The sequence below is a fragment of the Bordetella sp. 15P40C-2 genome (assembly GCF_009763235.1).
Lineage (GTDB): Bacteria > Pseudomonadota > Gammaproteobacteria > Burkholderiales > Burkholderiaceae_B > Bordetella_A.
This window is the reverse complement of sequence record NZ_WSJA01000021.1, coordinates 57,672-115,342: the sequence shown is the minus strand read 5'-3', so window position 1 is coordinate 115,342 and position 57,671 is coordinate 57,672. Positions and strand designations below refer to the sequence as shown.

Sequence of the window (57,671 nt, the reverse complement as noted above, 5' to 3'; positions counted from 1 at the left end):
ATTTCCAGAACAATATCGATGTCGGGCAGGTGGGCATCAATATTCCCATTCCGGTGCCGGTCGCTTGGTTCAGCTTCACGGGTTCGCGAGGATCCAAACTGGGTGACCTGGGGCCCAATGGCAAACAGGCCGTGCAGTTCTGGACGCAAACCAAGACGGTTACGGCGCGCTGGTCCGCGCATGGCCGGACGGTGAATACGACCATTTCTATGCGTTGAACGAAGAGGGTGCCCACGCAGCGCAGGCCGCAAGAAGCCATGCGCTTGCCTGCGCGGGCGCGTGGCGTCTACCCTATTCGGCAGGGCGCGCTTGCCCTAAATTTACAAATGCCAATAAGTAATATAAATCGCCTTCTATATTACCTATAATGGTTCCGACATATACGGGGCCATCATGAATCTTCAGCAGTTTCGCTTTGTGCGAGAAACGATACGCCGCGACTTCAATCTGACGGAAGCCGCGCGTATGTTGTACACCTCTCAACCCGGGGTGTCTAAAGCGATCATTGAGTTTGAGGACGAGCTCGGTATCAAGATCTTCGAGCGTCATGGCAAGCGCATCAAGGGCCTGACCAAGCCCGGTTTAGCCGTGTCGCAGGTGATCGACCGCATCATGCGCGAAGTCGATAACCTGAAAAAAGTCAGCGACGAATTCGCGCGCCGGGATGAAGGCGGGCTGGTGATTGCCTGCACCCACACTCAGGCCCGGTATCTATTGCCGCGTGTCATCCCCGCGTTTCGACAGCAGTTTCCGAAAGTCCACCTGTCGTTGGCCGAGGGTAGCCCCGCTCAATTGGCCGAGATGGTGCTGCATGAACAGGCGGATCTGGCATTGGCGACCGAGTCGCTCGCGCTCACGCCTGGGCTGGCTACCTTGCCGGTCTACACCTGGGAGCATACGGTGGTGGTGCGGCCGGACCATCCCTTGGCGGATCTGACCTCCAGCGAGGCGCGCAACATCACGCTGACGCAACTGGCCGAATATCCCATCGTCACGTACGATCGCGCATTTACCGGCCGCAGCACCATCGACGAGGTTTTTGCGAGCCAGAGCGTACATCCCGATATCGTGCTGGAGGCCATTGACGCCGACGTGATCAAAACTTATGTGGATGTGGGCTTGGGCATCGGCATTATCGCGGGCGTGGCCTATGATCCGCGCCGCGATGGCAACCTGGTTGGACTGCCGGTGGGACACCTCTTTGGCACGCATACCACCCGCGTGGGCGTGAAGGCGGGGGTTTTTCTGCGCGATTATGTCTACACGTTCCTGGAAATGATGGCCCCGGCGTTGACGCGCGAGGTGGTGACGGAGGCCGTGCAGAGTCGACGCCCTTAGTGCAGGCGTGGCGGATAGCGAATGGCGATTTCTTGACCCGGCGCAAAGCCGGGTTTTTTCATGTCCTTCAATATACGGCAGACGGCATGGTGTGGGCTTCGGCCGGCAAGTCGGTCCGGAACTCCCGCATGCCGCTATCCCAATGGCAGACCTGATTGAATAATTAAATAAGAACCGATCTCATTTAAGTTGCCCAAAATAATGGGAATCATTATCATTAACACCAATCGTTTAAACCTCTGGAGTGATGATCATGACAGCAGCGCTAAGTGCGGTGGTGGTAGGCGCGGACCGGCTGGGAAATATTCCGGATCTGCTTAAAGGCCACAATATTTCAATCACGCATCACATCAGTGGGCGCGACCCGTCGCATCAGAAGAAAACCTTGCAATTACCCTCGGGGACGCAACTGGTTATTTTGCTGACGGATTTTCTGGGCCATAACGTCATGAAGACGTTTCGCAATGCGGCGCAGCGTGGGGGAATCCGAGTCGTGGCGTGCCGGCGCTCGGTATGTAGCATGCAACAGGCGCTGCAGCAGTGCGGCCTTTGCGGCAGGCACTGCGGGACCGCGGGTTAACGTCTGGCGGAACCGGCCGCAGCGACGTAGTTACCGTCCAAGCGGCGCGCGCCGTTATAGCGTTTGGACCAATAGGCCATGGTCATGCTTTCAATACGCACCGCGCCGCCGGCGCTGGGCGAATGCACGAAACGGTTTTCGCCTAAATAGATGCCGACGTGGGAATAGCGGCGGCCCAGCGTGTTGAAAAACACCAGATCCCCAGGCTGCAGCTGCTTTTTGTCGACGTTCGCGCCAATCGAGGCAATGGCGGCCGCGTTACGCGGTAATTTCAAGCCGAGCGCGCGCTGGGCGGTGTAGGCCACGAAGCCACTGCAGTCAAACCCCGTCTCGGGCGATGAGCCGCCATATCGATAGCGAATGCCGATGAGCTCCAGCGCCTCGTCGATCAGTGCGTTGCTTGCCCCTGCCATTGCCACTGGCTGACGCGAGATACCGTGCTTGCCAGCGCTCTTGGTCAGTGCGCCTATTGGATCGTTTGATAACGAGGCGAGCGCGATATCTTGGTCATCGATGATGAACACATCAGCGCTCTGGCGCGGCGCCGCGCAACCTGCCAACACCAGGCAGCAAGCGGCAATCATCAGACCCGGGATACGGAAACTAAAGACTTCGCAAGGCGTGGGGTTCGCGCGCGTCATAGATACGTTATGAGCTGGAAGACCGCCGGTTGGCGATAGAGGGTTGGCATTGAAGTGCAGCGATTCTATCAAACACTCACACCTCGTCATCCCTGTTACAGCGCCTTAGGGCCGCATTTCAGACGGATTCGCAGGCCAAATGGGTTGGAGAGGCCCGGTATTGCTGGCTTTGCGGGAAATTCATCTTTTTTCTAGGGGATTTCCCGAGGGGGGCCGCGAAAGACTGATGCAAGCTTCGCTCGCGACAATAAGATCTGGAAAAAATAAGTCGCATCGTCGCTGACGACCGCACATACCGGAGACAAACCATGCAACAGACCCGCGAGTTTCACCGCCGCTCGATCACGGACCGCGATGCCTTCTGGCGTGAGCAAGCGGAGCGTGTACATTGGGAAACGCCATTTGCCGAGGTGCTGGATTTTTCTCGGCCGCCTTTCGCTCGCTGGTTTGTCGGGGGGCAGACGAATCTGTGTTTCAACGCGGTCGACCGGTGGGTCGAGTCGCAAGGCGAGCAGCCCGCGCTGATCTGGGTGTCCACCGAGGTCGATCAGGAAATCACCTACACGCGCCGACAACTGTTCGACGAGGTCAACGCGGTGGCCGCGATGCTGCGCGAGCAGGGCGTGGGCCGGGGCGATCGTGTGCTGCTTTATATGCCGATGGTGCCGCAGGCGGTGTTCACGATGTTGGCGTGCGCGCGTTTGGGCGCGGTGCATTCCGTGGTGTTCGGCGGGTTTGCGTCGGTGAATCTGGCGCAGCGCATCGATGACGCCACACCCAAGGTGATTGTGTCGGCCGACGCGGGCTCGCGCGCCGGCAAGGTGGTGCCGTATAAGCCACTGCTCGACAAGGCCTTGAGCCTGTGCGCCCATCCTCCCAAGTCGGTGATCGTATTGAACCGGGGCCTCGCGCCTTGCGGTCTGGAGCCGCGGCGTGATCTCGATTACCAGGCGCTGCGCGAACGTCACGAAGGCGCACGGGTGCCAGTGCAATGGCTGGAGTCGGCGGAACCCAGCTACATCCTTTATACGTCGGGCACTACGGGCAAGCCCAAAGGCGTGCAACGCGATGTTGGCGGCTACGCCGTGGCGCTGGCCGCATCGATGGAGTATTTGTTCGACGGCAAGCCGGGCGATACCTTTTTCTGTACCAGCGATATTGGCTGGGTCGTGGGGCACTCCTATATCGTGTATGGGCCCTTGATTGGCGGGCAGGCGACGATTTTGTACGAGGGCACACCGGTGCGGCCCGATGGCGCGATCCTGTGGAAATTGGTCGAGCAGCATCGTGTCAACACCTTGTTTTCGGCGCCGACGGCAGTTCGCGTGCTCAAGCGGCAAGCGCCGGAATTGCTATCCCGACATGATCTTTCAACGCTGCGCGCCGTCTATCTGGCGGGAGAGCCGCTGGACGAGCCTACCGCGCAATGGATTTCGGAAGGACTGGGCAAGCCCATCATCGACAACTACTGGCAGACAGAATCAGGCTGGCCGATTCTGTCCGCGCAACCAGGGGTCGAACGCGTAGCGACACGATTGGGCAGCCCGTCGTTTCCCGTCTATGGCTTCGATGCGCGCATTGTCAGCGAGCAGACGGGCGAGGACCTCCCCGCCGGCGAGAAAGGCGTGGTGGCCATCGTGCCGCCACTGCCGCCGGGCGCCATGTCGACGATCTGGGGCGATGACCATCGTTTTGTGCAGACCTACTTTACGTCGATTCCTGGGCGGCAGCTGTATTCGACTTTCGATTGGGGGCGCGTGGACGAAGATGGCTATTGGTTCATCCTCGGGCGGACCGATGATGTGATCAACGTGGCTGGCCACCGACTGGGCACGCGCGAGATCGAGGAGTCCATCAACAGTCATAGTGGCATCGCGGAATGCGCGGTGGTGGGGGTGGCCGACAGCTTGAAGGGACAGGTCGCCATGGCGTTTGCTGTGTTGAAAAATCCCGCGCTCGCCGAGCGTCCCGAGGACGCGCGCGCGGTGGAAGGCGATATCATGCGCGTAGTCGAGGATCAGCTGGGCGCGGTAGCGCGTCCGGCCCGTATCCGGTTCGTGGCGGCTTTGCCCAAGACGCGTTCGGGCAAGGTGCTGCGGCGTGCGATTGTCGCGATCTGCGAAGGTCGCGACCCCGGTGATCTCACCACCATCGAAGACCCTTCGTCCCTTGAACAAATAAAGGATGCATTGCAATGAAAAGCAAACCCGTGTTGACCGCCGAAGACGTGAAGAAAATACTGGCCGCTGCTGAGGCGCATGCAGTAAAGAACAGCTGGGCAGTGACCATTGCGGTGGTCGACGATGGGGGGCATGCATTAGGCATGTTGCGCCTGGATGGCGCGCCGCCGGTGTCCAGCCATATCGCACCCGCCAAAGCCAAGACAGCGGCGTTGGGCCGTCGCGAGTCGAGCACGTACGAGGAGCTCATCAACAAGGGGCGTGTGGCATTTCTGTCGGCGCCCTTGCTGGAAGGCATGCTCGAAGGCGGTGTGCCCGTCGTGGCCGAAGGCGAGGTGGTCGGCGCGGTGGGCGTCTCGGGCGTGAAGTCGAACGAGGATGTGGAAATCGCCCGCGCCGGGATCGCGGCCCTGGGTCTGTAATGTCTGGCGGCGCGGGAGGTGTGTTTTGACGACCGCAAATCGTGACGCACCGGCGGCGCCGCCCTCGAGTGCACTGGAGAGGCCCGGGCTCGCACCGGGCGCGTTGAATCCCGGCGTACAACGCCGGGAGGTCTGGGCTTGGGCGATGTATGACTTCGCCAACTCGGGCTATACCACCGTGATTCTCACGACGGTATTCAGTACTTACTTCGTGAGCGTGGTGGGGCAGCGTGCGCCTTGGGCGACATTGGCCTGGACGGCGGCGCTGTCATTGTCTTATCTGCTTATCATGCTGACCATGCCCGGACTCGGGGCGCGGGCAGATGCGCGCGCGGCCAAGCGCCGTCTGCTCTACACCAGCACACTGGGCTGTGTGGCCGCCACGCTGGTGTTAACACAGGCCGGGCCCGGCGATGTGTGGCTGGCGCTCGCCGCTTTGGCGATCTCGAATTATTGCTACTGCATAGGCGAATCGGTTGTGGCGGCGTTTCTGCCCGAACTCGCGCGGCCCGATGCGTTGGGCCGTGTCTCCGGATGGGGATGGAGCTTTGGATATTGCGGCGGCATGCTGACGTTGGGCTTATCCCTGGCGGCCGTGACGGTTGGGGAATCACGTGGACTGGCGGCCACTGAATATGTGCCCTGGGTGATCGTCATCACCAGCACGGTGTTTGCGCTGGCCGCCTTGCCGTCGTTTTTTATGTTGCGCGAACGCGCGGTGCCGCATACGGAAAGCTTGAAAAGCCCCGGCATGCTTAGCCGCCTGGCAGCCGAATGGCGTGACACGGGGGTGCATTATCCCGAGTTTCGCCGGCTATTGATGTGTGGGGCCTGTTATCAGGCGGGTATCGCGGTGGTCGTGACCTTGGCCGCAGTGTATGCGGATCAGGTGATGGGGTTCACCATGTCGCAGATCATGCTGCTGGTGTTTACCGTCAATATCGGCGCGGCTATAGGCGCGTTCAGCTTTGGCTATGTCCAGGATCGTATTGGACATAAGCGCGCGCTGGCGCTGACTTTGGTTGGCTGGATCGTGATGGTCCTGGTCGCCTATTCGGCGGTGACCGTGCCGGTGTTCTGGGTGGCGGCCACGCTGGCGGGGTTGTGTATGGGCACCAGCCAGAGCGCGGGGCGCGCCATGGTGGGGGCATTTGCGCCCGCGAAGCGCCTGGCCGAGTTCTTCGCGTTATGGACTTTTGCGGTGCAACTGGCGGCCGTGGTGGGCCCATTGACCTATGGGTTGGTCACTTGGTTGACGATGGGCAACCACCGCTTGGCCATCCTGGTGACGGGGGTGTTCTTTGTGTTGGGGTTGCTGCTATTGGCGCGCGTCGATATGCAGCGTGGCATCGCGAGACGGTTGACCTAGCAACCATGCTGCGCTGCGAAAAAAGGCGGCGTTTCCGGCTGGTATCCTAACGCTATACAGCCTTGGCAATGCGGTGACGTCGCGGCCGGCCGATAACTGGCCGCCGCGTAAGGTGCCCGTAAGAGCACGGCGATACGGTTCCGTATCGATGACGCTCTTCCATTCGAATTATTAGCAATCCGGAGACTTTCATGTCCAACAATATCGAGTCCGTCCTGGTCGAAACGCGCGTATTCCCGCCGCCGGAGCCGGCGAAAAAGGGCGCGCGGGTCGATAGCATGGAAGCTTATCGCGCCCTTTGCCAGGAGGTCGAGCAAGACCATGACGGCTTCTGGACGCGCCATGCCAACGAGAATCTGCAATGGACCAAGCCTTTTACGCAGGTGCTAGACGAATCGAATGCACCGTTTTATCGCTGGTTCGGTGATGGCGAACTGAATGTCTCGGCCAATTGCCTGGATGTGCATTTGACCAATGGCAATGCCGACAAGACGGCGATTATTTTCGAGGCCGATGACGGCACGGTCACCAAGGTGACCTATCGCGAACTGCTGGCTCGCGTTTGCCGCTTTGCCAACGGGCTGAAGTCGCTGGGCTACAAGAAAGGCGACCGCGCCATTATCTATCTGCCCATGTCGATTGAGGCAGTCGTGGCGATGCAGGCTTGCGCGCGCCTGGGGGTGACGCATTCCGTGGTGTTTGGCGGCTTTTCCTCCAAGAGCTTGCAGGAACGCATTTGTGATGTTGGCGCTTCGTTGGTGATCACGGCGGATGCGCAGATCCGTGGCGGCAAAACGATACCGCTGAAGCCCGCGGTCGATGATGCGATCGCGATGGGCGGATGCGAGGCGGTGAACAAGGTCATCGTGTATCGCCGCACGGGTGGCGATGTGGCGTGGACCGAGGGTCGCGATGTCTGGCTGCACGATGTCGTGAGCGAACAGGCCGACACATGCGAGCCTGTGCCGGTCAATGCCGAGCACCCGCTCTTTATCCTCTACACCTCGGGTTCGACTGGCAAACCCAAGGGCGTGCAGCATTCGTCCGCGGGCTATCTGCTGTGGGCGAAGATGACGGTGAAGTGGACCTTCGACGCGCGCGAGAATGATGTCTATTGGTGCACCGCGGACGTGGGCTGGATCACGGGTCACAGCTACATCACGTATGGACCCCTGGCCGCGGGCTTGACGCAGGTGGTCTTCGAAGGCGTGCCCACGTATCCCGATGCGGGCCGTTTCTGGGACATGATCGCGCGTCACAAGGTGACGACTTTCTATACCGCGCCTACCGCGATCCGTTCGCTGATCAAGGCTTCGGAGGCTACGCCGTCCACGCATCCGCGTAACTATGATTTGTCCAGCCTGCGCTTGATCGGCACGGTGGGCGAGCCTATTAATCCCGAAGCCTGGATGTGGTATCACAAGAACGTCGGGCAGGAGCGTTGCCCGATTGTAGATACGTGGTGGCAAACCGAGACGGGCGGGCACATGATCAATCCCTTGCCCGGCGCGACACCGACTAAGCCGGGGTCATGCACTTTGCCACTGCCGGGTATTGCCGCTGCCATCGTGGACGAAACGGGTAACGAAGTGGAGCCGGGCAATGGTGGATTCCTCGCGATCAAGCGTCCGTGGCCATCCATGATCCGTACGATCTGGGGCGATCCGGAGCGCTTCAAGAAGAGCTATTTCCCGCCCGAGCTCAATGGCTGCTATCTGGCCGGAGACGGCGCGCAGCGCGATGCCGATGGCTATTTCTGGATCATGGGTCGTATCGATGACGTGCTGAACGTGTCCGGTCACCGCTTGGGTACGATGGAAGTCGAATCGGCGCTGGTCGCGCATGAATTGGTGGCCGAGGCCGCGGTCGTCGGCCGACCAGACGATACGACGGGCGAGGCCGTGGTCGCGTTCGTGGTGCTAAAGGGCGCGCGCCCGGAAGGCGAACAGGCGCAAGCCATCGCGAAGCAATTGCGCGACTGGGTGGGCAAGGAGATCGGCCCGATCGCCAAGCCCAAGGACATTCGTTTCGGTGACAACCTGCCTAAGACGCGTTCGGGCAAGATCATGCGCCGATTGCTGCGCGTGGTAGCCAAGGGCGAGGAAGTTACTCAGGACGTGTCCACGCTGGAAAACCCGGCGATTCTCGAGCAGCTCGCCAAACCGGTGTGACCAGTGACCCGTGCGCGCCTATGCCATCCCTAGCACGGCATACGCGCGCGGCTCGGTGTGATTGGGCCCTCTATGGTGATCGCCCAGGCTAGGTGGATGAATGCCCGTTTCCATCAAGGAACGGGCATTTTTATTTTAGGGATAGATAGTCGTGGGTAGCAGCTTCGATCGAAAAGGCTTGGTGTTGTTGGTCGCCACGATCGTCGCGTGGGCGGGTAGTTGGATCGCGATGAAGGTGATGGTGCCGTATATGGGGGCGTTTCAGATCACCGCCTCGCGATTTTTATTAGGGGCGGCCTCGCTGTTTGCCGTGCTGCTCGTCACGGGCCGTCCGCTGGGCATACCGCCATGGAAGATGACCCTATCGATTGGCGTCACGCAGACGGCGGGTTTCCAGGTGCTGGTCCAGCTGGCGTTAACGCAGGGTGGCGTGGGAAAGGTCGCCGGCCTGGCCTACACGATGCCGTTCTGGGTCATTATTTTTGCGTGGATGATACTGGGGGAGCGGCCGGGGGCGCGTCAAGGCGTCGCGTTCGGGTTCGCCGCCGCTGGCCTGATTTGCTTTTTGGAGCCGTGGCATGGCCTGGGCAACTGGTTGTCGGCGACCTTGGCGGTCGGGGCCGGATTGAGCTGGGGGCTGGGCACCGTGCTGTCCAAACGGATGTTTGATCGGTATGCGCCCGACGTCATGACGTTCACGGCCTGGCAATTGTTGTTGGGCGGCCTGGCCGCGATGCCCGCCGCGATCTGGGTGCCGCAGCCGCCGGTCCTGTGGGGATGGCCGCTGACCTTGGCCTTGCTCTATTCGGCGTTGATCGCCACGGCGGCAGCCTGGTTGTTGTGGTTGTTGGTATTACAGCGACTGCCGGCCTCGATTGCCGGGCTTTCCAGTCTGGGGGTTCCGCTGGTTGCGACTTTCCTGGCGTGGCTATTGTTAAACGAGTATCCCACGTGGTCCGAGATTTCTGGCCTTGCCTTGATTATGATTGGCTTGGTCGTGGTCAGCCGTAAAGGTCGCGCTGACGGCCGATAATATTGGCCCGAGCAATAACGCACGTGGCTGGTTCCTTCTGGAGCAACTGATGATCGATTTGCGCAGTGATACCGTCACGCGCCCGACGCCGGCGATGATGCAGGCGATGGCGAACGCCGCTGTCGGCGATGATGTGATGGGCGATGATCCCACCGTGCAACGCTTGCAGCAGACATTGGCCGAGCGCGTGGGCAAGGAAGCAGGCCTGTTTTTCCCCTCGGGGACGCAGAGTAATCTGGCAGCGCTGATGGCGCATTGCGGGCGCGGCGATGAATACCTGGTTGGCCAACTCGCACATACCTATAAGTACGAGGGCGGCGGCGCCGCGGTGTTGGGCAGTATTCAACCGCAGCCAATCGAGCACGCCTTGGATGGGACGCTACCTCTGGAAAAGTTACGCGCGGCCGTCAAGCCTAGAGGCGATCCGCACTTCGCGCGCACGCGATTGCTGGCGCTGGAGAACACGTTTCAAGGCAAAGTGATTCCTGCCGACTATATCGAGGACGCTGCGGCTTTCGCGCGTGAGCATGGATTAGGTTTGCATCTGGATGGTGCGCGCGTATTCAACGCATCGGTCGCCTCGGGCCGGGCAGTGCATGAAGTGTGTGAGCCATTCGACAGCGTGTCGGTGTGTTTCTCCAAAGGCCTGGGCGCGCCAGTCGGATCGGTGCTCGTGGGCTCCAAGGCAATCATTGACGAAGCGCGCCGTTGGCGGAAGGTGCTGGGCGGCGGCATGCGCCAGTCTGGGGTGCTCGCGGCGGCGTGTCTGTATGCGCTGGAGCATCATGTGGACCGTCTGGCGCAGGATCATGAGAGCGCGGCCATGTTGGCGGAGGGCTTGCGCGAAATCGATGCGGTCAACGTGCTGGCGCAGGATACGAATATGGTGTTTGCCGAGTTTCCGGCGGCGCATAGCGACAAGCTCTCTGCCGATCTGCGCAAGCAGGGCATCATGATCCGCGCGGTTTATGGCGGTGCGACGCGGATGGTCACGCATCTGGATGTCACGCCTGACGATATCCGCCGCGTGGTGGCGGCCGTCAAAGGCTATTTCGCCAGCTGCTGAATGTGCCTAGCGCAGTAGCGCGGCGTAACCTTCGCGAGCATCGGGCCAGCGCGGTGTCCAGCCGCTTGCGCGCAGGCGGGCATTGCTTAGCCGTTTGCTGCCGATGTTCGCGGGTGCCGGCCCATCGGCGGGCTCTGGCGCGGCAATTAGCCGCGCCAGATGCGTATAGAGCGTATGTAAGGGCAGGGGGGTATTGTCGCAACCCAGATAAATAGGATCTGGGTCAGGCAATGTCAGCAGATGATCCACGGCGGCGGCCGCATCATCGATGTGAATCCGGTTTGCCCAGTGCGCCGGATGGCGGGGCGCTCGCGCGGTACCGGCGCGTAAACGTTCGATCAGTTGTAGACGGCCTGGTCCGTATAAGCCGGATAAGCGAAGGCTGATCGTCGTGCAGGGCAGATCAAACAGCGCTTGTTCGGCTTGCAGCAATATGCGGCCGTTAAAACCCATGGGAGCGGGCGGCGTCGATTCGTCGATCCATTCACCATGATGATCGCCATATACCGCACTGGATGAGACGAACAGTACGCGAGTCAGTGACGTCGTGTCTAAAGCTGCCGTCAGCCCGCGCAAGCCTTCCTCGAACACGGCGCGATAAACGTCAGGCTGACGCGAATCGGGTGCGGGAAGGTAGACAACGTGGGTGATGTTTTGAGGCAGCGCGTCGTCCAGCGTATGGGGCCGCGTCAAATCGCCTTGAATCCACTGTATACCCAGTGAATCCTCGGAGGCCAGCGGCGGATGGCGGCGCAGCGCCCAGACTTCGGCGCCGCGCGCCAGCAAGCGATGCGCCACTCGCAGGCCGAGATCTCCACAACCTGCCAGCAGCACGCGCTCGCCCATCGCTTACATCCCGCTGTAGACGGGGCCTTCGCCACCTTGCGGCGCCACCCAGACGATGTTTTGCGTCGGGTCCTTGATGTCGCAGGTTTTGCAATGCACGCAGTTTTGCGCATTGATCTGCAGACGGTCCTCGCCGTGATCGTCCTTGATGAACTCGTAAACGCCGGCCGGGCAGTAACGGGCTTCCGGGCCACCGTATTTGGCCAGGTTGACCGCGACGGGCACCGTCGGATCCTTGAGCGTCAAGTGGATAGGCTCGTTCTCATCGTGGTTGGTGTTCGAGATGAACACCGAGCTCAGCTTGTCGAACGTCAGTTTGCCGTCGGGCTTCGGATAATCGATGCGCGCGCACTGCGAGGCGGGCTGCAGGCAGGCATGGTCCGGCTTGGTGCGATGGATCGTCCAGGGAATGTTGCCCTTGAGCACCAACTGCTCGATCCCCGTCATGATGGTGGCGACGGTGCGGCCCTTCTTGAACCATTGCTTGAAGTTGCGCGCTTTGTTGAGCTCGGTATGCAGCCAAGACGATTCGAACGCGGCCGGGTAGGCGGTAAGCTCGTCCTGTTTGCGATCGGCCACCACTGCGTCGAACGTGGCTTCGGCGGCGAGCATGCCGGTCTTGATGGCGGCATGGCTGCCCTTGATGCGCGAGGCGTTCAGGAAGCCGGCTTCACAACCCACCAATGCGCCACCTGGGAAGGTGAGCTTGGGCAGCGACAGCAGGCCGCCAGCGGTGATCGCGCGCGCGCCGTAAGCGATACGCTTGCCGCCTTCGAAGGTGCCGCGAATCGAGGGGTGCGTCTTATAGCGTTGGAATTCGTCAAACGGTGACAGCCAGGGATTGGCATAATCCAGGCCCACCACCATGCCAACCGCCACCAGGTTGTTGTCCAGGTGATAGAGGAACGAGCCGCCATAGGTATCGGCATCCAGCGGCCAGCCAGCCGTGTGCACGACCAGGCCAGGACGCGACTGGGAAGGATCGACTTCCCACATTTCCTTCAGGCCAATACCGTAGGACTGCGGATCGCGGCCTTGGTCGAGCTTGAATCGCTCGATCAACTGACGGCCCAATTGCCCGCGCGCGCCTTCGGCGAAGATGGTGTAGCGCGCCAGCAATTCCATACCGGGCTGATAATGCGCGGTGTGCGAGCCGTCGCGGGCAACGCCCATGTCACCGGTGGCCACGCCACGGACAGCGCCATTTTCGTCGTAGAGAATTTCGGCTGCCGCAAAACCGGGGAAGATATCCACGCCGGCCGCTTCGGCCTGCTCGCCCATCCATTTCACGACATCGCCCAGGCGGACGATGTAGTTGCCATGGTTTTGGAAACAGGCCGGCAGCAGCCAGTTCGGCGTGCTGCGCGCGCCCGTCTGGGTCAGAAACAGAAACCGGTCTTCGGTGACGGCCACGTTCAACGGCGCGCCTTTTTCCTTCCAGTCCGGAATCAGCTCGGTGAGCGCCTGAGGGTCCATGACCGCGCCCGACAGGATGTGTGCGCCGATCTCGGCGCCTTTCTCCAGCACACAGACGCTCAGGTCGTGATTTTTCTCCGTGGCCAGTTGCTTCAGACGCAGCGCGGCGGCCAGGCCGGCAGGCCCTCCGCCCACCACGACCACGTCATATTCCATTGACTCGCGTTCAGACATTAATCCAGTCCCCTAAGGTGCTTTCTGATGTTGCAAGGAAGTATCATCAGCGATTGTATTGCAATGCAGCGGGGAGCGATTTGGGGCGGAATACGCCTGGGGGCGGCCGGGCGCCGGGAGGGCTTTGGGTGATGCGTCGTCCCCCGGTGAGGCTCGGGCAGGCGGGGTCGGCCAGCCGAGGCAGGAGGCGCGCGGACGGGGATAGCCGGCCGTGGTCGGGGTGAGGCCAAACTTTAATGGAGTTGGGTATCGTGGATTCAGAAAAACAGGCGGGCCGAACGTTGCAGACCGGTGATTGCCATCAAGTGGTGTTGCCGATGCGCTGGGGCGATGCAGATGCGTTGAACCACATGAACAATACTGTGTACTTCCGCTTGTTTGAGGAGGCGCGCATGCGCTTTCTGCAGGGCAGCGGCCTGCAAGTGCCGGCGGAGCAAGGGTTTGTGCTGGCGCATGCGTCATGTGACTTTTTGCGCTCTTTCACCTATCCCTGCGAGGTCGTGGTCACGCATAAAATCACTCGTGTTGGCCGCTCGAGCCTGGACACGGAACTCCTTTTGGAAAAGGCGGGCGATGCGTCGGGTCTGTATGCGAAAGGGCGTACCGTAATGGTGTGGATCGATTACCCCTCCAATGCTTCAATGCCTATACCGGATGGCGCTCTCGCCGCGCTTGCCTCGCAGTTCGCACCACCGAGGGCGGTGTAAGTACGGGTCGAGATTGACGAGCCGCTACAATTCGCCAGGATTACAGAGCAATCACCAAATGCCGGGGGCCACGCTGAATTTGCCGCACCCTCATGTTCTCAGTGTCTGTTAGGAGTCGGAGAGATGGACAAAGTGTATGCAAGCGCCGCCGAAGCGCTCGCGGGAGTCGTCAAAGACGATCAGATGATTGCCGTAGGGGGCTTTGGTTTATGTGGCATTCCGGAAGCCTTGATCGCTGCGTTGCGCGATTCCGGGGTGAAGAATCTGACCTGCGTGAGCAATAACGCGGGTGTTGACGGATTCGGTTTGGGTCAGTTGCTCAACACGCGCCAGGTGCGCAAGATGATCGCGTCTTACGTAGGCGAAAACAAAGAATTCGAACGTCAATATCTGGCTGGCGAACTGGAGCTTGAATTCACGCCGCAAGGCACGCTGGCGGAAAAACTGCGCGCGGGTGGCGCGGGTATTCCAGCGTTTTTCACGCGCACGGGTGTGGGCACCATCGTGGCCGAAGGCAAAGAGATCCGCGAATTCGACGGCCAGCAATATGTGATGGAACGCTCGCTGGTGCCGGATGTCTCGCTGGTTAAAGCCCATATCGCCGATCGCAGCGGCAATCTGGTATTCCGCAAGACCGCGCGCAACTTCAATCCGAACGTCGCGATGGCGGGCAAGATCACGATCGTGGAAGTCGAGCAGATCGTTGAGACGGGCGCGCTGGATCCCGATCAGATTCATTTGCCGGGCATCTATGTGCATCGCATCGTGTTGAATGCGAGCCCGGAAAAACGTATCGAACAACGCACCACTCGCCCGGCCTAAGGAGGACATGACATGGCATGGTCACGCGATGAAATGGCGGCACGCGCCGCGCGCGAGCTGCAAGACGGCTTTTATGTGAACCTCGGGATTGGTCTGCCTACGCTGGTGGCCAATCATGTGCCAGTCGGCATCGAGGTTTGGCTGCAATCGGAAAACGGTTTGCTTGGCATCGGTCCGTTCCCGACCGAGGATCAGGTCGATGCCGATATGATTAACGCGGGCAAGCAGACGGTCACCACGTTGCCGGGTTCGTCGATTTTCTCGTCGGCGGACTCGTTCGCGATGATCCGCGCGGGCAAGATCAATCTGGCGATCCTGGGCGCCATGCAGGTGTCGGAAAAAGGCGATCTGGCGAACTGGATGATCCCGGGCAAGATGGTCAAGGGCATGGGCGGCGCGATGGACCTGGTCGCGGGCGTGGGCCGGGTGATCGTCTTGATGGAACATGTCGCCAAAAAGAAAGACGGCACGACCGATATCAAGCTGCTGCCTGAATGCACGCTGCCGCTGACCGGCAAGGGTGTGGTCAACACCATCATCACGGATCTGGGCGTGATGGAAGTCACTGACAATGGCTTGAAGCTCATCGAGCTGGCACCCGGCGTGACGGTTCAGGAAATCCAGGAAAAGACGCTGGCTAAACTGGATGTTTCCGGCGTGAATTGAGCGCGACAGGGCGCGTTTCGTAGCGGGCTTGCCGTTGCGCGAGGCCGTGATGTTGTATCAATGGCGAGTAGTAAGGGCTGGGTTCCGGTTTGCGCGGAAGTCAGCCCTTTTCGTTTCATCTCACGCGTACGCGGATGTGATGTTCGCTCGTGTCCAGACGCTGTGTACCGCGACGAAAGTCGAGGGCAAGCTCGCAGAGAACGAAAGCAAACGCACGGGGCAGTGATTCGCTCGTCTGGATGGTTTACGCCGCGGCTTGCGTCGCGAAATGTTCCTCGGCCCGCTGCGCAATGCGGGCGTGGATCGGCGCGATGTCCGCGGGCTTTCTCAATACCTTGAAACCCGGGCGATCCGCGCGCCGACGCACTTTGTCTTCGGGGCGCAGTGAGGTGACATCGACGTTCTGGAAGAAATCGCGGTTGCCCCCATCGGCCCAGGATTCCGAGAACACGCCGTGGGCCTGGATAACGTCGAACGTATCAAGTTCGACGTGGTAGTAGCTGAACTTACTGGCGCTGGATTCCTGAAAGATGGATCGTTCATTGACCAAATCTTTCGCTCTGACCAAAACGCCATTGACAAAAATATGATGCCATGGCGAAACCCGTAGATCGCTGCTGGGCAGGTCTGGGGCGAGCGCGCCGGCGAGTATGCGTATTGGCTGACACGCGCGGCGCTCTTCACGCGGGCGCAAAGCGACGGCATCGTAGTGGCGCCACCCTATCCATTTGACCGTGCGTAGACCGGTGGACCCGAGGACTGTGTCGCCCACCGTTAGCGATTCAACTGGGACGGCGCCGCGGGCGGTTTCGATCAGGGTGCCTTTGACGAAACAGACGGGGTAGGGGGCGACAGTGTAGGAGATCACCTTCCCCGCATAATCGGCGTTATCGGTGGTGAGATACAGCGTATTGTTATTCTGCGACAGGGTCACAATGCCGTCATCGGTGAAGCCAGCGAAAATCTCGTCTATGGGCCAGCCGTCAGAGACAAATGTCACGACGGTGGACCCCGGCTCCCACTCACCATCAGGACCTGTGAACGTGGTGGGCGTTCCCTGACGCGCTCCTACTAAGTACTGGCCGCCTTGCGGTGTCAGCCTATATGCGAAATTCCCTGTGTACTGCGCCATGATCTGTCCCTTTCGTTGTTAACTATTTTGTGGGTCACTTTACTTGGCGCGGGCGCGTGGGTAGTCAGGCTGTGCGAAAACACAACGTTGCAGATTTAAAAAGAATGTCAACATTTTCCGGCCCTGTGACTCATCACAGGGTAAACCCGGTCTGAAAATTAATTTTCGTGCCCGTCGTGACGATGTAAACTTATTTACATTGCCTATCACTCATTCGTCGTCCACGCCACTCAAATCCCCTCATGTCGCAGGCTCGTTCCCATGTCGCCGCCCGTATCGCGCAGGCTCAACCCACATTCAGTCGCATGCAGCACCGCATGGCCGAGTACGTGCTCGCCCATCAGTTTCGCGTCGCGACGATGACGATCGATGAGTTCGCCGCCGCAGCGGGGGTCTCGGTTGCCTCGGCGAATCGCTTCGCACGCGCACTGGGTCTGCCGGGATATCCGCAATTTCGGGCGGAGCTGGCGCGGGGCTTTGAGGCCGCGCTCGAGCCTGTCGAAAAGCTGCGTATAGAACTGGCCCATTCGGCCACGGCCGCGCAGGTCATGGCCGCTGCACTGGAAGAAGACATTCGCAATGCACAGCGTACGTTGCAAGAACTGGACGCCCAAGCCTGCGAACGTGCGGTCGACAGCATCCTGGGCGCCGAGCGTGTGTTCATCATCGGCTTTGGCGCGAGCGGTTTTCTTGCCGGCCTGCTGCAGCGCAGCCTGTGCATGCACCTTCAAGCTTGCGAATCGCTCGCGGGCCCCGGCGGGGTATCGCACGCGGCGCGGCAGATGGCACGCATGACGCCGCGCGATCTGGTGATCGCGATCGGCTTTCCGCGCTATTTGGCCGATACGGTGACGCTGAGCCAGGCGGCGAACCAGGCCGGTGTGCCGGTGTTGGTGCTGACGGATAAAGCCACCTCGCCACTCGCGCCGTGTGCGACGGTGGCGTTGTATGCGCATTCTGCGCGGCAGTTGTCGTCGAACTCGGAGACGGCTGCGTTAGGACTGATCGAGGGGCTCGCTGCGGCGGTGGCGCATCGGTCCAAGAATTCAATCCAAGCCGCGGCGGGCGTGACCCAATCCGTCATGCCGTGGCTGTTTCATGGTGCAGGAGCAGGAAAAAGATGATTCAGCCAGTGATCGCCATCCATGGCGGAGCAGGAGCCATGTCGCGTGCCGCGATGTCGCCGGAAAAGGAGCAGGAATACCTGCAGGCCTTGCGCGGCATCGTGCAGGCCGGGCAAGCCGTGCTGGCTAAGGGTGGCAGCGCCCTGGATGCAGTCACCGAAGCGGTTCGACTTTTGGAAGACTGTCCGTTGTTTAACGCGGGCCATGGCGCGGTGTTCACCAGCGCGGCCACGCATGAGCTGGATGCTTCCATCATGGATGGCGCCACATTGCGTTCCGGCGCGATCGCCAATGTCGATTGCGTGCGTAACCCCGTGCTGGCCGCGCGCAAGGTGATGGAAAACAGCAAACACGTGTTCTTCGTCGGACAGGGCGCGGTGGACTTCGCGCGTGCTCAAGGCGTGGAAATCGTCGACCCCTCGTATTTTTCCACCGACGCCCGCCGCGAACAGCTGCTGCGCGTACAGCGTGAAAATCCCGAAGCCGCCGTGCTCGACCACGATGGTCAGGCCATGGTGGCCAAGGGGCAGCCCGCGCCGGCCGATCCCCTGGATTCCGATCGCAAGTTCGGCACCGTGGGGGCCGTGGCCGTGGACGCGCAAGGCAACGTCGCGGCCGCAACCTCCACGGGCGGTATCACGAACAAACAGGTGGGCCGTGTTGGCGACGCGCCGCTGATCGGCGCCGGTTGTTATGCCAACAACCGCACCTGCGCGGTATCCACCACCGGCACGGGCGAGATGTTCATCCGCATGGTTGCCGCCTACGATGTATCTGCATTGATGGAGTATCAGGGCGCTTCGCTGGTCGAGGCGGCCGAGCGCGTGGTGATGGAAAAGCTGCCCACCATCGACGGCAAGGGCGGTTTGATCGCGGTGGATGCGCAAGGCAATGTGACGCTGCCCTTTAACACCGAAGGCATGTATCGCGGCTACGGCCGAGTCGGCGAGGACCCCGTCGTCGCCATCTATCGATGACCCGCAAGGCCTCGGGCTGGGATCGTCGAGCTTCAGTATTAGTCAGGAACGGAATTCAATATGGTTGATCGCACTCAGACGCTCGCGCTGCCGGAAAACCGCGTAGTCCAGGTCGATGATCTGACAGTGCGCTTTGTGACCTCCGAGCGGACGGTGGAGGCAGTACGCAATCTGTCTTTCCACGTCGATCGCGGCGAGACATTGGCCATCGTGGGCGAATCGGGTTCGGGTAAGTCGGTGACGTCATTGTCGCTGATGCGACTGATCGAACATGGCGGCGGTCGCATCGCACAAGGACAGATGGCGCTGCGTCGTCGCGATAATTCCGTCGTTGACCTCGCGCGTGCCTCGAAACGCACCATGCGCAGCGTGCGTGGCGCCGATATGGCAATGATCTTCCAGGAGCCGATGACCTCGCTGAATCCGGTCTTCACGGCTGGCGATCAGATCGCGGAAACCATTCGCCTGCACCAAGGCAAGAGCGCATCGGCCGCGCGTGCGGAAGCGCTGCGCATGCTGGAGCAGGTGCGTATTCCCGAAGCCAAATCCGTACTGGATCGCTATCCCCATCAGTTGTCGGGCGGCATGCGTCAGCGTGTGATGATCGCCATGGCGCTGGCCTGTAAACCAGCGCTATTGATCGCCGATGAGCCGACCACGGCGCTGGACGTAACGATTCAGGCGCAGATTTTGCAGCTCATCCGCGAACTGCAGCAAGAAATGCAGATGGGCGTGGTCTTCATCACGCACGATATGGGTGTGGTGGCCGAAGTCGCCGATCGCGTGCTCGTCATGTATCGCGGCGACAAAGTCGAAGAAGGCCCCTCCGAACAACTCTTTGCCGAGCCTAAGCATCGCTATACGCAGGCACTGCTATCCGCCGTCCCGCGACTGGGCGCGATGCAAGGCACCGATGTTCCGGCGCGCTTCCCGCTGCTGCAAGTCGATGGACGCGCGCACCCCGTGGCCGAAGAGGGTGCCGCGAGCACGCAGGAAGTGCCGCGCGAACCGCGCGAGCCTGCGTTGAGCGTGCGCGAACTGGTCACGCGCTTCGATTTGCGCGGTGGCATTTTGAGCCGCGTCCAACGCCGCGTGCATGCGGTCGAAAAGGTTAGCTTCGATCTTTACCCTGGCGAAACGCTGTCGCTGGTGGGTGAGTCGGGCTGCGGCAAATCCACGACCGGACGTTCGTTGCTGCGCCTGGTCGATAGTCAAAGCGGGCAGATCCTGTTTGGCGGGCGCGATATCGTCAAGCTGAAGAACACCGAGCTGCAAGCGCTGCGCCGGGATATTCAGTTTGTGTTCCAGGATCCGTTTGCCTCGCTCGATCCACGCGTGACCGTGGGCTTCTCCATCATGGAACCGCTCCTCGTGCACGGGGTGTGTTCGCGTCAGGAAGCCGAAAAACGCGTCGCCGATTTGCTCGACCGTGTCGGCCTCGCGCCCGAAATGGCGCAACGCTATCCGCATGAATTCTCCGGTGGCCAACGTCAGCGTGTCTGTATCGCGCGCGCATTGGCCCTGAATCCCAAAGTCGTTATCGCCGATGAGTCCGTGTCCGCATTGGATGTGTCGATCCAGGCGCAGATTGTCAATCTGCTGATCGATCTGCAACGCGATCTCGGCGTGTCGTTCCTGTTTATCTCGCACGATATGGCGGTGGTCGAACGCATCAGCCATCGTGTCGCCGTGATGTATCTGGGCCAGATCGTGGAGATCGGTCCGCGTCGCGCGATTTTCGAGAACCCCCAACATCCGTACACCAAGAAGCTGATGTCCGCGGTGCCGATCGCTGATCCGACGCGCCGCCATCTGAAGCGAGCCTTGTTGTCAGATGAAATCCCGAGTCCGATCCGTAAGGTGGGCGACGAACCTGTCGTTCAACCTTTGGTGGAGGTCGGCCCGGGGCATTTTGTCGCGCGCCATGCAGTGGGTGGCGCGTATTAACCCGATTGATGGCTCGCGTCATCGATCTGCTTTGTCCACCAAACGTTTCTCCTTTCCGATTTCAGGAGTTGCAAAGATGAAAGTACTGCATCCTACCAAGCTGATGGCCGCCGCCGCGGTGGCCTTTGGCGTGCTCGCGTCGCCGTTGGCTCAGGCCAGCAAAGACGTGACCTTTGCCGTGTCGATCGCGCTCGAAACGCTCGACCCGTATAACACCAACAGCACGCTGAACCAGGCTGTCGGAAAGGCCTACTACGAAGGTCTGCTCGAATTCGACAAAGACCTGAAGATTCAGAAAGTCCTGGCCACCGACTACGAAGTCAGCGACGACGGTCTGGTCTACACCTTCAAGCTGCGCCCGAACGTCAAGTTCCATGACGGCACGGACTTCAACGCCGAGGCAGTGAAGATCAACTTCGACCGGCCCGCGAATCCGGACAACCGCCTGTCGCGCTACATTCAGTTCAACGTGATCGATCACGTTGATGTCATTGATCCGCTGACCGTCAAGATCACGCTGAAAAAGCCGTTCTCGGCATTCCTGAACGCGCTGGCTCACCCCGCCGCGATGATGATCTCGCCCACCGCGCTCAAGAAGTACGGCAAGGACATCGGCTTTCACCCCGTGGGCACGGGCCCGTTCGAATTTGTCGAATGGAAGCCGGCCGAATACCTGAAGGTCAAGAAGTTCGACGGTTACTGGAACCAGGGCAAGCCGAAGGTTGACTCGATCACGTTCCGTACCGTGACCGACAACAATACCCGTGCCGCCGTGGTGCAGACGGGCGAAGCGCACTTCGCCTTCCCCGTGCCGTTTGAGCAAGCTGCTCGTCTGGAGAAAAACGACAAGCTCGACGTGGTCGATCACAAGAACTCGATCATGGCCCGCTATCTGTCGATGAACACGATGGTCAAGCCGTTCGACGACCCCAAGGTTCGTCAGGCCATTAACTACGCGATCAACAAAGAAGCGTTGGCCAAGGTCGCGTTCAACGGCTACGCCACGGTCGTCGACGGCGTGGTGCCGGCAGGCGTGGACTACGCGCACAAGACCGGCCCGTGGCCTTACGATCCCGCCAAGGCGCGCCAGCTGCTGAAGGAAGCGGGCTACGAAAAGGGTTTCGAGACTCAGCTGTGGTCGGCCTATAACGATGGCACCTCGGTCAAGGTGGTGCAGTTCCTGCAACAGCAGCTCGCCCAGGTCGGCATCAAGACTTCGGTCGAAGTGCTGGAATCGGGTCAACGGGTGCAACGTGTGCAGCAGGTCCAAAAGCCTGAAGACGCCAAGGTCCGTCTGTACTATGCGGGCTGGTCGTCCTCGACCGGTGAGGCTGACTGGGGTCTGCGTCCCTTGTTGACCACCGGCGCTTTCCCGCCCGTGCTGAACAACGTGTCGTACTACTCGAACAAGTCGGTCGATGACGGCATTGCCGAAGCCTTGGCCACGGTCGATCGCGACAAGAAGACCGAGATCTACAACAAGGTTCAGGAAACCATCTGGAATGACGCCCCGTGGGCCTTCCTCGTGACCCAGAACAACGTGTATGTGAAGTCGAAGAACCTGACCGGCGTGTATGTCGAACCCGACACCTCGTTCTGGTTCGGTGACATCGATCTGAAGCAGTAATCGCAAGCATAGGCTCGGCGGGCGCATGGGGCGCTCGCCGATGTCTCAGGAATTTCAATGCTGACCTACATCGTCAAACGTTTATTGGGCATGATCCCGACCCTGTTGCTGGTCTCGGTGGTCGTGTTCTTGTTCGTGCACATGCTGCCGGGCGATCCCGCGCGCCTCGCTGCGGGACAGGATGCCGACCAGGCTACCGTCGAGCTGGTGCGCCAGGAACTGGGGCTGGATCTGCCTCTGCCACAGCAGTTCGTGCGGTACTTCGGCGACCTGCTGCAAGGCGACCTCGGCAACTCGTTGCGCACCAAGCGCCCGGTGTCCACCGAAATCGCCGAACGCTTCATGCCCACGCTGTGGTTGACGGTGGTCAGTATGGTGTGGTCCGTCGCATTCGGGATGATCTTCGGTATCGTCTCGGCGGTGTGGCGTAATCGGTGGCCGGATCGCGTGCTGATGACCTTGGCGGTGTCGGGGATTTCGTTTCCCGCCTTCGCACTGGGCATGATGCTGATGCAAGTGTTCTCGGTGGATCTCGGTTGGCTGCCGACGGTGGGTGCATCGACCTGGAAGCATTACATCCTGCCCTCGATCACCTTGGGTGCCGCGGTCGCTGCCGTGATGGCGCGGTTCACGCGGGCATCGTTCGTTGAAGTGATCCAGGAAGATTTCGTGCGCACAGCGCGCGCCAAAGGGCTGACTGAGAATCGTGTGGTGATCAAACACACGCTGCGTAATGCCTTGATTCCCGTGGTCACGATGATGGGCTTGCAGTTCGGCTTTTTGCTCGGCGGCTCTATCGTGGTCGAGACGGTGTTCAACTGGCCCGGCCTTGGCCGGTTGCTGGTCGATGCCGTGACACAGCGCGACTATCCGGTCATTCAGGGCCTGGTATTGCTGTTCTCGCTGGAATTCATTTTGATCAACCTGATTGTGGACGTGCTGTATGGCGTCATCAATCCCAGTATCCGTTATAAGTGAGGCGGGCATGAGCAATACGACTACCGCCGCGACCGTCTCGGCCGCCAAACAGAACGACGTGCGCACGCCCGCCACGGAATTCTGGCGCAAGTTTAAAAAGCAACATCTCGCCGTGGGCGCAGGGCTCTTTGTGCTGCTGCTGGTCATCGTCGCGGTGTTTGCGCAATGGATCGTTCCCTACGATCCGGAAAACTATTTCGATTACGACGCGATCAACGCCGGGCCATCGTGGGCGCACTGGATGGGCGTGGATTCGTTGGGCCGGGATATCTTCAGCCGCATCCTCATGGGCGCGCAGATCTCGTTGGCCGCCGGCTTTCTGTCAGTGGCCATGGGTGCCGTTGTGGGTACCTTGATGGGCTTGATGGCGGGCTACTACCAGGGCTGGTGGGAACGCATCACGATGCGTATCTCGGACGTGTTGTTGGCTTTCCCGGGCATGCTGCTCGCGATTGGCGTGGTGGCGATTCTGGGATCCAGCATGGTCAACGTGATCGTTGCCGTGGCCGTCTTTAGCGTGCCCGCGTTTGCCCGGTTGGTTCGTGGCAATACGCTGGCGATCAAGCAGATGACCTATGTCGAGGCGGTGCGCAGTATCGGCGCCTCTGACTGGACCATCATCATGCGTCATATTTTGCCGGGTACGATTTCGCCTATCGTGGTTTACGGGACGATGCGTATCGGCACCTCGATCATCACCGCGGCCAGTTTGTCGTTTCTTGGTATGGGTGCGCAGCCGCCCACGCCGGAATGGGGCGCGATGCTGAACGAGGCGCGCGCCGACATGGTGTTGGCGCCGCACGTGGCGATCTTCCCCGCCTTGGCGATTTTCCTGACGGTGTTGGCGTTCAATCTGCTGGGCGATGGATTGCGCGACGCTCTGGACCCGAAGATCGACCGGCGCTAAGCGGGCCGTGAGTCTATGAAAGAGAAGAGGGCGCGGCAGACACCGTGCCCTTTTTGCCATCGGCGCGAATCGCGCGTTGTTCGACGTATGCAAGTCTGCCGTTCTCGTACGGCAATAGTAAGGACCAGACATGAATTCTGAATCTTTCATGCCGCGCGTGGGCCAGCTTCTCAGTGGGCCGCGTGATGCCATCACAGACGTCGCTGGCGTGACCGTGGGTCACACCACCTTGTCCAGAGGGGATTGCCAAACGGGCGTCACCGTGGTGCGCCCGCATGCGGGCAATATCTACACCGACAAGGTGCCCGCGGCTGCCAGCGTCATCAATGGTTTTGGCAAGAGCGTAGGCCTGGTGCAAGTGCGCGAGCTGGGCGTGATTGAAACGCCTATCGCGTTAACCAATACCTTTGGGGTGGGCACAGTCGCGAACGCGCAAATCCGTCAGGCCATCGCCGCGAACCCGCGGATCGGCCGCGAGTGGCCCACGGTCAATCCCTTGGTCTTCGAATGCAATGACGGGTATTTGAACGATATCCAGGCGATGCCGATAGCCGAGGCCGATTACTTCACTGCTTATGACGCCGCCGATGTGGAATTCGCGCAGGGCGCGGTGGGTGCGGGCCGGGGCATGTCCTGCTTTTCGTTTAAAGGCGGGATCGGCTCGGCCTCGCGTATCGCCCAGGTCCACGCAGATCAACGCTATACCGTTGGCGCATTGGTGTTGTCGAATTTCGGACGACTGCCTTTGATGACGATCGCGGGCCATGCACTAGGCCAGCGATACCTCGCCGCTCAAACTGACGAAAGTGGCCCCGAGAAAGGGTCCATCATTCTATTGCTGGCAACCGACGCACCGCTCGACTCACGTCAGCTGGAACGTTTATCTCTGCGCGCGGCGGCGGGCCTGGCTCGTACCGGCTCTGTGTTTGGCCACGGCAGCGGCGACATCGCCATGGCGTTTTCGACCGCTTACACCGTTCCTCACGAAGCCGAACGCGCGATGCCTGCAATCGCGATGCTGCATGAAGCCCGTATTGACAAGCTTTTCGAGGCGGCGGCCGAGGCCTGCGAGCAAGCCATCATCGCCGCCCTTTGGCGCGCCGAGACCGTTCACGGCCGCGATGGCCATGTCCGGCAGGCCATTACGGAAGCCATACCAGATTGGCGGGAATGGTTGACTCGTTGAGATAGATCTGACCTGACGTAGCGTTGATGCTGGAGCAGGCATATCCAACTGAGTTAGATCCCTATAACCCGACCACGCCCGCGCAAGCGCATTCATTCCAATCACTTCTTTCGTTTAAACATGAAGATCCTCATCTCCACCGACATCGAAGGCGTGGCCGGCGTCTTTCATGCTGAGCAAGTCCGCCCCGGCAACGGCGAATACGAGCGCGCGCGCGTCTGGATGACGGGCGAGGCCAACGCCGCCGTCCAGGGCGCCTTCGAAGGCGGCGCGACCGAAGTGCTGGTCAACGATTCGCATGGCGGCTTCCGTAATCTGCTGCCCGACCAGATCGATCCGCGCGCCCGACTCGTGCTGGGCAAGCCCCGCTATCTCGGCATGATGGGCGGGCTGGAGGAAGCCTGCGACGCGGTGATGCTGGTCGGCTATCACTCGCGCGCACAAGGTCGCGGCATCCTTGCTCACACCATCAACAGCTTCGCCTTTGCGCGGGTGCTGATCAACGGGCAAGAACTCGGCGAGGCCGGCCTGTACGGCGCGCTAGCTGGCGAACTGGGCGTGCCCGTCATCCTCGCCAGTGGCGACGACGTGTTCATCGAGGAAACCCAGCCGCTGTACCCGAATGCGCAATGGGTACAGACCAAGATCGCACACGGGCAGGGCAGTGGTATCACCCTCTCTCCAGAGGCTGCCCGCCAGGCTATCGCCCAGGCAGCTCGCCTGGCCGTGCAGGCGCGACGCGACAATATCGATGGCGTGACACCCTTTCGCATCGCTGGACCGATAGAATGCCGGCTGCAGACACAATCCTCTGCCTTGGCGGATCTGTTCTGCATGTGGCCCACGCTCGAGCGCGTGGACGGCGTCATGCTGCGCTTTACGGTAGACAGCATGCAGGCCGCTATCCGTACGCTCAATAGCCTGTCGGCCATGTCATCCATGTTGCGTTAAGGAAATTCATGTCTAGTACTGACACCCGCATTGCCCAACTGCGCGAGGCCATGCGCCGACTGGCGTTGGATGCCTGCATTGTGCCGTCCGCTGACCCCCATCTGTCTGAATACCTGCCCGAGCGTTGGCAGGGACGCCAGTGGCTGAGCGGTTTCACCGGGTCTGTCGGTACGTTGGTCGTGACGGCGGACTTCGCCGGGCTGTGGGTGGATAGCCGCTATTGGGTGCAGGCAGAGGCGCAATTGTCCGGCTCCTGCGTGCAACTGATGAAAACGGGCGCGGCCGCGACGCCCAGCCATGTAGATTGGTTGGCGCAGCAACTATCGTCCGGGCAACGCGTGGGCGTAGACGGGCAGGTCCTGGGTCTGGCGGCATTTCGGGCTTTGTCGGCCGCGCTCGCGCCGCGTGGCATCGCTCTGGATATCCAGGCGGATCCGCTGTCCGACATCTGGACCGACCGTCCGGCATTGCCTGAGGCTCCAATTACCGAACACACCGCCCCGTATGCCTGCGTCTCGCGCGCGGACAAGCTGGCGCAGGTCCGGCAAGCCATGCGCGCCAAGCGCGCGGATGTGCATTTTCTATGCACTTTGGACGACATCGCATGGCTCTTTAATCTGCGTGGCGCCGATGTTTCCTATAACCCCGTCTTTCTTGCGTTCGCGTTGATCACCGAGGACAACGCCACGCTGTTTGTCGGTGAAGGCAAGATCGACGAGGCATTGCAAACCGTCCTAGCCACCGACGGCGTCGATGTCGCCTCCTACGATCAGGTTTCCGAAGCCCTGGGTTCGCTGGAACTGGACCAGACCTTGCTGATCGATCCGTCGCGCGTGACCTGCGGCGTGTTCCATGCGATGAACCCCGAGGTACCCCGCATCGAGGATATCAATCCGTCCACGCTATTGAAGTCGCGCAAGACCGACGCCGAGCTGGCGCAGGTACGCATCGCGATGGAGCAGGACGGCGCGGCGCTGTGCGAGTTCTTCGCCTGGTATGAGCGTGCTGTCAACGGTGGCGAACGGGACGAGCCCGTCACCGAACTGACGATCGACGAACAAATCACGGCCGCCCGGGCCCGACAAGCCGACTATGTGTCGCCCAGCTTCGCCACCATCGCCGGCTTTAACGCCAATGGCGCCATGCCTCACTACCGCGCCACGCCCGAGTCGCACGCGGTCATCGAGGGCGACGGCTTGCTATTGATCGATTCCGGCGCGCAATATCTGAGCGGCACGACCGACATCACCCGCGTAGTGGCCGTCGGCACCCCGAGCGCCGATCAGAAAGTCGACTTCACGCTGGTGCTCAAAGGGATGATTGCGCTGTCGCGCGCGTCGTTCCCGCGCGGCACGCCATCACCCATGCTGGACGCGATCGCGCGTGCGCCGATCTGGCAGGGTGGGGTGGAGTACGGCCATGGCACGGGCCACGGCGTGGGCTACTTCCTCAATGTGCACGAAGGACCCCAAGTCATCTCCTATCGTGCTGCGCCCGGCCTGCACACAGCCATGGAGCCCGGCATGATCACCTCCAACGAACCCGGCATTTACCGCGCCGGCCGCTGGGGCGTGCGCATCGAAAACCTGGTGGCCAACCGTCCCTGGCTCGATGGTGAATTCGGCGAATTCCTGTGTTTTGAAACACTGACTTTATGCCCGATCGACGTCCGGTGCATCGACGTGACGTTGTTGCGCGAAGACGAAATCGCCTGGCTTAACGACTACCATCGCATGGTGCGCGATCGCCTTTCGCCGCGCGTCGAAGGCGAGGCGCTGGCCTGGCTGCATGCCCATACCGAGCCATTGCTGGTATCGTGATGCCGTAGCGGGGGCGGTCTCCAGCCCCTGTTTTCGGGTTGTTACCTCACAACAGTCAGGGAAAACCCCTGACTTGGCTCGCGGCCGGCTATAATCCAAATTTCCCGCATGCGCTCCCTACACGGGCGCCTATTACGATGACCAAATACGTATTTGTCACCGGCGGTGTGGTGTCATCCCTGGGCAAAGGGATCGCCGCCGCGTCCCTCGCCGCGATCCTCGAATCGCGCGGCCTGCAAGTCACTCTGCTCAAGCTTGATCCCTACATCAACGTCGACCCCGGCACGATGAGCCCGTTCCAGCACGGCGAGGTGTTCGTCACCGAAGACGGCGCCGAAACCGACCTGGACCTGGGCCACTACGAGCGTTTCATCTCGGCCAAGATGCGCAAGGTGAACAACTTCACCACCGGCCAGATCTATGAATCGGTGCTGCGCAAAGAGCGCCGCGGCGACTATCTGGGCAAGACCGTGCAGGTGATCCCGCACATCACCAACGAGATCCAGGACTTCGTCGCCCGTGGCGCCGACGCCGCCTGGAATGGCGCCACCGACGTGGCCATCGTCGAGATCGGCGGAACCGTGGGTGATATCGAATCGCTGCCGTTCCTGGAAGCCGCGCGCCAGATGAGCCTGCGCCTGGGCCGCAACAACGCCGCTTTCGTGCATCTCACGCTGGTGCCGTTCATCGCCTCGGCTGGCGAACTCAAGACCAAGCCGACGCAGCATTCCGTGCAGAAATTGCGCGAAATCGGTATCTATCCGAACGCCTTGCTGTGCCGCGCCGATCGCCCGATTCCCGATGACGAGCGCGCCAAGATCTCGATGTTCTCCAACGTCCCGCTGGACGCCGTGATCTCGGTGTGGGACGCCGACTCGATCTACAAAATCCCCGCCATGCTGCACAAGCAAGGCGTGGACAACATCGTCTGCGAAGCGCTGGGCCTGAACCCGCCGCCGGCCGACCTGTCCATGTGGGACAGGCTGGTCGATGCACTGGAACACCCCCAGCACGAAATCACCGTCGGTATGGTCGGCAAATATGTCGATCTGACTGAGTCGTACAAGTCCTTGTCCGAGGCGCTGGTTCACGCCGGTATCCACACGCGTTCGAAGATCAATATCGAGTACATCGATTCCGAAGACATCGAAACGCGCGGCACCGAGCAGCTCAAGCATCTGGACGCCATTCTGGTGCCCGGTGGATTCGGCAAGCGCGGCACGGAAGGCAAGATCGCCGCGATCCGCTACGCGCGTGAAAACGGCGTGCCCTACCTGGGCATCTGCTTGGGCATGCAGCTGGCCGTGATCGAATTCGCGCGTCATGTCGCCGGTCTGGGTGGCGCCAACAGTACGGAATTCGATCCGTCCGCGCCGCATCCCGTCGTGGCACTGATCACCGAATGGATGGACCGCGAAGGCAAGCTCGAACGTCGCGACCAGACCTCCGACCTCGGCGGCACCATGCGCAAGGGCGCGCAGGTCTGCCCGATCAAGCCCGGTACACGCGCACAGTCGATCTATGGCGACACCGTGAACGAACGTCACCGTCACCGCTACGAGGTGAACAACGTCTACGTCCCGCGCCTCGAAGAGGCAGGCATGGTCATCAGCGCGCGCACGCCTACCGAAAATCTGCCGGAAATCATGGAGCTGCCGAACCATCCCTGGTTCGTCGGCGTGCAGTTCCACCCGGAATTCACCTCCACGCCGCGTGACGGGCATCCGCTGTTCTCGAGCTTTATCAAGGCAGCCATCGCTCATCACGACACGCGTAAGGATAGCTAATGAAAGCTTGCGGTTTCGATATTGGTCTGGAACACCCGTTTTTCCTCATTGCGGGCCCGTGCGTCATCGAGTCGCGCGAACTGGCCTTCGATACCGCCGGCCGGCTAAAGGAAATCACCGCCGCGCTGGGCATCCCGTTCATTTACAAGAGCTCGTTCGACAAAGCCAATCGCAGTTCTGGCAAGTCGTTTCGTGGCCTGGGAATGGACGAGGGGCTGAAGATCCTCGCTGACGTGCGCGATCAGCTCGGCGTGCCCGTGCTCACCGACGTGCACGAAACCGAGCAGGTCGAGCCCGTGGCGGCGGTGGTGGATATGCTGCAGACGCCGGCCTTCCTGTGCCGGCAAACCGATTTCATCCGCGCCTGCGCGGCCTCGCTCAAGCCCGTCAATATCAAGAAAGGCCAGTTCCTCGCCCCGCACGATATGGTGCAGGTCGCGCAGAAAGCGCGCGACGCCGCCATCGAGGCCGGTGGCGACGGCAGCAACATCCTGGTCTGCGAACGCGGTGCTTCTTTCGGATACAACAACTTGGTGTCCGACATGCGTTCGCTCGCTATCATGCGGGAAACGGGCTGTCCTGTCGTTTACGATGCTACTCACTCGGTGCAGTTGCCGGGCGGGCAGGGCACGTCTTCGGGCGGGCAGCGCGAGTTCGTGCCAGTGCTGGCGCGTGCAGCGGTGGCCGTGGGCGTATCCGGTCTCTTCATGGAGACCCACCCCAATCCGGCTTGCGCCTTGTCCGATGGCCCGAACGCCGTGCCGCTGGACCTGATGCCCGCGCTGCTCGAGTCGCTGGTCGAGCTCGATCGCGTCACCAAACGCAACGGTTTCATCGAAAATCAGTTCGTCTGAACTGGCCCGGTGACGCCGTCATGAATTTGTTTATCGTTCAGGGAATCAATCAATCATGAGTGCAATCGTCGACATTATCGGCCGCGAGATCCTCGATTCGCGTGGCAACCCCACCGTCGAATGTGATGTGTTGTTGGAATCGGGCGCCATGGGCCGCGCCGCGGTTCCTTCGGGCGCGTCCACCGGCCAGCGTGAAGCCATCGAGCTGCGCGACGGCGACAAGTCCCGCTACCTGGGCAAGGGCGTGCTGCGCGCCGTCGAGAACCTCAACACCGAGATCTCCGAGGCCCTGATGGGTCTGGATGCTCAGGAGCAGACCTTTGTCGATCGCACCCTGATCGAATTGGACGGCACCGACAGCAAAGAGCGCCTGGGCGCTAACGCCATCCTGGCGGCTAGTATGGCTGTCGCCCGCGCTGCGGCCGACGAGTCGGGCTTGTCGCTGTACCGCTATTTCGGCGGCAGCGGCCCGATGAGCATGCCCGTGCCGATGATGAACGTCATCAACGGCGGCGCGCACGCCAACAACACGCTCGATCTGCAAGAGCTGATGATTCTGCCCGTGGGCGCAACGAGCTTCCGCGAAGCCCTGCGCTGGGGTGCCGAGGTCTTCCACAGCCTGAAAAAGATCATCAATGCCCAAGGCATGTCCACCGCCGTGGGCGACGAAGGCGGCTTTGCCCCCAACGTCCAGAACCACGAGGCTGCCATTCAGCTGATCCTCAAGGCCATCACCGAAGCCGGCTACGAGCCGGGCACGCAGATCGCCCTGGGTCTGGATTGCGCCAGCTCCGAGTTCTACCGTGACGGCAAGTACACGCTGGAAGGCGAAGGCGGCCTGTCGCTGTCCTCGCAAGAGTTCGCCAACTTGCTGGCCACCTGGTGCGACAAGTACCCGATCATCAGCATCGAAGACGGCATGGCCGAAAACGACTGGGACGGCTGGGCCTTGTTGACTGAGCAACTGGGCAAGAAAGTCCAGCTGGTCGGCGACGATCTGTTCGTCACCAACACCCGCATCCTGCGCGAAGGCATCCAGAAGAACATCGCCAACTCGATCCTGATCAAGATCAACCAGATCGGCACCCTGACTGAGACCTTTGCCGCTATCGAAATGGCCAAGCGCGCCGGCTACACCGCCGTCGTGTCGCACCGTTCGGGCGAAACCGAAGACTCGACCATCGCCGATATCGCCGTGGCAACCAATGCCATGCAGATCAAGACCGGTTCGCTCTCGCGTTCCGATCGTATGGCCAAGTACAACCAGCTGCTGCGCATCGAAGAAGAACTCGCCGAAGTGGCGTCCTACCCGGGCCGCGACGCGTTCTACAACCTGCGTTGATTGGACTGCATGCCGGGCGCTCCATGCGCCCGGCATGAGGTCGGTCGCCATTTATAGGCTATCCCTGAAGGGCTCTCGTATATGCGCCTGCTGTTCTTGGTGCTGCTGGCGTTGGTGGCGCTGATCCAGTATCCGCTTTGGTTAGGTAAGGGCGGCTGGTTCACCGTTTGGGACCTGCAGAAACAGATCGCGGCGCAGCACGAGGTCAATGAAGGCCTGCGCGCGCGCAATGCCGCGCTGGAAGCCGAGGTGCGAGACCTGGAAACCGGTTCGGGCGCGATCGAAGAACGCGCCCGCAGCGAGCTCGGCATGATGCGCGAAGGCGAAGTCTTCGTGCATATCCTGCCGGCCGACAGTCCCTTGCCAACGAACTCGGTGCCGGGCGCCGTTCATTCCCGTCCGTCTAATCAAGCACCCGCACGCACCGCGCCACCCGCCACGCAACGTCGTTAAGCCGGCGCTAAGTCGCCGCCTTGGTGCAGTCCCAATCGCCATAGACTACGTTCGCCGTCGGCGTTGCTTTCGGTGAAGCCCGGGCATGCGTTTCGATATCCAGCGTTAACCGTATGGGCAGCATGCCGTGGGCCCATGCTTTGCGCATGCAATCTCCCTGCTCTTGCCCAAACGCCCGGAGCAGGGCGCGTGTCATCGGGGATAGTGGTTCATGAAGATAAGTCAGCCGCGTATGCAGGATCTGCACGTCTTGCGGCTGCAGAATTTCTATCCGCCACGCAGGCATGCCTGTTTTATTTTGGATGGCGGCCCAGATTTCCGCCTGTCTGTTCTGCGCGGCATGTTTGCCGGCGACCAACGGCGGCAGGAATGCGGCAACGAATCCACGCTGCATGGCCTCGGCGCGATCAGGATGCGTGGCGCCGACCCGTGCGCTGTCCAATAGCGCGACATAGGCCACTTGCCGCAACATCTGCCAGTGCGCGGCTTCGACGATCAGCGTACCGAACAACAGCAGCGAAATCGCGACGAGCGCGAATTCGACCAGCGTTGCGCCCCGTTGACGTAAGCGATCGCCGGTGCTCACCATCGCTTCCCCAGCGTAAAAAGAAAAAATCGGCATATCCAAGACTGTGCTTGAGATATGCCGATCTTCAGAAGCTAACGATAGTCTGCCCCAAAATTGCGACGAATCCTATGGGGCCGAGGATGATACTTTGGACGCAGTCGGTTCACGGTAGGAGGCATCCCGCGCAAGCGGACAAATAGCTAAGCCCGCACGCGCAGAGACTTAATGCACCGTCGGCGGATCCTGTTCCGGCATGGGTCGGCTGTCCGTAAACAAACCCGAACAATCCACTGGGTCGAACGCATAAGGCTTGCCGCAGAAATCGCAGGTGATCTGTACGGAGCCTTGCTCGGCCAGAATCTCATTGACTTCCTGCTCGCCCAGCGTGCGCAGCATATTCCCGACGCGCTCGCGCGTGCAGGGGCAATGCCAGCGGACCTGGGACGGCTCGAAACCGATCATCGTGTCTTCCCAATACAGACGATGGATGATCGTATCGATATCGCTATTTAGCAGCTCGTCGGGCTTGATCGTTTCGGCCATGACGATAGCGTGTTCGAGGGTGTTGGCCCCGCTTTCGCTCGCGGCCGTGCCGCCGTGGTCCGGCAGGCGCTGGATCAAGAGCCCGGCGGCATGCTGCCCGTCAGCTTGCAGCCAGAGACGGGTGTCGAGCTGTTCGGATGCCTTCATATAGTGCTGCAAAGCCTCGGCCACCGTATCGCCTTCCAACGGCACAATGCCTTGATAGGCTTGCTGGCCGGGAACCTTGCGGCGCGGATCCAGCACGACGATGAAACGGCCCTCGTTATTGGTGTTCAAAAGGCTTTGCATCGTGCCATCCGGCGGCACTTCCTGACCCTCGCGGACCTTGACCGTGGCGCGCATGCCCAGGTCGGACTGGCATTCGACGACCAATAGCGCGACAGGGCCCGTGCCTTGGATTTGCAGAACCAGCGAGCCTTCGAACTTAATGTTCGCCGCCAGTAGCGCGGCGGCCGCCATGAGTTCGCCTAGCAGGCGCTGAATGGCGGGCGGGTAATCATGATGCTCTTGTGCGTGCAGCCAGGTCTCGTGCAGCCGGACGGCCTGCACGCGCACCGAGCGATCTTCGAAAAGGAATTTCTTGAGTTGATCAGTCATACGTGAATGTTAGCCGATGACGCGCAAGGTGCCATCGCCACCCGCCGAATTAACCGATGCGTTTAAGCGCGCGCTTGTAGTGTTGCGCGCGCTCCTGATAATGGTGGGTATTCCCGTGCATATTGGCGATTTCTTCCGGGGACAATTCGCGTACCACTTTGCCCACACCGATCACCAGCGAATTATCGGGAATCACTTTGCCTTCGGCGATGATGGCGCCCGCGCCGATCAGGCAGTTTCGCCCGATAACCGCACGGTTCAAAATGATGGCTTGCATGCCTATCAGGGCGCCTTCCTGGATCGTGCAGCCATGCAACATGGCTTGATGGCCCACCGTGACGTTTGGCCCGATGGTCATGGGGCATCCTTCATCCACATGCAGGACGGAGCCTTCCTGGATGTTCGTGCCGCGTTCGATGATGATCGGCGCATTATCGCCACGGATTGCAACATGTGACCATATGCTGACTCCCTCGCGCAGGGTCACATTGCCAATGATGTCCGCACTGTCTGCCACATAGACGCTGGGGTCGATTTGAGGGGTTTGATCATCAAGCTGATAAATAGGCATACTACAACAGTCTCACTCAGGGTGTCCGGCGGGTATCGCCGCCCGGGTCTGCTCGCGCAGGCGCAGGACACGGCGCTGGATTTTGCCGGTTGTTGTCATAGGGAGTTCGTCGATGAACTCAATCTCTTTGGGATACTCGTACGGCGCGAGCCGTTCGCGTACATAGTTCTGTAACTGGAGCGTCACCTCGGCAGGATCGTGGCTGGCGTACTCGGGGGTCAGCACGACATAGGCCTTGACCACCGCGCCTCGCTCGGGATCGGGTTTGGGCACGATCGCGGCATTCGCCACGGCCTCGTGACCGATCAGGCAACTCTCGATTTCCGCCGGGCCGATACGATAGCCGGCGGATTTAAATACATCGTCCGCGCGTCCCGCATACCAGAGGTAGCCGTCTTCGTCGACGCGCGCCAGATCGCCCGTGCGGCACCAGTCGCCCGTGAATTTTGCCTGCGTGGCCGCCTCGTTGCGCCAATAACCAAGAAACAGGATTGGATCGGGAAATCCGGCAATATCGAGCCGATTGAGTGCGATCTCACCGACTTCGCCAACTGGCACGGGCTGGCCCGCCTCATCGATCACCGCGACCCGATGTCCGGGGTAGGGGCGCCCCATGCTGCCCGGCTTCGCCGGCCAGCGGTGACAACTGTTGCCGACGATATAGTTCATCTCGGTCTGGCCAAACATTTCGTTGGGCGTAATGCCCAGCGCGGTCTGACACCAGCGAAATACCGTTTCTCCCACGCTTTCCCCGGCGCTCATGATGGCGCGCAGCGCCAGGCGATAGCGCGTCATCGGCTCGGGCACCGACTTCATCATCATCTTCAGCGCAGTGGGGAAGAGGAACACGTTCGTGACCTGGTAGCGCTCCATCAATTCAAACGCCCGCTCGGGCGAGAATCTCCCGCGCGTGCCCACGATGGCATGTCCGAAATACAAAGTGGGCAGCAGCGCGTCCATCAAGCCGCCCGTCCATGCCCAGTCCGCCGGCGACCAGAAGACATCGTTCGGCTTGGGAAACCAGTTTTGCGAGGCGACAAAGCCCGGCAGGTTGCCAATCAGCACGCTATGAGGCAGTAGCGCTCCTTTGGGCGCGCCCGTCGTGCCCGACGTGTACATCAGTATCGCCGGGTCCGAGGAGAGGGTGGCGACCTGTTTGAATTGCGACGGCTGACGGGCTAGCAGGCTGCGCCAGGGCAGCACCCGTTCGTCCACAAAGCCGATGCCGATGATCTGGTTCAGATTCGGGCAGTCGTCGCTGACAGCCAGCACATTGATACGGGAGGCCGGATCGACGATAGCAATGCGCGCGTCCGAGTCTCGCAGGCGCGACTCCAGCGCCTCGGGCCCGAACAGCGGCGATAACGGCACGACGACCGCGCCCACGCTGTAGATCGCCATGTGCGCGACCACGGTTTCCGGTCGTTGTCCTAAAACCACACCCACGCGATCGCCGCGTTCCACGCCCATCTTGATCAACCCATTGGCGAGCTGATTGACGGCTTCGCCCAGGCGGGCGTAGGTCCAGACCTCCCGGTTACCGGCCTCGTCTTCGTGGTAAATGGCAATACGTCGGGCATCCGCGGTGCTTTCGGCCCAACGGTGGCAGCAGACCTCCGCAATGTTGAATTGGGTCGGAACTAGCCAGCGGAATGATTGGTAGAGCGACTGATATTGGTCGTCCATGGCCCTATGTTTTAAGCGCGCTGGCGATCATCCCGAGGGATGCCCGCCCGGGGGCCGGAATGCCCCCTACAAGTGCAAGCATGACCTAGAGGGCCGCGATCTGCAATATGCGCGTGTCGATAGCGGGGACATATAAGGGTTATTACGCATGCGCGTTTTGGCGTCTTTTGGGCGCGGCGGGTACGTCGCACAGCCGGGTCCCTAGCAAACGGTCATGCAGGAACTGCCCATCCCGATCAAACCAGGACCAAATGAAAATCGCGAACGGCGCGACCACAATGAACATATCGACCGACCGCCACCCGGTGGCCACCGAGGCGGCAGAGACAATGGCTGCGGCACACAGGACGAGCGGCCAGATCAGCAGGTAACGCATGATCAGCTTGCCCACCGAAGGCGGCTGGCCATGACGGTCTATCAGCCGGATATTCCAGGTCTTCATTGGCAGCGTCTGACCGTTGCGCCGCCAGCACAGGATGAAATAGATGCCGATCACGACGAATAGCCAAGCCTGGCGCGCATGCCGCAGGGTCAGGGCGTGCTTGCTCTGCGTCAACGTGTCGAATAGATAGCCCGCGAGAAACACCACGCCAAACAACAGCACGGCTTCGTACATCATGCAGGCGAACCGGCGTAGCCGGCTGGCGGTCGGGTATTGGGCAGCAGTCATGGAGCGCTATTATCCCGACCATCGCCACGGCAGGCAAAAAAAAGCCCACCGATTGGTCGGTGGGCCTTAAAAGGGGCTATAGCAGCCCCCAAGGGGAAATCGTCGTAGGGCCACATTCACCGCCGACCGCGCAACTGTCGCGTCCTGGTCTGGCGGGGTTAAACCGTGGCCCTGTTGAATGCCGATACTCAGCATCTTGAATCCGGGCTTGCATAGCCAGCGCAAGTTCTATGCCGGCTACTTCGCAATCATGCTAGGCCCTATTCTAGGGTTAACCCTGAAAGAGTGCAAGTTCTCTGATCATCATGCCTGTTTCCGCCCGAACGTTGCAATCAATTCATATTTTGAACCGTCACAGCTCGGGAGGAAACTGCGGTGTATTTACAACAACCCTCAAGCCGGGTCGCGGTAGCTCGCTGCCACCAGTTCGAATCCGAACAAACGGCAATCGAGCGATCCGTTATGCAGCGGAATGCGGCGCAACGGCTTGAGGCGCAGGCGTTGTGGCAGGTCCCGATCGCTGGTGATGACGTGCAGCTGCCAGCCCGCGTAGGAGCGCTTCAGGTTCGCGGACCAGGCGCGCCAGAGCTCCGTGTCGTCGGTAGGCAGCCGTTCGCCGTAAGGCGGGTTCGTCACGATCCAGCCTTGTTCGGCGGGCGGCGGCACCTCGCGGGCGTCACCAACCTCGAATCGGATCGTGTCGGCGGTCAGCCACGCGCGCTCGGCGTTATTGCGCGCAAATTCGACGGCTTGCGGGTCCAGGTCATAGCCCACCAGCGGTGCGTCGAGCTTGGGCAAGATGCGGGCACGGGCGTCGTCTTTCAGATCGCGCCAGCGCCGCGCGTCGTGGTCGCGCAGGCGTTCAAAACCGAGCGGACGCGAAATGCCGGCGGGCACGCCCAGCGCGATCCAGGCCGCTTCGATCAGGATGGTTCCGCTGCCGCAGAACGGGTCGAGCAAGGGCGCCGCCGGGTCCCAACCCGCCAGCGCCAGCATGCCGGCCGCGAGGTTTTCTCGCAAGGGCGCTTCGCCCTTGTCCAGACGCCAGCCGCGTTTGAAGAGCGACTCACCCGACGTGTCCAGATAGAGCGTGGCGGTGTTGCCCGTCAGAAACAGGTGCACGCGGGCGTCGGGTCGGACGGTATCGATACTGGGGCGCGCGCCTTCGCGGTCGCGCAGACGGTCGCAGATCCCGTCCTTGGCGCGCAGATTGCAATATTGCAGGCTTTGCACCGGACTTTTCACGGCGGAGGTATCGACTCGCAAGGTGTGCTCGGCGCCGAACCAGCGTTCCCAAGGCACGTTGTATGCGACGTCCAGGATGTCGTCTTCGTGCGAGATCGTTTCGTGGGCGACCTGCACCAGAATGCGCGTGGCCAGCCGCGAGTAAAGGTTCGCGCGTTGAATGCCGGACCAGTCCGCGCTGAAATGACAGCCCGCACGGCCCACACGCGCGTCCTCGAAGCCCAGCGCCTGCATCTCTGCGGTCAAGGCCTCTTCCAGTCCCTGGGGGCAGGGCGCAAACACGGGGAAAACCTCCGCATCGCGCAGCCAGCGCGGCGCGCGCTTGCGGATTTCGGGTTCGGCGGCCCATTCCACCTCGGCGGGGAAGTCATCTTGATCGCCGAGGCCTTGGCCCAGATCGGGCTCGGCCGCGCGCTCACGCTTATCTGCAAAACGATCGCCGTCGCGCGGCGCGCCCCGACGGGAGAACGAGGTGTCTTCCCGGGGAGCATCACTACGGTATTTAGACGGTGATTTACGTGCGGGCGCAGCCGGGGCCTCGTCCTGGCGCAAACGTTGCACCTGCTCTTTCGAGCGTTCAATCAGCGCGGCCGTGCGCGCGCGGGCGCCGCTACGCTTGCGCGGGGTTTCGCTCGCAGCCGCGTGGGCGTCACGCGCCGTTTTTTTGACCGTCAGTGTTTTACGACGGCCTTGATCATCAGAAGACATACGGATCCTGGCTTAAGCCGGGCAATGTGGTCAGAAAGGTTTAAGCACCACCAGCAGCACCACCGCCACCAGCAATAAGACGGGAATTTCGTTAAACCAGCGGTAGAACTTATGCGTACGGGTGTTGCGGCCCTGTTCGAATTTGCGCAACATCACCCCGCAGGCGTGATGGTAGCCGATGATAAGCACGACAAAGAACAGCTTGGCGTGCATCCAGCCATTGCCCGGGCCCATGCCGACGCCAAAACCGATATACAGCCACAGCCCCAGCAACACGGCGATGACCGCCAGTATCGTGGTGAACCGGAACAGCCGGCGCGCCATGCCGATCAGACAGGTCTTCACGGCGGCATCGGTCGCCTGCGCCAGATTCACGTAGATTCGCGGCAGATAAAACAGGCCGGCGAACCAGGCCGTGACGAACACGATGTGAAAGGCTTTGACCCAGAGGTAAGACATAGCAGGGGAATGGCAGGTGGTGAATAGCTGGATTGTAGTCGGCCCGGGGTAAAGCTGCCGGGCACGCTAGGTTACGTAGAGATCGACATACTCGTGCACGGGCATGGCCTCCAACGTAGGTTGGTCCAGCGAGGCTTCAAGAATTCGCCGCTGTTGCTTGGCGGCGAACACACGTGCCAGATTCGTGCGGAATTTCGACTCCAATAATGGCATGCCTTCGCTGCGGCGACGTTTGTGGCCAATGGGATATTCGCAGACGACTTCGTCCAGCTGCGTTCCGTCTTGCAAGGTCACGGTCAGGGCATTCGCGATCGATCGCTTGTCGGGATCATGATAGTCGAGCGTGTAGGCGGGGTCCTCGACGCAGACGATTTTGGCGCGCAAGGTGTCGATGCGCGGGTCTTGCGCGATGTCGTCTTCATAGTCGGCGGCGGTCAGGCGTCCGAATAGCAGGGGCACGGCCACCATGTACTGAATGCAATGATCGCGGTCGGCGGGATTATTCAGCGGGCCTTTCTTGTCGATGATGCGCAGGCAGGCCGCATGGGTGCGGATAGTGATCTGTTCGATGTCTTCGGCGGTTTTGCCCAAGGTAGTCAGGCGCTGGTACAGCGTCATTGCGCACTCGACCGCGGTCTGGGCATGAAATTCGGCCGGATACGAGATCTTGAACAGCACGTTTTCCATCACATAGCTGCCATAGGGCCGTTGGAACTTGAAGGGTTGCCCCTTGAAGGACACATCGTAAAAGCCCCAGGTCTTGGCCGTCAGCACCGATGGGTAACCCATCTCGCCCGTTTTGGCGATCAGCGCGAGCCGCACGGCGCGGCTGGTCGCGTCGCCAGCTGCCCAGCTTTTTCGGCTGCCGGTGTTGGGGGCGTGGCGATATGTGCGCAGACTCTGACCATCGACCCATGCCAGCGATACGGCATTGATGATTTCCTCGCGCGTCAGGCCCAGCATCTGCGCGATGACCGCGGTCGAGGCGACTTTCACCAGCACCACATGATCCAAGCCGACCTGGTTAAAGGAATTCTCCAGCGCGATACAGCCCTGGATTTCGTGCGCCTTGATCATCGCCGTCAGCACATCGCGCATGGTCAGCGGCGATTTGCCGGCGGCAACGGCGGTGCGCGACAGCCAGTCGGCGGTAGCCAGAATGCCGCCGAGATTATCCGAAGGATGTCCCCATTCCGCCGCGAGCCAGGTGTCGTTGAAATCCAGCCAACGGATCATCGCGCCAATGTTGAATGCGGCTTGAACGGGATCAAGCTGATAGGGCGTGCCGGGTACCTTCGCGCCGTTGGGCACTATGGTGCCGGGGACGATGGGTCCGAGCAGCTTGCGGCAGGCCGGGTATTGCAGCGCCTCCAGACCGCAGCCCAACGTATCGATCAGGCAATAACGTGCCGTGTCGTAGGCCAGCTGACTGTCGATCTGATAGTCCAGCACATAGTCGACGATATCGGTCAGCACCTGGTCCGGCTCGGGACGCGAGGAGGGTAGGTGAGTAGACATACGGCGGTCTCCCAAATGGGCGTGCCAGCTACACACGCCAGATTGTTGACAATATGGCGATCCAAACGCGGTATGGATATAATTTAGCGCACATTTTCCTCGCGATTGTCGACATGACAGAAAAAGTCCTTGCCCTGGTCGAACCCTCGACCGGTGAAACGGAAACGCTTTCCGAGCAGGTTTTCCGCGACATCCAGTCCGCCATTATCAAGGGCGACATCGCGCCGGGCAGCAAGATTTCCGAGCCTGAGCTTGCCCGTACCTATGGCATCAGCCGCGGGCCGCTGCGCGAGGCGATTCACCGTCTCGAGGGTCAACGCCTGGTGGTGCGCGTGCCGCATGTGGGCGCACGCGTCGTCTCGCTGAGTCAGCAAGAGCTGTGCGAGCTCTATCAAATCCGTGAGTCGCTCGAAGGCATGGCCTGCCGCTTGGCGGCCGCGCGCATGACGGCGGCGGAGGTCGACGAGCTGCGGCGCGTATTGCAGGCCCACGAGCGGGACGAGGCTTTTCAGGCCGGGCGCGGTTACTACCAGCAAGAGGGCGATTACGACTTTCACTACAAGATCGTCCAGGCCAGCGGCAATCAGATGCTGATTCGCATGCTGTGCGATGAGCTCTATCAGCTGGCACGCATGTACCGCATTCAATACTCGGATACGCCGCATCGACCCCGGCAGGCGTTTGCCGAGCATCACCGTATTCTCGATGCGATCGCCGACGGCGACGGCGAGCTCGCAGAACTTTTAATGCGCAGACATATCCGCGCATCCCGTCTCAACATTGAACATCAGATCGCGCACAACACCTTGCAGCGCACGGAGGCATCATGAATTCACAATTTCGCAAGCCCTTACCCGGCACCGAGCTGGACTACTTCGATGCGCGCGCCGCGGTCGATGCGATCGCGCCGGGCGCGTATGACCGCTTGCCTTATACCTCGCGTGTGCTCGCGGAAAATCTGGTGCGCCGCTGTGATCCGGCCTTATTGAACGATGCGCTGCGTCAGCTGATTGAGCGCCGCCGCGATCTGGACTTCCCGTGGTTTCCGGCGCGCGTGGTGTGCCACGACATTCTGGGCCAAACCGCGCTGGTCGATCTGGCGGGCCTGCGTGATGCCATCGCGGATATGGGCGGCGACCCGGCCAAGGTGAATCCCGTTGTGCCGGTGCAACTGATTGTGGATCACTCGCTGGCCGTGGAACACGCGGGCTATGAACCCGATGCCTTTGCGAAGAACCGCGCCATCGAAGATCGCCGCAACGACGACCGGTTTCACTTTATCGATTGGACGCGCGAGGCGTTTCATAACGTCGAGGTCGTGCCGCCGGGTAACGGCATCATGCACCAGATCAATCTGGAACGCATGTCGCCGGTTATCCATGCACAAAATGGCGTGGCGTTTCCCGATACCTTGGTCGGCACCGACAGTCACACACCGCACGTCGATGCCTTGGGCGTGATCGCGGTCGGCGTGGGCGGTCTGGAAGCCGAGAACGTGATGCTGGGCCGCGCCTCGTGGATGCGCTTGCCCGATATCGTGGGCGTTGAGCTGACGGGCAAGCCGCAGCCGGGTATCACCGCGACCGATATCGTGTTGACGCTCACCGAGTTCCTGCGCAAAGAGCGCGTGGTGGGTGCGTACCTGGAGTTCTATGGCGAGGGCGCATCCAGCCTCACCTTGGGCGACCGCGCAACGATATCGAATATGGCCCCCGAATACGGCGCAACGGCGGCGATGTTCTTCATCGATCAACAGACGATCGATTACCTGAAGCTCACCGGCCGCGAAGACGCGCAGGTACAGCTCGTGCAGACGTATGCGCAGCAGGCCGGCTTGTGGGCGGACAGCTTGAAGAACGCGGAATACGAACGCGTGCTGCGTTTCGATCTTTCCAGCGTGGTGCGCACGCTCGCGGGTCCGTCGAACCCCCATCGCCGCTTGCCGGTGTCGGATCTGGCCGAGCGCGGTATCGCGGGCGTGGTGGAAAATGAGCCCGGTTTGATGCCCGATGGCGCGGTCATCATTGCCGCGATCACAAGCTGCACCAACACCAGCAATCCGCGCAACGTCATCACCGCGGGCTTGCTGGCGCGCAACGCCAACCGAGTGGGCTTGACGCGCAAACCGTGGGTGAAGACTTCGCTCGCGCCTGGATCCAAGGCCGTCGAGCTTTATCTCGACGAAGCGCAACTAACCAGCGAGCTCGAGAAGCTTGGCTTCGGTATCGTTGCGTTCGCCTGTACCACATGCAACGGCATGTCCGGTGCGTTGGACCCCAAGATCCAACAAGAAATCATCGACCGTGATTTGTATGCGACGGCAGTGCTATCGGGTAACCGCAACTTCGATGGGCGGATTCACCCCTATGCCAAACAAGCGTTCCTTGCTTCGCCGCCATTGGTAGTGGCTTACGCCATCGCAGGCACCATTCGTTTCGATATCGAACGTGATGTGCTGGGCAAGGATGCGAGAGGCAACGATATTCGTCTGAAGGATATCTGGCCCAGCGAGGAAGAGATCGACGCCGTCGTGGCCGCGGCCGTCAAGCCCGAGCAATTCCGCAAGGTCTACGCACCGATGTTCGGCATCCGCGATGCACGACGCGAGTCCGTGAGTCCCTTGTACGAATGGCGCCCTCAAAGCACTTATATCCGTCGTCCTCCTTACTGGGAAGGCGCGCTGGCTGGCGAGCGCACGTTGAAAGGCATGCGTCCGCTTGCCGTCCTGGGCGACAACATCACCACGGACCATCTCTCGCCCTCGAATGCGATCTTGCTCGATAGCGCCGCAGGCGAATACCTCGCCAAAATGGGCTTGCCCGAGGAAGACTTCAACTCCTACGCCACCCATCGCGGCGACCATCTGACCGCGCAGCGCGCGACGTTCGCGAATCCCAAACTCTATAACGAGATGGTCCGCAACGAAGACGGCAGCGTCAAACAAGGCTCACTCGCGCGTGTCGAGCCAGAAGGCAAGACCATGCGGATGTGGGAGGCCATCGAAACCTATATGCAACGCAAGCAGCCCCTTATCATCGTGGCGGGGGCGGACTATGGACAGGGCTCCTCGCGTGACTGGGCGGCTAAGGGCGTGCGTCTGGCCGGTGTCGAAGCCATTGTGGCCGAAGGCTTCGAGCGCATTCACCGCACCAACCTGATCGGCATGGGCGTACTGCCGCTGGAATTCAAGCCGGGAACCAACCGTAAAACGCTGGCGCTCGATGGTACGGAAACCTATGACGTGGTGGGCGAGCGTAAGCCGCGCGCCGATCTGACACTGATCGTGCATCGCCGCGATGGAAGCGCGATCGAAGTGCCGGTGACGTGTCGCCTCGATACCGCCGAAGAAGTCTCCATCTACGAAGCAGGCGGCGTGTTGCAGCGCTTCGCGCAAGACTTTCTCGAATCCTCGTCCGCCAGCGCAGCCAGTCAGGCGGGCTGAGCAATCAATCGATAACAGACAGATCAGGATCCTTCATGACGCACGCACCACAAATCAAAATTCCCGCGACTTATATGCGCGGTGGTACGAGTAAAGGCGTTTTCTTCAAGCTCACCGACTTACCTCCGGCCGCGCAGGTAGCCGGGCCGGATCGCGATTCGCTCCTCATGCGAGTCATCGGCAGTCCCGATCCCTATGGCAAACAAATCGACGGTATGGGCGGTGCGACTTCCAGCACCAGCAAGACGGTGATCTTGTCCAAGAGCAGCCGTCCCGATCACGATGTCGATTATCTGTTCGGTCAGGTGTCTATCGATCAGGCTTTCGTGGATTGGAGTGGCAACTGCGGCAACCTGTCGGCCGCGGTGGGTCCGTTCGCCATTGCGAATGGTCTGGTCGATGCTGATCGTATCCCCGAGAACGGCATTGCGACTGTGCGCATTTGGCAAGCCAATATCGGCAAGACCATCGTGAATCATGTCCCCATCACCAACGGTCAGGTGCAAGAGACCGGGGATTTTGAACTGGATGGCGTGACCTTTCCGGCTGCCGAGATCAAGGTTGAGTTTCTCGATCCGGCTGACGAAGGCGAAGGCGAGGGCGGCTCGATGTTTCCTACGGGTAACGTCGTGGACGACTTCGAGGTACCGGGCGAAGGCACATTTCGCGCGACCTTCATTAACTCGGGAATTCCGACCATCTTTCTGGATGCGGAAGCCCTGGGCTATACCGGCACCGAATTACAAGACGCCATCAACAGTGATCCCACCGCGCTCGCGCGCTTCGAGAAAATCCGTGCGTATGGCGCCGTGCGTATGGGTCTGATCGCCTCGCCCGAGCAGGCGGCTGCCCGTCAACATACGCCCAAGATCGCATTCGTGTCCAAACCACGCGCCTATACCGCGTCCAGCGGTAAAGCCATCGGCGAGAAGGACGTGGATCTGCTGGTGCGCGCGCTTTCCATGGGCAAGCTGCACCATGCCATGATGGGTACTGCATCGGTTGCCATAGCAACGGCTGCGGCCGTTCCGGGAACCTTGGTGAATCTCGCCGCAGGCGGCGGTGAACGGACGGGTGTGCGCTTCGGTCATCCCTCCGGAACATTGCAAGTCGGCGCCGAAGCCAAACTCGTCGATGGCGAGTGGACGGTCACGAAAGCGATCATGTCGCGCAGCGCGCGTGTCTTGATGGAAGGATGGGTGCGCGTGCCTTGGATGCCACGTTGAGCGTTGTTAATCGTTGCCGGGCCGGCCGGCGCCAGTCGCCCAAAATCAAGAAAAGCTCAAGCATAAGTCGACGTGGCGGTCGCCATGATTATTCAAGGCGACGATTCAACAACCGCAATGGGCTGAGAGATGCAATCAGTGGTGACCTGTTGGCGACACGTTCCTTGGAAGCCTGAGTCCCTCCGCTAAACCCAAGGCCGCCCTACGCCAAACGCGCCGTCTTCCCCGAGCCCACGCCAACACGTCCCGACGTCGCGAGCGTGGGCTTTTTCATGGAGTGCTTACGTCCGCCTCCACCGGCCATCGCCACAGCTACCGGCAAACGAGGACGAAGAAACTGCGTGCTCTTCTCACAAATTAGGGAACTAGCAGGACCTCGCGGTCACTCAGTGAGTAATTTTAAATAACAGTTCGGGACCTTGTTGCGTTCTGAACCCCGCGAGCGTCGCTTCGATCAGCTTAAGAAGGAGAGCCAGCAATGTTCCCATTCTCAAATCTTGGTCCAATCCCACATCAAATAACCGACCAGGATCTTTCCATTCCCTCCTTGGGGGGCAAAACGCCCAATGAGTGCTTGGATCTGGCTATTATCAGCTCCAATGTCCGGGACGTGCGAGACATCCTTGAACATATGCGTGTGGATTACCGTGCCCTCAACGCGGACGGCCTAAACCCTATCCACAGGGCGATCTATGGCAGCTCCGACGCGGTAATCCAGCTGCTGATTGATAAGGCCAGCAAGCTTGATCCGGCCGCACTGCATGATCCGGACAAAGATGGTTATACGCCGTTGATGCACGCTGTGTTGCAAGGAGAGGTCAAGCTGGCGCTTGAGTTGATTCGGGCCCATGGTGCCACGGAGGAACATGGTCGAGAGCCTCCTATCTCTTACGACAGCCCAAGTCTGTTTCGGGAGACACGCGATAACGCGATACGGCTCATCGCCTCCGGCGGAGACACTGCCACGGCGCAAATGGTCGCGCTGGCGCAGCGCGATGAGGTCTTCTTAAAGATGTTCTCCGGTTGGTATGCCGACCTGCAGGGCGCGTGCGCGTCGGGCAGGCTTGAAGATGCCCGCGACGCACTTGCTAATGGCGCCGACCCTTCCTATTTGCTTGCAAAAACGATGTCGTTCCGCGACGGTCCGGTGATATTGGAGAAAAGAGCGACCGTTATCAAGAATCTGATGGCACTTGGCGCGGATCTCAACGCCGCCCTGGCATTTGGTGACCTGAGCGGGCTGGGTGTCCACGGTATGAGCGCATTGGTACTGCTGGGCGCATCGCCAGAGAAAGCCATGAACATCCTGGAGCAACGTGGCATACCGTATGAACCGAAAGATTTCGATATCGGCTTTGATCCCGCCCACCGCATACGCAAGCTGGCCATGGAGGGAGATCATGAAGGCGCCGTTGATGTGGCAGGCGCGGTGCCCCCGAACGACAAAGATTTCCTCGATTGCCGCGTACTCATTCCCTTGGCGAACGAGGGCCATCTCGATGCCATTTCGGGATTGTTGGCGGAGGACGTAGTAGAACTACGGCCCGTTGTTGATCGGTTGGTCAGGAGCGGAAACCTGGTGGCGTTGCAGAATATCGTCGCCGCCGCCCAAAGCGATACTCTCTTTGTCAAGGTGTTTGGACCCTTGAACAGCGGTAAGCGAGTCGACGTGAATAACCTGAGTGAGCTGTTCGCCGCTGGATTCGACCCCTCGAAATATCTGTGGAACCTAGCCAGTCAGCCGCAAAACCGGTTTCTCGCCAGAATACTGATTGCCGCAGGTGCACGGATAGAAAACGCACTGCGTTCGGTGCCCGCCGATAGACGATCAGAGGCCTCCCAAGTTCTCAATGCACTTTCCCATGACGTGGCCGGAGTTATCAGGCAAGTGCAGCGAACGTACAATCCGGGCGGTATTACCCTCGTCGAAGACATTCTGATTGCGCAAGGGATTAGAGACAGGGGCCTGGCGGCGCCGATTAACTCCGTGGCCGAGCAGCTTCGCGCGATGAACAAGATCGCTGAATCCAATCTGCTGGAGGCTGTATTGCGAGTGGACTGGCCTGCCATTTATGAGCAGGTGGGCAGATCGCAGGAAACAGCTGGCAATGTATTGATGCTGATGGTGCTTCGCACGCCGCTAACCTTGTCTGCGCCATACACGCGGTTATTAGTGCAAGCGGGCACAGATCTGATGAACGTCGCTGATAGTATTCTCGATCAATATCGACTCAACGAATGGGAAGCCATTCGCAACGTGGGGGCGTTGGTGCACGCGGGTTACAATCCAATTGAATTGTGTGAGTTATTGGTCGACATGGACCTGGCGCAGTTTGCCCAACGAATGGTTCAGGGCACCTCTATCGATTTACTGGACGCATTTGCATCGCTGGCGAAAATGGGCGACGTGGACCGGCTGCGCAAACTTGTTCCTCTGCAGAATACTTTCCATCCTCACGATTTGATCATCGCGGATCCCAAAGGAGGGGCAGAGACTGCCAGGAAGTTGATCGCGGCAGGCATGGACGCTACCGGCGCGCTTTCACAAGCACTATTGCATGACGAAGGCAAGATGGCGGCGGAGATGTGCGATTTGGGTGTTGATGAGGCAGCGGCGCTGGCTCCATGCCTTATCCAGAATGCCTTCTCCACGTTGCTGGCCTTCGTGGTACGAGGCACTGACATTGAACGGGCGCTCGCTCATATCGAGAATCCCGTCATACAAGAAGCGTTACGCCAGGGCCTCAAGCGGCAACGTGCGCATGAAGAGGAATGGGGCGCGCAGCGAGAGCTCTCTCCCACGTTTCGCATGATAATTGACGAAGAATGATGCGATCGCGTCCTGGCTGAAGCTGTCGCCAGCAAAAAAATTCACCATAAACCGGCGGTGCGCTCGCGCGCTAGCGGTTTGACGATGTCTTGTCGCGGATACGGAATAGAGGGAATAATCGGGCCTCGCGAACATCGAGGCTCGTATGACACCTTTCAAAGGCAGACTCCGTGTGCGGCATCTGGAGATTGTGCTGACCGTCGCGGAATTAGGCAATTTGTCCAGAGCGGCCACGCAGCTGCACACGACGCAGTCGGGCCTGTCGCGTGCCATCGTCGAGATAGAAGAGCTGGTGGGTACACGTCTCTTCGAACGTACTGCCAAAGGCACAGGTTGCACCCCGGCGGGCGAGGCCATGTGCCGTCATGCGCGGCAGTTGTTGGCGGACTTCCGCCGGGCCGAGGTTGAGCTCGCTGCTGTCACGCGTGGCGACGAAGGCAGTTTGACGGTTGGGTGCTTTTCCCTGTTCGCGGGCTGGCCGATGGCGCCCGCCGTGCAAGCGTTTCAATCTCGATATCCCCGCGTCATGCTCACCGTCGAAGTCGGCACTCACGAGCAGCTTGTTGATATGCTGGATGCGGGTACGTTGGACGTGCTGGTCAGTCGATACGGGGCCAGCGTCAATCCCCAGGTCTATCGGTCAATGACCTTGTTGCACGATGAGGTGGTGTTGGTTTGCGCGAACGCGCATCCCCTGGCGAGCCGACCTCAGAGCACACTGGACGACTATTTGCGCTATCCGTGGATCACTGCGCTGCCGGGCAGCCGGATACGCGGCGAACTTGAGCGGCGCTTGCTCAATCAGGGATATCCCTTGCCCGATATGGTGGGCGCGCTCTCGCCGGAGTTCAATATGGAGTTGGTGCAGCGCGGCGCTTACTTGGGGTTAATGCCGGGGAGCGTGGCGGCCGTGCTGCAGGCGCGCGGGAGCATCACCATGCTGCCCGAGTTGCCGCCGTTGCAGCGATCGCCGATGTCCGCAATCTGGCGGCGCGACCGGCCAAGTTCGCGGCCTGTACGTGCGTTTTCGGTCGCGCTCGCTCAGGCGATACGTGCCGACAAGGCCTTGCTTCAGTCTCACGGATACGCCGTGCTGTAAGGCATGCGCAACGCGCATACCTTTGCTCAAAAGTCGCATGCCTGGCGTGAATGCTTGCCCCTACCATAGGAGACTGAGTGCCATAAGGAGGGGAGATGTCAGAGACTATCACCATAGCGCTACCGCAGGGGACCGTGCGCGGGATACGCGAATCGCGCGTCCTTAGTTTCCATGGCGTGCCGTACGGCGAAGCCCCCGTAGGCCCGCTGCGGTTCGCTGCACCCCGACCAGCCCGTTGGTCTGGCGAGTGCGATGCCACCCGGGCAGCGCCCGTCGCGCCACAATTGCCATCGAGGCTGCGCGATGCCATGGGCGATTTTGACGCGCGTCAGGATGAAGACTGCCTGCGTTTGTCCATTTGGGTGCCTGCCGACGGCGCTATCCAGCAAAGCCAGGTGCGACGAGGAGGCAGCCCAGTCGCGGCCCCGTCGGACGTGGCCGGTTCGCCGGCAAAGCCACATCGTCGCCCCGTCCTGATCTGGCTGCACGGTGGCGCCTGGCAGAGTGGTGGCATCCTGCCCTGGTATGACGGCGCAAGACTGGCAGCCGAAGGCGACATGGTCGTGGTCGCCGTGAGTTATCGTCTCGCCGCCCTGGGCTGGCTGCCACTGCCCGATGCCACACCGAATGCCGGCTTGTTGGATCAAGAATTGGCCATTGGCTGGGTGATCGAGCACATCGCTGCGTTCGGCGGCGACCCCGAGGCCATCACCGTCATGGGCCAATCCGCAGGCGCGACGTCGATCTGCGCCATGCTGACCCGTCAACCCCGGTTCTCTCGCGCTATTTTGCAAAGCGGATCTTTGGGGCGGGGCTGGCGTAGCGCGGAGCAGGGCGCCCGCCTGGCGCATGCCTATCTAGGCGCGTGCGGTGTCAATACGACGCAAGAGGCTGCCGCGTTGCCCGTGGAAACTCTGCTGGCTGCGCAACAGCACCCTGACGTGCTTAAAGCGTTGCAGGCAGAAGGCAGCGGCCGATCGTTATTTGCGCCCGTCCTGGACGGCGACATTTTGACGACCGACATGCAGAACGCGCTGGCTGCTGCGGTGGGACGCGCAGATGTTCTGGTGAGTTATACCCGCGACGAAATGGCGGCTTTTCCGGGTCAAGGGGTCAATCCCCAAAGCGCCGCGCTGGGCAATGCGATCTTTGACCAGCCTGCCCGGCAATGGGCCGCCGATGCAATCAAAGCCGGTCGTCAAGCCTGGCTTGCACGGTTCGATGTCGCACCCACCCAGCGGTTCGGGGCCTGCCATTGCATTGAACTGCCCTTCGTCTTCGGAACGCTCGATGCGTTTCCTGATGCACCCATGTTGCACGGACTGAAGGCCGTCAGCGCGGAATCCCTGTCGCAACGTACCCGCAAGGCCTGGATCGCTTTTGTCCATGGCGAGTCGCCCGGATGGCCCATGGCTCCCCATCAGCAAATTTTCGACGTGCAGTGACGCCTTTATGGTGCGCCATCCCAGCGACTGCATCCAGCCAACGACTTTATAAAGAGATACTCATGTTCAAACGCCTATTCGTTATCTGGGCCGCCGCCTTGATGTGGCTCGGTCTTGTCAGCAGCCCCGCCCATGCCGCCTTTCCGGACCGCCCGGTGCGTATCATCGTGTCCAATCCGCCTGGCGGCCCCGTTGATGTCATGCTGCGCGTACTGGCCACCCGCCTGTCAGAGATGTGGAAGCAGCCCGTCATCGTGGAAAATCGCCCCGGCGCTTCGGGCATGATCAGCACCAGCACACTGCTAAAGGCCCCGGCAGACGGCTACACCCTCGGCATGGTGGTTGCGTCCACCATCACCATCGTGCCGTTCGCGGTAGACAGCTTCGATCCGGTCAAGGACTTGCAGCCGATTTCGTTGGTCGCCCGCACGCCCTTCGTCTTTGTCGTGCGTGCAGACAGCCCGCTAAAAACGTGGGAGGACTTCGTCCAGGAAAGCCGCAAGCGTGACCTCAACGTCGGCTCATTCTCCATTGGCACCGCTTTCCACCTGGTATGGGAACAAACCGCCCGCAAAGCCGGCATCAAGGCCCTGTATGCCCCTTCATCATCGTCCGGCACCACGCTTAACAATCTGATTGGTGGCGAACTCGACGTCGCGCTCGACGCTCCCTCGAGTTCCAAAGGCCTCTTGGAAAGTGGCCGCCTGCGCGGCCTGGCGATCACGAGCCCCACACGGTTCAGCGGTTTGCCCGACACGCCCACATTAGAAGAGTCAGGCATGCCCGGCTATGCCCCGCAACCTTGGATTGGCCTCATGGCGCCCGCAGGCACGCCTGCCGACCGTGTCGCGTTCATTCAGCAATCCGTTGCCACCGTCCTGAAAGATCCGGCGATGCAAGCGCAAATGCAAGGCCTGGGCATGATCCCCATTGGTAGCTCGCCCGAAACGCTGGCCGAAACCATCCAGTCCGACCGCAACGAAATGGCCCCCCTAATCAAGGACCTCGGCATCCGCCTCCAATAATCCCGCGCAGCTCCATAGCGCCAGAGCCACGCATATCCCCGAACTGGCGCCAGGCTCTCGCTCATCTCGGATGCCGCATAAGGCCCAAGCCTATCCTCGAGCTAGCGTAAAGCCCACGAGCATCCCCGACGCAAGCCGGAGCGTGCCGCCCAAGCCACACCGGCCCGTTGAGCGCGGGGAAGCCCCCGAAGGGGGCCGAGCCCCCTGCTCATGGGGCGAGCCCGTGCGACAGGGCCGGTGTGGCTTGGGCGGCGCGCTCCGGCGTCTAAAGAACCCGTCAGCCGCCCCAAATACCCCACCGCCCCCAAAAACAAAAAGGATTCACCGCCAACAGCAATGAATCCCCAAACCAAACCCAAAAAAGCGCCGTCCCCGGCGCCAGAAAAACCTTACTTCCGCTTAGAAAGCGGCACGTATTCCTGATCCTCCGGCCCCACATAATTAGCCGTAGGACGAATGATCTTGTTATCGACCCGCTGCTCGATAATGTGCGCCGACCATCCCGCCGTACGCGCCAGCACAAACAGCGGCGTGAACATTGCCGTCGGCACGCCCATCATGTGATAGCTCACCGCCGAGAACCAGTCCAAGTTCGGGAACATCTTTTTGACTTCCCACATCACCGTCTCCAACCGCTCGGCGATGTCGTACATCTTGGTCGTACCGGCTTTTTTCGAAAGCTTGCGAGCCACTTCCTTGATGACCTTGTTGCGCGGATCCGAAACCGTGTAGACCGGGTGACCAAAGCCGATGATGACTTCCTTGGCTTCCACGCGGCGACGGATATCGGCCTCTGCTTCGTCCGGGCTGTCGTAACGCTTTTGCACCTCGAACGCCACTTCGTTGGCGCCACCATGCTTCGGCCCACGCAGCGCGCCGATCCCCCCGGCGATAGCCGAGTACATGTCCGATCCCGTACCCGCGATCACGCGGCACGTAAACGTGGACGCATTGAACTCATGCTCCGCGTACAGGATCAGCGAGGTGTGCATCGCACGCACCCACTCATCCGAAGGCTTCACACCGTGCAGCAGATGCAGGAAATGACCGCCAATGCTGTCATCATCCGTCTGCACATCGATCACGTGGCCGTTGTGGCTGTAGTGATACCAGTACAGCAGCGCCGAACCCAGATTTGCCATCAAGCGGTCAGCAATATCGCGCGCGCCCGGGATGTTGTGGTCATCCTTCTCGGGCAGCACGCAGCCCAGCACCGACACCGCCGTACGCATCACATCCATCGGGTGGCTGGAGGCGGGCAGGGCTTCCAAAGCCGTTTGCAGTTGCGCCGGCAGACCGCGCATCGAGCGCAGCTTGTCCTTATAGGCCTTCAGTTCCGCCTTGTTCGGCAGCTTGCCATGCACGAGCAAGTGCGCGATTTCTTCGAACTCCGCTTCGCCCGCGAAGTCGAGAATGTCGTAGCCACGATAGTGCAGGTCATTGCCCGTACGGCCCACGGTACACAGTGCCGTGTTGCCGGCCACCACGCCGGACAGCGCGACGGATTTCTTGGGCTTGAACCCGGGTTTGTCTTCCGTGGGGGCGCTCGTCTGGGCCTCTGTCACGGCTGCGCTTTGCTTCTTGGAAGTGCTCATGTCTCTGACTCCTTTCCTTGGTTGGCGTCAAATGGGGCGAACGTAAACTGCGCCGTCGCGGCCAGTGACATCACTTACACCGGCCGCCGACGGAAATTACTTGCCTTTGCCTTGCTGGAACAGCGCGTCCAGTTGCGACTCAAATGCATGGTAGCCGATGCGATCGTACAACTCATCGCGGGTTTGCATCGTGTCGAGGACATTTTTTTGATGGCCATCGCGGCGAATGGCTTGATAGACGTTTTCCGCGGCCTTGTTCATCGCGCGGAATGCCGACAGCGGATAGAGCACCATCGCTACGTTCACGCTGCGCAGCTCGTCCACGGTGAATAGCGGCGTCTTGCCGAACTCGGTGATGTTGGCCAGCACCGGCACGTTGACGGCTTTCACAAAGCGATCGTAGGTCGGCAGGTCATAAGCGGCCTCGGCGAAAATCGCGTCGGCGCCGGCTTCCACGCAGGCCAGCGCGCGTTCGATCGCGGCGTCCACGCCATGCGAGGCAATCGCGTCGGTACGGGCGATCAGGTAGAAATCGGAATCCGTGCGCGCATCGGCGGCTGCTTTCACGCGGTCAGCCATTTCCTGGGTGCTGACGATTTCCTTGCCCGGACGGTGGCCGCAACGCTTGGCGCCCACTTGGTCTTCGATGTGGCAGGCGGCCGCGCCGAATTTGATCAGGCTTTTAACGGTACGGGCGATGTTGAAGGCCGAAGGCCCAAACCCCGTGTCGATATCGACCAGCAGCGGCAGATCGCAGACATCGGTGATGCGGCGCACATCGGTCAGCACGTCGTCCAACGTATTGATGCCCAGATCGGGCAGGCCGAGTGAGCCAGCGGCCACGCCGCCGCCCGAGAGATAAATGGCGCGATAGCCCGCGCGCTTGGCCAGCAAAGCATGGTTCGCATTGATGGCGCCAACGATTTGCAGGGGGCTTTCTTCGGTCAGCGCCTGGCGAAACAGCGCGCCGGGGGAGGTGGGGCGGGTCATGAGCGGATCTCCGTGGTGTGCCGGACGCTCACTCTGGCGCCCGGGCCTGATGGTGATGGTGCAGGAAAAGCAGTCCGCGGTCATTCGACAAGGTCGAAAATAGGCCGCTGCACGGAGGAAGTGCGGGTGGGCTGCGCAATAAATCTGTGTCCTGGCCCGCGGATGGCGAAGCGACAGATTTATTACGGCGCGGCCGGGACATATCGCCAGGCCGCGCCGCCCGCCAGGCTTACGCCTGGCTGCTTGCGAACATTACTTCAGCAAGTCTTTCACGCCGTCGCGCTCTTCGAGCAGTTCTTTCAGCGTGAAGTCCAGGCGCTCGCGCGAGAAGGCGTCGATTTCCAGGCCTTCGACACGCTTGTACTCGCCGTTCTCGGTGATCACCGGCACGCCGTAGATGATGCCTTCGGGGATGCCGTAGGAACCATCCGAGGGCACACCCATGGTGACCCACTTGCCGTTGCTGCCCAGGACCCAGTCACGCACGTGGTCGATGGCGGCGTTGGCGGCCGAAGCAGCCGACGACAGGCCACGGGCCTCGATGATGGCGGCGCCGCGCTTGCCCACGGTGGGGATGAAGACTTCGCGGTTCCATTGATCATCGTTGATGATCTTGGCCAGGCTTTCGCCGCCGACGGTGGCGAAGCGGATGTCCGGATACATCGTGGGCGAATGGTTGCCCCAGACGATCAGGTTTTCGATATCGGCAACAGCCTTGCCCGACTTGGCAGCCAGTTGCGACAGGGCGCGGTTGTGGTCCAGGCGCAGCATGGCGGTGAAGTTCTTGGCCGGCAGATCCGGGGCCGACTTCATCGCGATGTAGGCGTTGGTGTTGGCGGGGTTGCCCACGACCAGCACCTTGACGTCGCGGCTGGCGACTTCGTTCAGCGCGCGGCCTTGAGCCGTGAAGATCTGGGCGTTGACGCTCAGCAGATCCTTGCGCTCCATGCCGGGGCCGCGGGGACGGGCGCCGACCAACAAGGCCACGTCCGCATCCTTGAACGCGGTGCGCGGATCGCTGTGAGCGGTGACTTCTTGCAGCAGCGGGAAGGCGCAGTCATCCAGTTCCATGATGACGCCCTTGAGGGCTTTTTGCGCTTTCTCGTCGGGGATTTCCAGCAGTTGCAGAATGACCGGCTGATCTTTACCCAGCATTTCGCCCGAGGCGATGCGGAACAGCAGGGCGTAACCGATTTGGCCGGCGGCGCCGGTAACGGCGACACGCAAGGCAGGCTTAGACATGAACGTTCTCCGTGATGAGTTCGTGTGAGATGAAATTCTCTTTGTCAGTTTAATCGCTGGACGCCGCTCATGCGTCGCACGGGGTGTCGAGGAAACTTGTAAATCCTAGATGGAATTTACGTATGCGTCAATTGTCTTATATCTTATATAAGACATAAGACGTTGGACAGTGCCGGGCCGCTTGTGCCACAATGCCGCGTTTGCCCGGCAGGATGATCCTGCTTTTTTCCAGGGTCTACGAGACCGAGAAAACCCGCTGATAAATCGACCATGGCAGACCCCAGGCCCGAACCTCCGCTACGACATCGCGCCGCCCGACCGGCCGGCGAGGGGGCCGCGTTCAGTCCGCTGTATCGTCAGATCAAGGATTTGCTGGTGCAAAGTCTTGATCGCGGCGAATGGAAACCCGGCGAATTGATTCCCAGCGAGATTGATCTGGCCGCGCGCTTTCAGGTCAGTCAGGGTACCGTACGCAAGGCCGTCGATGAACTGGCCGCCGAACATTTACTGATCCGCCGCCAGGGCAAGGGCACGTTTGTCGCGACTCATCACGAGGCGCGGGTGCGATATCGTTTCCTGCGGCTGGCCGCCGACGAAGAAGGCGAGAATGGCCGCGCCGAGAGTTTCATCCTGGAATGCCGCCGCCTGCGCGCGCCTGCCGAGGTCGCTCGCGCACTGGAACTGCGCGCCGGTGAAACCGTGGTGATGATTCGTCGCCAGCTTTCCATGAATCAACGTCCGACCGTCATCGACGACATCTGGCTGCCCGGGTCTGTGTTCAAGGGTCTGACGCTGGAGCTGCTGACGGCAAACAAGGCGCCCTTGTATGGTCTGTTCGAAACCGAGTTCGGGGTCAGTATGGTGCGCGCCGACGAAAAACTCCGCGCGGTGGGCGCGCCCGCTGAGGTGGCGGGATTGCTGGGCGTGGCGCCAGGCGCGCCGCTTTTGCAAGTCGATCGCGTGTCCTACACCTATGGAGACAGACCCATGGAAATTCGCCGCGGTTTATACCTTACCGATCATTACCACTACCGCAATAGTTTGAATTGATGAGCTTTTTCACAACGATTTGATACGAACCGTACTCTGGGCGAAAATAGCGTGTTTGCCTGCACCGGCAACGCTTATTTCGTTGTCACGAATCCCTAGCACCGTAACACCGAGGCCGTCATGTCCGACACCGCTGCCAAGCCACGTCCGCAGTTTCGCAATATTGGTATTGCACAAATTGCGACCTATCGCCTGCCCCTGGCGGGCAAGCTCTCCATCCTGCACCGCATAAGCGGCGCGCTGCTGTTTCTCTGTTTGCCCTTGGTCATTCTGCCGCTGTTCGCGGCCAGCGTGGCCTCGCCTGAAAGCTACGCGCAGATCGCCGAATATGCCGGCAATCCCATCGTGAAACTGGTGTTCCTGGTGCTGGTGTGGGGTTACCTCCATCACTTCTGTGCCGGCATTCGTTACCTGATCCTGGACCTGCATATCGGTCTGGATAAGGTCTCGGCCCAGAAAAGCGCAGGCGTCGCGTTTGGCGTGAGCCTGGCACTGACCGTCGTCTTTGCCCTCAAATTGTTTGGAGTTCTGTAATGGCTCAATCCAAAAACTATGGCCCCAAGCGTTTGGTGGTAGGGGCGCACTA

Annotated in this window: 50 protein-coding genes (2 of these 50 cut by a window edge); 35 read left to right on the top strand and 15 right to left on the bottom strand. The window is 60.7% G+C overall.

Annotated elements, in window-relative coordinates; translation table 11 throughout:
• From GOQ25_RS10130 to GOQ25_RS10120, 3 genes are all read left to right on the top strand, one after another.
• Positions 1–218, top strand: partial view of a CoA-acylating methylmalonate-semialdehyde dehydrogenase gene (locus tag GOQ25_RS10130; RefSeq protein WP_160350346.1) — the 3' portion only. 1,276 nt of this gene lie to the left of the window's left edge; only the last 218 of its 1,494 coding nucleotides appear in the window; the start codon falls outside the window, past its left edge; the stop codon is at positions 216–218.
• Positions 219–393: 175 nt separating this feature from the next.
• On the top strand, positions 394–1,338 hold the full coding sequence (locus tag GOQ25_RS10125; protein ID WP_160350345.1) for a CysB family HTH-type transcriptional regulator: 945 nt from the start codon (positions 394–396) through the stop codon (positions 1,336–1,338).
• Between the two features lie 253 nt (positions 1,339–1,591).
• Positions 1,592–1,918: a DUF2325 domain-containing protein gene (locus GOQ25_RS10120; protein WP_160350344.1), complete on the top strand. Its 327-nt coding sequence runs from the start codon at positions 1,592–1,594 to the stop codon at positions 1,916–1,918.
• On the opposite strand, the gene GOQ25_RS10115 is transcribed toward GOQ25_RS10120, so the two are convergent.
• Entirely contained in the window at positions 1,915–2,559 is a 645-nt protein-coding gene (locus tag GOQ25_RS10115; protein WP_160350343.1) for a C40 family peptidase, read from the bottom strand. The genes GOQ25_RS10120 and GOQ25_RS10115 overlap by 4 nt on opposite strands.
• A gap of 308 nt (positions 2,560–2,867) precedes the next feature.
• Between GOQ25_RS10115 and GOQ25_RS10110 the strand changes: the two genes are divergently transcribed.
• From GOQ25_RS10110 to ltaE, 6 genes are all read left to right on the top strand, one after another.
• On the top strand, positions 2,868–4,757 hold the full coding sequence (locus tag GOQ25_RS10110; RefSeq protein ID WP_160350342.1) for a propionate--CoA ligase: 1,890 nt from the start codon (positions 2,868–2,870) through the stop codon (positions 4,755–4,757).
• Positions 4,754–5,161 (top strand): heme-binding protein, encoded by a 408-nt coding sequence (locus GOQ25_RS10105; RefSeq protein WP_160350341.1) that lies wholly within the window; start codon positions 4,754–4,756, stop codon positions 5,159–5,161. Before GOQ25_RS10110 ends, GOQ25_RS10105 begins: the two co-directional genes overlap by 4 nt.
• 145 nt (positions 5,162–5,306) lie before the next feature.
• Positions 5,307–6,530, top strand: a complete 1,224-nt coding sequence (locus GOQ25_RS10100) for an MFS transporter (protein ID WP_160350400.1) — start codon at positions 5,307–5,309, stop codon at positions 6,528–6,530.
• A 191-nt stretch (positions 6,531–6,721) separates the two neighbouring features.
• The gene (gene acs, locus GOQ25_RS10095; protein ID WP_160350340.1) at positions 6,722–8,701 is read left to right on the top strand and encodes an acetate--CoA ligase; all 1,980 of its coding nucleotides are present in this window, start codon (positions 6,722–6,724) and stop codon (positions 8,699–8,701) included.
• 151 nt (positions 8,702–8,852) lie between these two features.
• Complete coding sequence (locus GOQ25_RS10090; RefSeq protein WP_370519936.1) at positions 8,853–9,734, top strand: DMT family transporter; 882 nt, start codon at positions 8,853–8,855, stop codon at positions 9,732–9,734.
• Positions 9,735–9,783: 49 nt separating this feature from the next.
• Positions 9,784–10,800, top strand: coding sequence for a low-specificity L-threonine aldolase (gene ltaE, locus GOQ25_RS10085; RefSeq protein ID WP_160350339.1), 1,017 nt, complete (start codon positions 9,784–9,786; stop codon positions 10,798–10,800).
• Positions 10,801–10,806: 6 nt separating this feature from the next.
• Here ltaE and GOQ25_RS10080 read toward each other — a convergent pair whose 3' ends face one another.
• Together GOQ25_RS10080 and GOQ25_RS10075 are read right to left on the bottom strand one after the other, a co-directional pair.
• Positions 10,807–11,646, bottom strand: a complete 840-nt coding sequence (locus tag GOQ25_RS10080) for an SDR family oxidoreductase (RefSeq protein WP_160350338.1) — start codon at positions 11,644–11,646, stop codon at positions 10,807–10,809.
• Between the two features lie 3 nt (positions 11,647–11,649).
• Complete coding sequence (locus GOQ25_RS10075) at positions 11,650–13,296, bottom strand: electron transfer flavoprotein-ubiquinone oxidoreductase (RefSeq protein ID WP_160350337.1); 1,647 nt, start codon at positions 13,294–13,296, stop codon at positions 11,650–11,652.
• Between the two features lie 251 nt (positions 13,297–13,547).
• Between GOQ25_RS10075 and GOQ25_RS10070 the strand changes: the two genes are divergently transcribed.
• The 3 genes from GOQ25_RS10070 to GOQ25_RS10060 all read left to right on the top strand — a co-directional run bounded on the left by GOQ25_RS10070 (position 13,548) and on the right by GOQ25_RS10060 (position 15,491).
• Entirely contained in the window at positions 13,548–14,003 is a 456-nt protein-coding gene (locus GOQ25_RS10070; RefSeq protein WP_370519935.1) for an acyl-CoA thioesterase, read from the top strand.
• 123 nt (positions 14,004–14,126) lie between these two features.
• A complete protein-coding gene (locus GOQ25_RS10065; protein WP_160350335.1) occupies positions 14,127–14,825 on the top strand; it encodes a CoA transferase subunit A in 699 nt (232 codons plus the stop codon).
• Positions 14,826–14,837: 12 nt separating this feature from the next.
• Entirely contained in the window at positions 14,838–15,491 is a 654-nt protein-coding gene (locus tag GOQ25_RS10060; RefSeq protein ID WP_160350334.1) for a CoA transferase subunit B, read from the top strand.
• 244 nt (positions 15,492–15,735) lie between these two features.
• Here GOQ25_RS10060 and GOQ25_RS10055 read toward each other — a convergent pair whose 3' ends face one another.
• Positions 15,736–16,491 (bottom strand): Hint domain-containing protein, encoded by a 756-nt coding sequence (locus GOQ25_RS10055; RefSeq protein WP_160350333.1) that lies wholly within the window; start codon positions 16,489–16,491, stop codon positions 15,736–15,738.
• A gap of 374 nt (positions 16,492–16,865) precedes the next feature.
• Between GOQ25_RS10055 and GOQ25_RS10050 the strand changes: the two genes are divergently transcribed.
• The 13 genes from GOQ25_RS10050 (at position 16,866) to ftsB (ending at position 32,576) form a co-directional block, all read left to right on the top strand.
• Positions 16,866–17,747 carry a MurR/RpiR family transcriptional regulator gene (locus tag GOQ25_RS10050; RefSeq protein WP_160350332.1) on the top strand — a complete coding sequence of 294 codons (882 nt, stop codon included), beginning with the start codon at positions 16,866–16,868 and terminating at the stop codon, positions 17,745–17,747.
• A complete protein-coding gene (locus GOQ25_RS10045) occupies positions 17,744–18,724 on the top strand; it encodes an isoaspartyl peptidase/L-asparaginase family protein (RefSeq protein WP_160350331.1) in 981 nt (326 codons plus the stop codon). The genes GOQ25_RS10050 and GOQ25_RS10045 overlap by 4 nt, the downstream gene beginning before the upstream one ends.
• A gap of 60 nt (positions 18,725–18,784) precedes the next feature.
• Positions 18,785–20,671, top strand: coding sequence for a dipeptide ABC transporter ATP-binding protein (locus tag GOQ25_RS10040; protein WP_160350330.1), 1,887 nt, complete (start codon positions 18,785–18,787; stop codon positions 20,669–20,671).
• A gap of 76 nt (positions 20,672–20,747) precedes the next feature.
• On the top strand, positions 20,748–22,298 hold the full coding sequence (gene gsiB / locus GOQ25_RS10035) for a glutathione ABC transporter substrate-binding protein GsiB (RefSeq protein WP_160350329.1): 1,551 nt from the start codon (positions 20,748–20,750) through the stop codon (positions 22,296–22,298).
• 57 nt (positions 22,299–22,355) lie between these two features.
• Positions 22,356–23,276 carry a glutathione ABC transporter permease GsiC gene (gene gsiC / locus GOQ25_RS10030; protein ID WP_160350328.1) on the top strand — a complete coding sequence of 307 codons (921 nt, stop codon included), beginning with the start codon at positions 22,356–22,358 and terminating at the stop codon, positions 23,274–23,276.
• A 7-nt stretch (positions 23,277–23,283) separates the two neighbouring features.
• Complete coding sequence (gene gsiD, locus GOQ25_RS10025) at positions 23,284–24,183, top strand: glutathione ABC transporter permease GsiD (RefSeq protein ID WP_160350327.1); 900 nt, start codon at positions 23,284–23,286, stop codon at positions 24,181–24,183.
• 130 nt (positions 24,184–24,313) lie between these two features.
• Positions 24,314–25,369, top strand: a complete 1,056-nt coding sequence (locus GOQ25_RS10020) for a P1 family peptidase (protein ID WP_160350326.1) — start codon at positions 24,314–24,316, stop codon at positions 25,367–25,369.
• A gap of 120 nt (positions 25,370–25,489) precedes the next feature.
• Complete coding sequence (locus tag GOQ25_RS10015) at positions 25,490–26,320, top strand: M55 family metallopeptidase (RefSeq protein ID WP_160350325.1); 831 nt, start codon at positions 25,490–25,492, stop codon at positions 26,318–26,320.
• An 8-nt stretch (positions 26,321–26,328) separates the two neighbouring features.
• A complete protein-coding gene (locus GOQ25_RS10010) occupies positions 26,329–28,140 on the top strand; it encodes an aminopeptidase P family protein (RefSeq protein WP_160350324.1) in 1,812 nt (603 codons plus the stop codon).
• 137 nt (positions 28,141–28,277) lie between these two features.
• Positions 28,278–29,927 (top strand): CTP synthase, encoded by a 1,650-nt coding sequence (locus GOQ25_RS10005; protein ID WP_160350323.1) that lies wholly within the window; start codon positions 28,278–28,280, stop codon positions 29,925–29,927.
• Positions 29,927–30,781 carry a 3-deoxy-8-phosphooctulonate synthase gene (gene kdsA / locus GOQ25_RS10000; protein WP_160350322.1) on the top strand — a complete coding sequence of 285 codons (855 nt, stop codon included), beginning with the start codon at positions 29,927–29,929 and terminating at the stop codon, positions 30,779–30,781. The genes GOQ25_RS10005 and kdsA overlap by 1 nt, the downstream gene beginning before the upstream one ends.
• 55 nt (positions 30,782–30,836) lie before the next feature.
• A complete protein-coding gene (eno, locus tag GOQ25_RS09995) occupies positions 30,837–32,123 on the top strand; it encodes a phosphopyruvate hydratase (protein ID WP_160350321.1) in 1,287 nt (428 codons plus the stop codon).
• An 81-nt stretch (positions 32,124–32,204) separates the two neighbouring features.
• Positions 32,205–32,576, top strand: a complete 372-nt coding sequence (ftsB, locus tag GOQ25_RS09990; RefSeq protein ID WP_160350320.1) for a cell division protein FtsB — start codon at positions 32,205–32,207, stop codon at positions 32,574–32,576.
• A 7-nt stretch (positions 32,577–32,583) separates the two neighbouring features.
• Here the strand turns inward: ftsB and GOQ25_RS09985 are convergent, their stop codons facing one another.
• The 8 genes from GOQ25_RS09985 to GOQ25_RS09950 form a co-directional block, all read right to left on the bottom strand.
• A complete protein-coding gene (locus tag GOQ25_RS09985) occupies positions 32,584–33,198 on the bottom strand; it encodes a TadE/TadG family type IV pilus assembly protein (RefSeq protein WP_160350319.1) in 615 nt (204 codons plus the stop codon).
• A gap of 168 nt (positions 33,199–33,366) precedes the next feature.
• On the bottom strand, positions 33,367–34,284 hold the full coding sequence (gene hslO / locus GOQ25_RS09980) for an Hsp33 family molecular chaperone HslO (protein ID WP_160350318.1): 918 nt from the start codon (positions 34,282–34,284) through the stop codon (positions 33,367–33,369).
• Between the two features lie 49 nt (positions 34,285–34,333).
• Positions 34,334–34,855 carry a gamma carbonic anhydrase family protein gene (locus GOQ25_RS09975; protein WP_160350317.1) on the bottom strand — a complete coding sequence of 174 codons (522 nt, stop codon included), beginning with the start codon at positions 34,853–34,855 and terminating at the stop codon, positions 34,334–34,336.
• 12 nt (positions 34,856–34,867) lie between these two features.
• Complete coding sequence (locus GOQ25_RS09970; RefSeq protein WP_160350316.1) at positions 34,868–36,541, bottom strand: acyl-CoA synthetase; 1,674 nt, start codon at positions 36,539–36,541, stop codon at positions 34,868–34,870.
• Between the two features lie 142 nt (positions 36,542–36,683).
• Positions 36,684–37,211, bottom strand: coding sequence for an RDD family protein (locus GOQ25_RS09965; RefSeq protein ID WP_160350315.1), 528 nt, complete (start codon positions 37,209–37,211; stop codon positions 36,684–36,686).
• Between the two features lie 393 nt (positions 37,212–37,604).
• Positions 37,605–39,164, bottom strand: coding sequence for a class I SAM-dependent RNA methyltransferase (locus GOQ25_RS09960; RefSeq protein WP_160350314.1), 1,560 nt, complete (start codon positions 39,162–39,164; stop codon positions 37,605–37,607).
• 30 nt (positions 39,165–39,194) lie between these two features.
• On the bottom strand, positions 39,195–39,623 hold the full coding sequence (locus tag GOQ25_RS09955) for a CopD family protein (RefSeq protein WP_160350313.1): 429 nt from the start codon (positions 39,621–39,623) through the stop codon (positions 39,195–39,197).
• A gap of 66 nt (positions 39,624–39,689) precedes the next feature.
• Positions 39,690–41,141, bottom strand: a complete 1,452-nt coding sequence (locus GOQ25_RS09950; protein WP_160350312.1) for a bifunctional 2-methylcitrate dehydratase/aconitate hydratase — start codon at positions 41,139–41,141, stop codon at positions 39,690–39,692.
• Between the two features lie 113 nt (positions 41,142–41,254).
• Between GOQ25_RS09950 and GOQ25_RS09945 the strand changes: the two genes are divergently transcribed.
• From GOQ25_RS09945 to GOQ25_RS09915, 7 genes are all read left to right on the top strand, one after another.
• A complete protein-coding gene (locus GOQ25_RS09945; protein ID WP_160350311.1) occupies positions 41,255–41,971 on the top strand; it encodes a GntR family transcriptional regulator in 717 nt (238 codons plus the stop codon).
• The gene (gene acnD, locus GOQ25_RS09940; RefSeq protein ID WP_160350310.1) at positions 41,968–44,583 is read left to right on the top strand and encodes a Fe/S-dependent 2-methylisocitrate dehydratase AcnD; all 2,616 of its coding nucleotides are present in this window, start codon (positions 41,968–41,970) and stop codon (positions 44,581–44,583) included. The genes GOQ25_RS09945 and acnD overlap by 4 nt, the downstream gene beginning before the upstream one ends.
• Positions 44,584–44,618: 35 nt before the next feature.
• Complete coding sequence (gene prpF, locus GOQ25_RS09935) at positions 44,619–45,809, top strand: 2-methylaconitate cis-trans isomerase PrpF (protein ID WP_160350309.1); 1,191 nt, start codon at positions 44,619–44,621, stop codon at positions 45,807–45,809.
• Between the two features lie 478 nt (positions 45,810–46,287).
• Positions 46,288–48,639: an ankyrin repeat domain-containing protein gene (locus tag GOQ25_RS09930; protein ID WP_160350308.1), complete on the top strand. Its 2,352-nt coding sequence runs from the start codon at positions 46,288–46,290 to the stop codon at positions 48,637–48,639.
• Positions 48,640–48,784: 145 nt separating this feature from the next.
• Positions 48,785–49,738 carry a LysR family transcriptional regulator gene (locus GOQ25_RS09925; protein ID WP_160350307.1) on the top strand — a complete coding sequence of 318 codons (954 nt, stop codon included), beginning with the start codon at positions 48,785–48,787 and terminating at the stop codon, positions 49,736–49,738.
• Between the two features lie 95 nt (positions 49,739–49,833).
• Positions 49,834–51,183, top strand: coding sequence for a carboxylesterase family protein (locus GOQ25_RS09920; protein WP_160350306.1), 1,350 nt, complete (start codon positions 49,834–49,836; stop codon positions 51,181–51,183).
• Between the two features lie 62 nt (positions 51,184–51,245).
• Positions 51,246–52,208, top strand: a complete 963-nt coding sequence (locus GOQ25_RS09915) for a tripartite tricarboxylate transporter substrate binding protein (protein WP_160350305.1) — start codon at positions 51,246–51,248, stop codon at positions 52,206–52,208.
• Between the two features lie 389 nt (positions 52,209–52,597).
• On the opposite strand, the gene prpC is transcribed toward GOQ25_RS09915, so the two are convergent.
• From prpC to GOQ25_RS09900, 3 genes are all read right to left on the bottom strand, one after another.
• On the bottom strand, positions 52,598–53,803 hold the full coding sequence (gene prpC / locus GOQ25_RS09910; protein WP_160350304.1) for a 2-methylcitrate synthase: 1,206 nt from the start codon (positions 53,801–53,803) through the stop codon (positions 52,598–52,600).
• A gap of 96 nt (positions 53,804–53,899) precedes the next feature.
• Entirely contained in the window at positions 53,900–54,793 is an 894-nt protein-coding gene (gene prpB / locus GOQ25_RS09905; RefSeq protein ID WP_160350303.1) for a methylisocitrate lyase, read from the bottom strand.
• Between the two features lie 252 nt (positions 54,794–55,045).
• The gene (locus GOQ25_RS09900; RefSeq protein ID WP_160350302.1) at positions 55,046–56,035 is read right to left on the bottom strand and encodes a malate dehydrogenase; all 990 of its coding nucleotides are present in this window, start codon (positions 56,033–56,035) and stop codon (positions 55,046–55,048) included.
• A gap of 270 nt (positions 56,036–56,305) precedes the next feature.
• On the opposite strand from GOQ25_RS09900, the gene GOQ25_RS09895 reads away from it, so the two are divergent.
• From GOQ25_RS09895 to sdhD, 3 genes are all read left to right on the top strand, one after another.
• Complete coding sequence (locus tag GOQ25_RS09895) at positions 56,306–57,085, top strand: GntR family transcriptional regulator (RefSeq protein WP_160350301.1); 780 nt, start codon at positions 56,306–56,308, stop codon at positions 57,083–57,085.
• 120 nt (positions 57,086–57,205) lie between these two features.
• Complete coding sequence (gene sdhC / locus GOQ25_RS09890) at positions 57,206–57,619, top strand: succinate dehydrogenase, cytochrome b556 subunit (protein WP_160350300.1); 414 nt, start codon at positions 57,206–57,208, stop codon at positions 57,617–57,619.
• Positions 57,619–57,671 carry the start of a succinate dehydrogenase, hydrophobic membrane anchor protein gene (sdhD, locus tag GOQ25_RS09885; protein ID WP_160350299.1) on the top strand. 331 nt of this gene lie beyond the right edge of the window, so the window shows 53 of its 384 coding nt (coding positions 1–53); its start codon is at positions 57,619–57,621; its stop codon lies off the right edge, out of view. The genes sdhC and sdhD overlap by 1 nt, the downstream gene beginning before the upstream one ends.

Bases quoted from the DNA above. Each gene is read 5' to 3' on its own strand.
- GOQ25_RS10125 (WP_160350345.1), top strand. From the start codon at position 394: ATGAATCTTCAGCAGTTTCGCTTTGTGCGAGAAACGATACGCCGCGAC.
- GOQ25_RS10120 (WP_160350344.1), top strand. From the start codon at position 1,592: ATGACAGCAGCGCTAAGTGCGGTGGTGGTAGGCGCGGACCGGCTGGGA.
- GOQ25_RS10115 (WP_160350343.1), bottom strand. From the start codon at position 2,559: ATGACGCGCGCGAACCCCACGCCTTGCGAAGTCTTTAGTTTCCGTATC.
- GOQ25_RS10110 (WP_160350342.1), top strand. From the start codon at position 2,868: ATGCAACAGACCCGCGAGTTTCACCGCCGCTCGATCACGGACCGCGAT.
- GOQ25_RS10105 (WP_160350341.1), top strand. From the start codon at position 4,754: ATGAAAAGCAAACCCGTGTTGACCGCCGAAGACGTGAAGAAAATACTG.
- GOQ25_RS10100 (WP_160350400.1), top strand. From the start codon at position 5,307: ATGTATGACTTCGCCAACTCGGGCTATACCACCGTGATTCTCACGACG.
- acs (WP_160350340.1), top strand. From the start codon at position 6,722: ATGTCCAACAATATCGAGTCCGTCCTGGTCGAAACGCGCGTATTCCCG.
- ltaE (WP_160350339.1), top strand. From the start codon at position 9,784: ATGATCGATTTGCGCAGTGATACCGTCACGCGCCCGACGCCGGCGATG.
- GOQ25_RS10080 (WP_160350338.1), bottom strand. From the start codon at position 11,646: ATGGGCGAGCGCGTGCTGCTGGCAGGTTGTGGAGATCTCGGCCTGCGA.
- GOQ25_RS10075 (WP_160350337.1), bottom strand. From the start codon at position 13,296: ATGTCTGAACGCGAGTCAATGGAATATGACGTGGTCGTGGTGGGCGGA.
- GOQ25_RS10065 (WP_160350335.1), top strand. From the start codon at position 14,127: ATGGACAAAGTGTATGCAAGCGCCGCCGAAGCGCTCGCGGGAGTCGTC.
- GOQ25_RS10060 (WP_160350334.1), top strand. From the start codon at position 14,838: ATGGCATGGTCACGCGATGAAATGGCGGCACGCGCCGCGCGCGAGCTG.
- GOQ25_RS10050 (WP_160350332.1), top strand. From the start codon at position 16,866: ATGTCGCAGGCTCGTTCCCATGTCGCCGCCCGTATCGCGCAGGCTCAA.
- GOQ25_RS10045 (WP_160350331.1), top strand. From the start codon at position 17,744: ATGATTCAGCCAGTGATCGCCATCCATGGCGGAGCAGGAGCCATGTCG.
- GOQ25_RS10040 (WP_160350330.1), top strand. From the start codon at position 18,785: ATGGTTGATCGCACTCAGACGCTCGCGCTGCCGGAAAACCGCGTAGTC.
- gsiB (WP_160350329.1), top strand. From the start codon at position 20,748: ATGAAAGTACTGCATCCTACCAAGCTGATGGCCGCCGCCGCGGTGGCC.
- gsiC (WP_160350328.1), top strand. From the start codon at position 22,356: ATGCTGACCTACATCGTCAAACGTTTATTGGGCATGATCCCGACCCTG.
- gsiD (WP_160350327.1), top strand. From the start codon at position 23,284: ATGAGCAATACGACTACCGCCGCGACCGTCTCGGCCGCCAAACAGAAC.
- GOQ25_RS10020 (WP_160350326.1), top strand. From the start codon at position 24,314: ATGAATTCTGAATCTTTCATGCCGCGCGTGGGCCAGCTTCTCAGTGGG.
- GOQ25_RS10015 (WP_160350325.1), top strand. From the start codon at position 25,490: ATGAAGATCCTCATCTCCACCGACATCGAAGGCGTGGCCGGCGTCTTT.
- GOQ25_RS10010 (WP_160350324.1), top strand. From the start codon at position 26,329: ATGTCTAGTACTGACACCCGCATTGCCCAACTGCGCGAGGCCATGCGC.
- GOQ25_RS10005 (WP_160350323.1), top strand. From the start codon at position 28,278: ATGACCAAATACGTATTTGTCACCGGCGGTGTGGTGTCATCCCTGGGC.
- kdsA (WP_160350322.1), top strand. From the start codon at position 29,927: ATGAAAGCTTGCGGTTTCGATATTGGTCTGGAACACCCGTTTTTCCTC.
- eno (WP_160350321.1), top strand. From the start codon at position 30,837: ATGAGTGCAATCGTCGACATTATCGGCCGCGAGATCCTCGATTCGCGT.
- ftsB (WP_160350320.1), top strand. From the start codon at position 32,205: ATGCGCCTGCTGTTCTTGGTGCTGCTGGCGTTGGTGGCGCTGATCCAG.
- GOQ25_RS09985 (WP_160350319.1), bottom strand. From the start codon at position 33,198: ATGCCGATTTTTTCTTTTTACGCTGGGGAAGCGATGGTGAGCACCGGC.
- hslO (WP_160350318.1), bottom strand. From the start codon at position 34,284: ATGACTGATCAACTCAAGAAATTCCTTTTCGAAGATCGCTCGGTGCGC.
- GOQ25_RS09975 (WP_160350317.1), bottom strand. From the start codon at position 34,855: ATGCCTATTTATCAGCTTGATGATCAAACCCCTCAAATCGACCCCAGC.
- GOQ25_RS09970 (WP_160350316.1), bottom strand. From the start codon at position 36,541: ATGGACGACCAATATCAGTCGCTCTACCAATCATTCCGCTGGCTAGTT.
- GOQ25_RS09965 (WP_160350315.1), bottom strand. From the start codon at position 37,211: ATGACTGCTGCCCAATACCCGACCGCCAGCCGGCTACGCCGGTTCGCC.
- GOQ25_RS09960 (WP_160350314.1), bottom strand. From the start codon at position 39,164: ATGTCTTCTGATGATCAAGGCCGTCGTAAAACACTGACGGTCAAAAAA.
- GOQ25_RS09955 (WP_160350313.1), bottom strand. From the start codon at position 39,623: ATGTCTTACCTCTGGGTCAAAGCCTTTCACATCGTGTTCGTCACGGCC.
- GOQ25_RS09950 (WP_160350312.1), bottom strand. From the start codon at position 41,141: ATGTCTACTCACCTACCCTCCTCGCGTCCCGAGCCGGACCAGGTGCTG.
- GOQ25_RS09945 (WP_160350311.1), top strand. From the start codon at position 41,255: ATGACAGAAAAAGTCCTTGCCCTGGTCGAACCCTCGACCGGTGAAACG.
- acnD (WP_160350310.1), top strand. From the start codon at position 41,968: ATGAATTCACAATTTCGCAAGCCCTTACCCGGCACCGAGCTGGACTAC.
- prpF (WP_160350309.1), top strand. From the start codon at position 44,619: ATGACGCACGCACCACAAATCAAAATTCCCGCGACTTATATGCGCGGT.
- GOQ25_RS09930 (WP_160350308.1), top strand. From the start codon at position 46,288: ATGTTCCCATTCTCAAATCTTGGTCCAATCCCACATCAAATAACCGAC.
- GOQ25_RS09925 (WP_160350307.1), top strand. From the start codon at position 48,785: ATGACACCTTTCAAAGGCAGACTCCGTGTGCGGCATCTGGAGATTGTG.
- GOQ25_RS09920 (WP_160350306.1), top strand. From the start codon at position 49,834: ATGTCAGAGACTATCACCATAGCGCTACCGCAGGGGACCGTGCGCGGG.
- GOQ25_RS09915 (WP_160350305.1), top strand. From the start codon at position 51,246: ATGTTCAAACGCCTATTCGTTATCTGGGCCGCCGCCTTGATGTGGCTC.
- prpC (WP_160350304.1), bottom strand. From the start codon at position 53,803: ATGAGCACTTCCAAGAAGCAAAGCGCAGCCGTGACAGAGGCCCAGACG.
- prpB (WP_160350303.1), bottom strand. From the start codon at position 54,793: ATGACCCGCCCCACCTCCCCCGGCGCGCTGTTTCGCCAGGCGCTGACC.
- GOQ25_RS09900 (WP_160350302.1), bottom strand. From the start codon at position 56,035: ATGTCTAAGCCTGCCTTGCGTGTCGCCGTTACCGGCGCCGCCGGCCAA.
- GOQ25_RS09895 (WP_160350301.1), top strand. From the start codon at position 56,306: ATGGCAGACCCCAGGCCCGAACCTCCGCTACGACATCGCGCCGCCCGA.
- sdhC (WP_160350300.1), top strand. From the start codon at position 57,206: ATGTCCGACACCGCTGCCAAGCCACGTCCGCAGTTTCGCAATATTGGT.